The sequence below is a fragment of the Nocardia flavorosea NBRC 108225 genome (genome assembly GCF_001613385.1).
Taxonomy (GTDB): Bacteria; Actinomycetota; Actinomycetes; order Mycobacteriales; family Mycobacteriaceae; genus Nocardia; species Nocardia flavorosea.
In genome coordinates, this window is the sequence record NZ_BDCG01000001.1 from 1 (window position 1) to 56,513 (window position 56,513).

53 protein-coding genes and 1 pseudogene (1 of these 54 running past the window's edge) are annotated in these 56,513 nt (G+C 66.7%); 29 read left to right on the forward strand and 25 right to left on the reverse strand.

What is annotated here, in order from left to right:
* Window positions 1–234 precede the first annotated feature (234 nt).
* The 8 genes from NFL01S_RS00005 (at window position 235) to NFL01S_RS00040 (ending at window position 9,376) form a co-directional block, all read left to right on the forward strand.
* Entirely contained in the window at window positions 235–1,287 is a 1,053-nt protein-coding gene (locus NFL01S_RS00005; RefSeq protein ID WP_062970159.1) for a hypothetical protein, read from the forward strand.
* A 623-nt stretch (window positions 1,288–1,910) separates the two neighbouring features.
* Window positions 1,911–2,858, forward strand: a complete 948-nt coding sequence (locus tag NFL01S_RS00010) for an SMP-30/gluconolactonase/LRE family protein (protein WP_062970161.1) — start codon at window positions 1,911–1,913, stop codon at window positions 2,856–2,858.
* Between the two features lie 34 nt (window positions 2,859–2,892).
* Window positions 2,893–3,798 carry an SDR family NAD(P)-dependent oxidoreductase gene (locus tag NFL01S_RS00015; protein ID WP_062970163.1) on the forward strand — a complete coding sequence of 302 codons (906 nt, stop codon included), beginning with the start codon at window positions 2,893–2,895 and terminating at the stop codon, window positions 3,796–3,798.
* 33 nt (window positions 3,799–3,831) lie between these two features.
* Window positions 3,832–5,070, forward strand: coding sequence for a cytochrome P450 (locus tag NFL01S_RS00020; protein ID WP_062970165.1), 1,239 nt, complete (start codon window positions 3,832–3,834; stop codon window positions 5,068–5,070).
* Window positions 5,071–5,079: 9 nt separating this feature from the next.
* Window positions 5,080–5,400 carry a 2Fe-2S iron-sulfur cluster-binding protein gene (locus NFL01S_RS00025; protein ID WP_062970166.1) on the forward strand — a complete coding sequence of 107 codons (321 nt, stop codon included), beginning with the start codon at window positions 5,080–5,082 and terminating at the stop codon, window positions 5,398–5,400.
* Between the two features lie 32 nt (window positions 5,401–5,432).
* Window positions 5,433–6,698, forward strand: a complete 1,266-nt coding sequence (locus NFL01S_RS00030) for an NAD(P)/FAD-dependent oxidoreductase (protein ID WP_062970363.1) — start codon at window positions 5,433–5,435, stop codon at window positions 6,696–6,698.
* Window positions 6,699–6,774: 76 nt separating this feature from the next.
* Window positions 6,775–8,244 (forward strand): FAD-dependent oxidoreductase, encoded by a 1,470-nt coding sequence (locus NFL01S_RS00035; protein WP_062970168.1) that lies wholly within the window; start codon window positions 6,775–6,777, stop codon window positions 8,242–8,244.
* A gap of 484 nt (window positions 8,245–8,728) precedes the next feature.
* Complete coding sequence (locus NFL01S_RS00040; protein ID WP_307614428.1) at window positions 8,729–9,376, forward strand: oxygenase MpaB family protein; 648 nt, start codon at window positions 8,729–8,731, stop codon at window positions 9,374–9,376.
* A 118-nt stretch (window positions 9,377–9,494) separates the two neighbouring features.
* On the opposite strand, the gene NFL01S_RS00045 is transcribed toward NFL01S_RS00040, so the two are convergent.
* Both NFL01S_RS00045 and NFL01S_RS00050 read right to left on the reverse strand, forming a co-directional pair.
* Window positions 9,495–10,379: a phosphotransferase enzyme family protein gene (locus NFL01S_RS00045; protein ID WP_063915764.1), complete on the reverse strand. Its 885-nt coding sequence runs from the start codon at window positions 10,377–10,379 to the stop codon at window positions 9,495–9,497.
* Window positions 10,376–11,671, reverse strand: coding sequence for an NsdA family TPR-like regulatory protein (locus NFL01S_RS00050; protein ID WP_245670459.1), 1,296 nt, complete (start codon window positions 11,669–11,671; stop codon window positions 10,376–10,378). The genes NFL01S_RS00045 and NFL01S_RS00050 overlap by 4 nt, the downstream gene beginning before the upstream one ends.
* A gap of 239 nt (window positions 11,672–11,910) precedes the next feature.
* On the opposite strand from NFL01S_RS00050, the gene NFL01S_RS00055 reads away from it, so the two are divergent.
* A complete protein-coding gene (locus NFL01S_RS00055) occupies window positions 11,911–12,210 on the forward strand; it encodes a hypothetical protein (RefSeq protein ID WP_062970170.1) in 300 nt (99 codons plus the stop codon).
* Window positions 12,211–12,341: 131 nt separating this feature from the next.
* Here the strand turns inward: NFL01S_RS00055 and NFL01S_RS00060 are convergent, their stop codons facing one another.
* From NFL01S_RS00060 to NFL01S_RS00090, 7 genes are all read right to left on the reverse strand, one after another.
* Complete coding sequence (locus NFL01S_RS00060) at window positions 12,342–13,292, reverse strand: AEC family transporter (RefSeq protein WP_063915773.1); 951 nt, start codon at window positions 13,290–13,292, stop codon at window positions 12,342–12,344.
* Between the two features lie 199 nt (window positions 13,293–13,491).
* Window positions 13,492–14,448 (reverse strand): alpha/beta hydrolase, encoded by a 957-nt coding sequence (locus tag NFL01S_RS00065; protein WP_062970174.1) that lies wholly within the window; start codon window positions 14,446–14,448, stop codon window positions 13,492–13,494.
* A 3-nt stretch (window positions 14,449–14,451) separates the two neighbouring features.
* Entirely contained in the window at window positions 14,452–15,180 is a 729-nt protein-coding gene (locus NFL01S_RS00070; protein WP_062970176.1) for a GntR family transcriptional regulator, read from the reverse strand.
* Entirely contained in the window at window positions 15,177–16,451 is a 1,275-nt protein-coding gene (locus NFL01S_RS00075) for a CaiB/BaiF CoA transferase family protein (RefSeq protein WP_062970178.1), read from the reverse strand. The genes NFL01S_RS00070 and NFL01S_RS00075 overlap by 4 nt, the downstream gene beginning before the upstream one ends.
* The gene (locus NFL01S_RS00080; RefSeq protein WP_062970180.1) at window positions 16,448–17,554 is read right to left on the reverse strand and encodes an acyl-CoA dehydrogenase family protein; all 1,107 of its coding nucleotides are present in this window, start codon (window positions 17,552–17,554) and stop codon (window positions 16,448–16,450) included. The genes NFL01S_RS00075 and NFL01S_RS00080 overlap by 4 nt, the downstream gene beginning before the upstream one ends.
* Window positions 17,551–18,711, reverse strand: a complete 1,161-nt coding sequence (locus tag NFL01S_RS00085; RefSeq protein WP_062970369.1) for an acyl-CoA dehydrogenase family protein — start codon at window positions 18,709–18,711, stop codon at window positions 17,551–17,553. Before NFL01S_RS00085 ends, NFL01S_RS00080 begins: the two co-directional genes overlap by 4 nt.
* Window positions 18,708–19,508 (reverse strand): enoyl-CoA hydratase-related protein, encoded by an 801-nt coding sequence (locus NFL01S_RS00090; RefSeq protein ID WP_157116096.1) that lies wholly within the window; start codon window positions 19,506–19,508, stop codon window positions 18,708–18,710. Before NFL01S_RS00090 ends, NFL01S_RS00085 begins: the two co-directional genes overlap by 4 nt.
* Before the next feature lie 132 nt (window positions 19,509–19,640).
* On the opposite strand from NFL01S_RS00090, the gene NFL01S_RS00095 reads away from it, so the two are divergent.
* From NFL01S_RS00095 to NFL01S_RS00105, 3 genes are all read left to right on the forward strand, one after another.
* Window positions 19,641–20,399: an SDR family NAD(P)-dependent oxidoreductase gene (locus tag NFL01S_RS00095; protein WP_062970182.1), complete on the forward strand. Its 759-nt coding sequence runs from the start codon at window positions 19,641–19,643 to the stop codon at window positions 20,397–20,399.
* Window positions 20,396–20,806 carry a VOC family protein gene (locus tag NFL01S_RS00100; RefSeq protein ID WP_062970184.1) on the forward strand — a complete coding sequence of 137 codons (411 nt, stop codon included), beginning with the start codon at window positions 20,396–20,398 and terminating at the stop codon, window positions 20,804–20,806. Before NFL01S_RS00095 ends, NFL01S_RS00100 begins: the two co-directional genes overlap by 4 nt.
* A gap of 92 nt (window positions 20,807–20,898) precedes the next feature.
* Window positions 20,899–22,464, forward strand: a complete 1,566-nt coding sequence (locus NFL01S_RS00105; protein ID WP_062970186.1) for an FAD-dependent oxidoreductase — start codon at window positions 20,899–20,901, stop codon at window positions 22,462–22,464.
* 242 nt (window positions 22,465–22,706) lie between these two features.
* Here NFL01S_RS00105 and NFL01S_RS00110 read toward each other — a convergent pair whose 3' ends face one another.
* Window positions 22,707–23,507, reverse strand: coding sequence for an IclR family transcriptional regulator (locus tag NFL01S_RS00110; RefSeq protein ID WP_062970188.1), 801 nt, complete (start codon window positions 23,505–23,507; stop codon window positions 22,707–22,709).
* 317 nt (window positions 23,508–23,824) lie between these two features.
* On the opposite strand from NFL01S_RS00110, the gene NFL01S_RS00115 reads away from it, so the two are divergent.
* The 11 genes from NFL01S_RS00115 (at window position 23,825) to NFL01S_RS00170 (ending at window position 36,973) form a co-directional block, all read left to right on the forward strand.
* Entirely contained in the window at window positions 23,825–25,003 is a 1,179-nt protein-coding gene (locus NFL01S_RS00115; protein ID WP_062970189.1) for a 3-ketosteroid-9-alpha-monooxygenase, oxygenase component, read from the forward strand.
* 51 nt (window positions 25,004–25,054) lie between these two features.
* Window positions 25,055–26,239 (forward strand): acyl-CoA dehydrogenase family protein, encoded by a 1,185-nt coding sequence (locus NFL01S_RS00120; RefSeq protein WP_062970191.1) that lies wholly within the window; start codon window positions 25,055–25,057, stop codon window positions 26,237–26,239.
* Between the two features lie 29 nt (window positions 26,240–26,268).
* A complete protein-coding gene (locus NFL01S_RS00125) occupies window positions 26,269–27,225 on the forward strand; it encodes a VOC family protein (protein WP_062970193.1) in 957 nt (318 codons plus the stop codon).
* A gap of 700 nt (window positions 27,226–27,925) precedes the next feature.
* Window positions 27,926–29,551, forward strand: a complete 1,626-nt coding sequence (locus NFL01S_RS00135) for a flavin-containing monooxygenase (RefSeq protein ID WP_084492288.1) — start codon at window positions 27,926–27,928, stop codon at window positions 29,549–29,551.
* Window positions 29,552–29,621: 70 nt separating this feature from the next.
* A complete protein-coding gene (locus NFL01S_RS00140) occupies window positions 29,622–30,593 on the forward strand; it encodes an alpha/beta hydrolase (protein ID WP_062970372.1) in 972 nt (323 codons plus the stop codon).
* Window positions 30,594–30,637: 44 nt separating this feature from the next.
* Entirely contained in the window at window positions 30,638–31,528 is an 891-nt protein-coding gene (locus NFL01S_RS00145; protein WP_062970199.1) for an SDR family NAD(P)-dependent oxidoreductase, read from the forward strand.
* Window positions 31,528–32,412 (forward strand): SDR family NAD(P)-dependent oxidoreductase, encoded by an 885-nt coding sequence (locus NFL01S_RS00150; RefSeq protein ID WP_062970374.1) that lies wholly within the window; start codon window positions 31,528–31,530, stop codon window positions 32,410–32,412. The genes NFL01S_RS00145 and NFL01S_RS00150 overlap by 1 nt, the downstream gene beginning before the upstream one ends.
* Complete coding sequence (locus NFL01S_RS00155) at window positions 32,409–34,382, forward strand: flavin-containing monooxygenase (RefSeq protein ID WP_062970201.1); 1,974 nt, start codon at window positions 32,409–32,411, stop codon at window positions 34,380–34,382. Before NFL01S_RS00150 ends, NFL01S_RS00155 begins: the two co-directional genes overlap by 4 nt.
* Window positions 34,379–35,572, forward strand: coding sequence for an NADH:flavin oxidoreductase (locus NFL01S_RS00160; RefSeq protein ID WP_062970203.1), 1,194 nt, complete (start codon window positions 34,379–34,381; stop codon window positions 35,570–35,572). Before NFL01S_RS00155 ends, NFL01S_RS00160 begins: the two co-directional genes overlap by 4 nt.
* Window positions 35,573–35,755: 183 nt before the next feature.
* Window positions 35,756–36,016 (forward strand): hypothetical protein, encoded by a 261-nt coding sequence (locus NFL01S_RS00165; RefSeq protein ID WP_062970376.1) that lies wholly within the window; start codon window positions 35,756–35,758, stop codon window positions 36,014–36,016.
* A 90-nt stretch (window positions 36,017–36,106) separates the two neighbouring features.
* Window positions 36,107–36,973 carry an alpha/beta fold hydrolase gene (locus tag NFL01S_RS00170; RefSeq protein ID WP_062970205.1) on the forward strand — a complete coding sequence of 289 codons (867 nt, stop codon included), beginning with the start codon at window positions 36,107–36,109 and terminating at the stop codon, window positions 36,971–36,973.
* A 21-nt stretch (window positions 36,974–36,994) separates the two neighbouring features.
* Here NFL01S_RS00170 and NFL01S_RS00175 read toward each other — a convergent pair whose 3' ends face one another.
* Window positions 36,995–37,672, reverse strand: a complete 678-nt coding sequence (locus tag NFL01S_RS00175) for a Dabb family protein (RefSeq protein ID WP_062970207.1) — start codon at window positions 37,670–37,672, stop codon at window positions 36,995–36,997.
* Window positions 37,665–38,012: a hypothetical protein gene (locus tag NFL01S_RS00180; protein WP_062970209.1), complete on the reverse strand. Its 348-nt coding sequence runs from the start codon at window positions 38,010–38,012 to the stop codon at window positions 37,665–37,667. Before NFL01S_RS00180 ends, NFL01S_RS00175 begins: the two co-directional genes overlap by 8 nt.
* A gap of 93 nt (window positions 38,013–38,105) precedes the next feature.
* Between NFL01S_RS00180 and NFL01S_RS00185 the strand changes: the two genes are divergently transcribed.
* Entirely contained in the window at window positions 38,106–38,774 is a 669-nt protein-coding gene (locus tag NFL01S_RS00185; RefSeq protein WP_062970212.1) for a PadR family transcriptional regulator, read from the forward strand.
* Window positions 38,775–38,793: 19 nt separating this feature from the next.
* Here the strand turns inward: NFL01S_RS00185 and NFL01S_RS00190 are convergent, their stop codons facing one another.
* The gene (locus NFL01S_RS00190) at window positions 38,794–39,573 is read right to left on the reverse strand and encodes an IclR family transcriptional regulator (protein ID WP_062970214.1); all 780 of its coding nucleotides are present in this window, start codon (window positions 39,571–39,573) and stop codon (window positions 38,794–38,796) included.
* A gap of 224 nt (window positions 39,574–39,797) precedes the next feature.
* Between NFL01S_RS00190 and NFL01S_RS00195 the strand changes: the two genes are divergently transcribed.
* Window positions 39,798–41,510: a 3-ketosteroid-delta-1-dehydrogenase gene (locus tag NFL01S_RS00195; protein WP_245670460.1), complete on the forward strand. Its 1,713-nt coding sequence runs from the start codon at window positions 39,798–39,800 to the stop codon at window positions 41,508–41,510.
* Window positions 41,511–41,904: 394 nt separating this feature from the next.
* Here the strand turns inward: NFL01S_RS00195 and NFL01S_RS00200 are convergent, their stop codons facing one another.
* Window positions 41,905–42,705, reverse strand: coding sequence for an SDR family NAD(P)-dependent oxidoreductase (locus tag NFL01S_RS00200; RefSeq protein WP_062970216.1), 801 nt, complete (start codon window positions 42,703–42,705; stop codon window positions 41,905–41,907).
* Window positions 42,706–43,071: 366 nt separating this feature from the next.
* Between NFL01S_RS00200 and NFL01S_RS00205 the strand changes: the two genes are divergently transcribed.
* A complete protein-coding gene (locus NFL01S_RS00205) occupies window positions 43,072–43,575 on the forward strand; it encodes a thioesterase family protein (RefSeq protein ID WP_062970218.1) in 504 nt (167 codons plus the stop codon).
* Between the two features lie 221 nt (window positions 43,576–43,796).
* Here NFL01S_RS00205 and NFL01S_RS00210 read toward each other — a convergent pair whose 3' ends face one another.
* From NFL01S_RS00210 to NFL01S_RS00225, 4 genes are all read right to left on the reverse strand, one after another.
* On the reverse strand, window positions 43,797–45,020 hold the full coding sequence (locus NFL01S_RS00210) for a DegT/DnrJ/EryC1/StrS family aminotransferase (protein WP_062970220.1): 1,224 nt from the start codon (window positions 45,018–45,020) through the stop codon (window positions 43,797–43,799).
* A gap of 184 nt (window positions 45,021–45,204) precedes the next feature.
* Window positions 45,205–46,500, reverse strand: coding sequence for an LLM class flavin-dependent oxidoreductase (locus NFL01S_RS00215; protein ID WP_062970222.1), 1,296 nt, complete (start codon window positions 46,498–46,500; stop codon window positions 45,205–45,207).
* Between the two features lie 78 nt (window positions 46,501–46,578).
* Entirely contained in the window at window positions 46,579–47,181 is a 603-nt protein-coding gene (locus tag NFL01S_RS00220; RefSeq protein ID WP_062970224.1) for an aldo/keto reductase, read from the reverse strand.
* Complete coding sequence (locus NFL01S_RS00225) at window positions 47,178–47,900, reverse strand: SDR family NAD(P)-dependent oxidoreductase (RefSeq protein WP_062970226.1); 723 nt, start codon at window positions 47,898–47,900, stop codon at window positions 47,178–47,180. Before NFL01S_RS00225 ends, NFL01S_RS00220 begins: the two co-directional genes overlap by 4 nt.
* A 766-nt stretch (window positions 47,901–48,666) precedes the next feature.
* Between NFL01S_RS00225 and NFL01S_RS00230 the strand changes: the two genes are divergently transcribed.
* On the forward strand, window positions 48,667–49,449 hold the full coding sequence (locus NFL01S_RS00230) for a hypothetical protein (RefSeq protein WP_062970228.1): 783 nt from the start codon (window positions 48,667–48,669) through the stop codon (window positions 49,447–49,449).
* Between the two features lie 284 nt (window positions 49,450–49,733).
* On the opposite strand, the pseudogene NFL01S_RS37500 reads toward NFL01S_RS00230, so the two are convergent.
* Window positions 49,734–50,204 (reverse strand): annotated as a pseudogene (locus tag NFL01S_RS37500) (helix-turn-helix domain-containing protein); the annotation flags it as partial.
* A 224-nt stretch (window positions 50,205–50,428) separates the two neighbouring features.
* Between NFL01S_RS37500 and NFL01S_RS00235 the strand changes: the two are divergent.
* Both NFL01S_RS00235 and NFL01S_RS00240 read left to right on the forward strand, forming a co-directional pair.
* Window positions 50,429–51,568 carry a terpene synthase family protein gene (locus tag NFL01S_RS00235; RefSeq protein ID WP_084492289.1) on the forward strand — a complete coding sequence of 380 codons (1,140 nt, stop codon included), beginning with the start codon at window positions 50,429–50,431 and terminating at the stop codon, window positions 51,566–51,568.
* A 94-nt stretch (window positions 51,569–51,662) separates the two neighbouring features.
* Window positions 51,663–52,985: a diguanylate cyclase domain-containing protein gene (locus NFL01S_RS00240; protein WP_062970230.1), complete on the forward strand. Its 1,323-nt coding sequence runs from the start codon at window positions 51,663–51,665 to the stop codon at window positions 52,983–52,985.
* 10 nt (window positions 52,986–52,995) lie between these two features.
* Here the strand turns inward: NFL01S_RS00240 and NFL01S_RS00245 are convergent, their stop codons facing one another.
* The 6 genes from NFL01S_RS00245 to NFL01S_RS00265 all read right to left on the reverse strand — a co-directional run.
* Complete coding sequence (locus tag NFL01S_RS00245; protein ID WP_062970231.1) at window positions 52,996–53,724, reverse strand: SDR family NAD(P)-dependent oxidoreductase; 729 nt, start codon at window positions 53,722–53,724, stop codon at window positions 52,996–52,998.
* Window positions 53,725–53,823: 99 nt separating this feature from the next.
* Window positions 53,824–54,060: an MmyB family transcriptional regulator gene (locus NFL01S_RS37505; RefSeq protein WP_062970233.1), complete on the reverse strand. Its 237-nt coding sequence runs from the start codon at window positions 54,058–54,060 to the stop codon at window positions 53,824–53,826.
* Window positions 54,061–54,117: 57 nt separating this feature from the next.
* The gene (locus tag NFL01S_RS00255) at window positions 54,118–54,600 is read right to left on the reverse strand and encodes an SMP-30/gluconolactonase/LRE family protein (RefSeq protein ID WP_062970235.1); all 483 of its coding nucleotides are present in this window, start codon (window positions 54,598–54,600) and stop codon (window positions 54,118–54,120) included.
* A gap of 236 nt (window positions 54,601–54,836) precedes the next feature.
* Window positions 54,837–55,040 (reverse strand): cold-shock protein, encoded by a 204-nt coding sequence (locus tag NFL01S_RS00260; RefSeq protein WP_033242606.1) that lies wholly within the window; start codon window positions 55,038–55,040, stop codon window positions 54,837–54,839.
* A gap of 226 nt (window positions 55,041–55,266) precedes the next feature.
* Window positions 55,267–55,401, reverse strand: a complete 135-nt coding sequence (locus NFL01S_RS37265) for a hypothetical protein (protein ID WP_086007740.1) — start codon at window positions 55,399–55,401, stop codon at window positions 55,267–55,269.
* 111 nt (window positions 55,402–55,512) lie between these two features.
* A protein-coding gene (locus NFL01S_RS00265) for an ABC-F family ATP-binding cassette domain-containing protein (protein WP_062970237.1) crosses the window boundary here: on the reverse strand, window positions 55,513–56,513 show its 3' portion. It continues 640 nt past the right edge of the window; only the last 1,001 of its 1,641 coding nucleotides appear in the window; its start codon lies beyond the right edge, outside the window; its stop codon occupies window positions 55,513–55,515.

The following is a 56,513-nucleotide window of genomic DNA, read 5'->3' on the forward strand; positions in this document are numbered from 1 at the left end:
AGTGTCGAGAGCGGATCAACCGGACCGCGCCGGGTCCCCCCCAGCAGCCACGCAGGGGCGCGGTCGTGGTCCGTGCGGATCGCAGGCGCGGGAATCCGGCCGCCATCCCGCCGGCCCGCCCCGGCCTTCCGCACCCGCGCACCCGGCCGGACCGAGTCCGGTCGGCCGCCGAGGGGCGCGCCCTTGCGACTGCGCTCGTTCTTACGGCATCGGGATCGAAGGAAGAAGGACACCATGACCGCAACCCTCTCCGCTTCCGGACGGCATCCGCTCGCCCCGGTCGCCCCGCCCAGCATCGTCGCCGATCTCTATTCGAGCGCCGAGATCGCGGCCTTGTTCGGGGTGATCGCCGAGCACGGGCCGTGGCCGCTGGTGCTGGCGCACCATTTCACGTCGACCGAGGAGTATCTGGCGGTATCCGGCGGGGCAGACCGCAAAGCGGATGCGAAGCTCTCGGATTTCGCCGCCCCGGTGTTCCGCGGCTACCTCGCCAAAGAGGGCGTGGCCTTCTACGACGAGATCCGTGATATCTACCTGAGCCGCATGCTGCTCGAGCATGCGAAGAGCGTGCACGGTGCCCGTTACGGTATGGCCCATCACATGCTGTTCAATATGGCAGTCCCTTCGCACAGCTTCGACGCCGGTCATTTCGACAGCGGCAACTGGCGGGGGATGAGTTCGGTGGATACCCCGATCTGGTTGCTCAGTGTGATGGCGAAATCGGGTCTGTTCGACGAGTGGGAGGTCAAGACCTCCCAGGTGATCACCTACTTCTACGATTCCGACATCGACGGCGGGTTCACCTACTGGCCCGACGGGCCCGACCGCGCGCCGCAGCGACTGGCGGCGCCGTTCTGGAATACCGCTGTGCTCTCGGACAATTCGAAGATGTACCACCGGCGCGAGGCCAACGGCCCGCGGGACCGCCGCGATATGCCCGAGCTGGAAATGCATACGCGACTGCACGGCGACAACGGTCAATGGGTGGTGCGCAACGGTGATACGGAGCTCGGCCGGTACACCGACGGTGACGTCCGGACCCTCTTCCACTACACCGCACTCGTCTTCGACGACCGGCGCGACGCCGACCGCTATCTCGACCACACCGACGACCTCACCGCCGCCAAGGTCTTCGATGTTCTCGGCGACGACCTGAAACGCCGCGGTATCGAGTTCGATTTCCCGGCGGATCCGATGACCGACCGGGATTTCATCGCGCTGCTCACCGCCACCTACGCCATGGCTCCCGCCGAGTACCCGGCCGACGCCCCACTCGACATCAACTGACCACCGCCGCGATGCGCCGGCGAGCCATGGCCGCCGGGCCGGACGTCCACGACGGACTTCCGCAAACGCTCTTATGCGCTTTCGGGCCCGCCCAGCCGGATGAGGCGCAGATCGTCCGGGATCAGAACGCCCGGTAGCCCGGCCTGGGCACGGCGTCCGGCGGGCAGTCGTCGCCGACCGGGACCCGACGCTGCATGCTGTATCGCGCCGGCGCGGGCGCCCAACGGCCGGGTCCGAATCCGGTTGCGGTGGTGTCTGAACTGTGGGTTTCACTCCTCTCGGCGGCGAGTTTTCCCGCTGAATGGGAGGCCGTCGATCGGCCCCTCGCGCAGACCCTATCGTCCTGTCATGCCACGGACTTGTGACGCAGTTCACCGACGGAGATCCCGCTCGCCGAACCGCTCACACCGCGGCAATCCGCCCGCCGTAGGACGCCATGGGCCGTTGAACCGCTCGGTAGCGCCGGCGGCTCGGCCTCGCGAATGGGCGACCCGACGGCTTGTGCGCGCCGGTTCCACCGCCCGTGGCTGCCACCCGATCACTCTCCGGGGCCGACCCGATCGCCCGCTGCCGCGGGGATAGACCTCGGCTCACCGGTCATTGCCCTCGAAAGGCCCCGCATCATGACAAACCCCGTCGATACCGTAGCCGCCGCCGTCTCCGCGGCCGGCGCTCCGACGCTGGGGGCCCGCCGGGTCTCCGCCGGCTACTCCTGGCCGGAGTGCCCGCGATGGCACGCGGGCACCTTCTGGTTCTCCGATATGTACACGGGCACACTGAAAACGCTCGACGCCGAGGGCAACGCCACCGTCGTGGTGGACGCGACCGGACGCGCCGCCGGTACCGAGGTGCCGATCACGCTGGGCGGATTCGGCTGGCTGCCGGACGGGCGCCTGATCGTCGTGTCTATGCACGAGAAACTCGTGCTGGTGCACAACAGCGGAGCCCCCGACGACCTGAGCGTGTACGCCGATATCTCCGAGTACACCCTGGCCGCCGCCAACGATATGGTCGTCGACGCCGACGGCCGCGCCTACATCACTCAGCTCGGGTTCGACCTCTTCAAGGGCGACGAGCCGGTGGCCTCCCCGCTGATCGTGGTGGAGCCGGACGGCACCGTGTCGACCCCGGCCAAAGTCGGTCCGCTGATGTGCGGCAACGGTATCGCGATCAGCGACGACGGCACCGAGGTCTACGTGGCCGAGGTGATGGCCTTCAAGATCACGGTGATGGATCGCGCCGCGGACGGCACCCTGTCGAACCCGCGGGATTTCGCCACCTGCCCGTTCATGCCCGACGGGATCGGTCTCGACGCGGACGGCGGTGTCTGGGCGGCCATGCCCGGCGGCGGCTACGTCGCGCGTTTCACCGGCCAAGGGCTCACCCACGCGGTTTCGCTGCCGCTGGAGGACGGGATCGGCTCGGCCTGCCTGCTCGGCGGCCCGGACCGCAAAACCCTGTATATAACCGCTGGATTCGAGGTGTTCGACTTCGCGAAATCGGCCCGGGAAGCGCAGGGAACCATCTGGGTGGCCGATGTCGAGCATTCCGGCGGCGCCACCCGCCCCTGATCTGTCCGCAACCCATAGAAACTCTGAGGAAGACATGGCAACACTGGACTTCTCCGACCGCGTCGTCATCGTGACCGGCGCCGGCCGTGGTATCGGTCGCGCCCACGCGCTGCTGCTCGCTTCCCGCGGCGCATCGGTCGTGGTCGGTGATCTCGGCGCCCGCATCGACGGCGGCGGGGTCGACGGAGACGACCCGGCGGCGGAGGTCGTCGCGGAGATCACCGCCGCCGGCGGCAAGGCCGTCGCCTGCACCGGCGATGTATCCACCGAAGAAGGAGCTCGCGCGCTGGTCGATACGGCGGTCAGCTTCTTCGGTGGGCTGACCTCCGTCGTCAACAACGCCGGGATCGTGCGCACTGCCCCCTTCGCCGAAGTACCGGACGAGGAGTACCAGCGGCATCTCGACGTCCACTACTTCGGTGCCCTCCGGGTCATCCGCGCCGCGTGGCCGCACCTGCTGCAGGCCACCGCACCACGCATCGTGAACACCATTTCCCAAGCGATGCTGGGTAATCCGGGAATGTCGCACTACGGCGGTTCCAAGGGGGCGCTGTTCGGCCTCACCCGCAACCTCGCGCTCGAGGGCCTGGAAGCGGGTATCAAGGTCAACGCGATCGCGCCCGGTGCCGGTACCCGGATGGCCGAGGCCGCCGCCGGCACCTTGTCGCCGGAAGTCATGGAATACATGCGCACGGCGCTGCTGCCCGAGCACGTCGCCCCCGTCGTCGCCTACCTGCTACACCCCACTTGCGAGGTCACCGGCGAAGTGTTCAATGTGGCCGGCGGCATCGTGAACCGGCTGGCGCTGGTCAACACCGTGGGCATCCACGATCCCGGGCTCACCGTGGAAACCGTGGCCGACCGGTTCGACACGATCATGGCGATCACACCGGAAGCCATCCCCCAGGTCGTCGCGCCCGCGCAGCTGCCGGCCTCCTGATCCTCTACTCACAGCACATATTGGAGTGATCCGATGAGCACAACCGAGACGGCCGGCAATGTCGTGAGCACCGAATACCCGTTCCCGCCGGTGGCGCCGGACGAAGCACTGGAGCGATACCATGCGATCGCCGCCGATCGGCCGATGACCATGATGACCATGCCGTTCGGCGGCGACGTCTGGGTGATCCACCGCAACGCCGCGGCCCGGGAGATGCTGAGCGACGGTCGGTTCGTCCGCGAGCCGTTCCGGACCGGCGAGCGGGTGGTGCCGTATTTCGTGGAGTTCCCCGACTTCCTGAGGACCACCCTGCAATTCGAGGATCCGCCGCATCACACCAAGCTGCGGAAGCTGGTGCAGCGCTCGATCTCTCCGAAACGAGTGAAGGCAATGCGTGATTCGGCGGTGGAATTCGCCAACCATCTCATCGACGAGATGATCGCCAAGGGTGCACCGACCAACCTGGTGCACGACTACGCAGTCGCACTGCCGATCCAGATGCTGGCCAATCTGCTCGGCGTGCCTCCCGAGGATCGACCTAAGTTCCAGAAGTGGAGCTCCTCGACGCTTGCGGTGGCGAATATGCCGGAGGAAGCGGTCGTGGCGAACATGACCGAACTGGTCGTGTACATGATGAGCCTGATCGAGGAACGACGGAAGGAGCCGCGCGAGGATCTACTCAGCGATCTGGCCAACGCCCGGGACAAGGACGACAGCCTCACCGACGGTGAGATCCTCCCGATCGCACTGGTGCTCATCATCGGCGGATTCGACAATACGGCGAACTTCATCTGCGCGGGAGTGCACTCGCTGCTGAGTAATCCCGATCAGCTCGAGCTCTTCCGCGCTGATCCCGATGGTCTGGCGCCGACCGCGGTGGAGGAGATCCTGCGGCACGGCCGGATGGCGGTGGGGTCGACCGTCGCCGGTGGTGGCGGATTGGTGCCGTTCGTAGCGACAGAGGACGTGGAGCTGGACGGAAGACCCATCGCGAAAGGCGAAGCGATTCTGGTTGATCCGGGCTCGGTGAACCACGACGGCGTGGTCGTCGAGAACGACGGGGTGTTCGATATCCGGAGGTCGAACAATCCGCACTTGACCCTGAGCTACGGTCTGCATCACTGCCTCGGTGCGCCGCTGGCACGGATGGAGATGCAGGTCGGACTCGCCGAGCTGTTCAAACGACTGCCGAGCCTCCGTCTCGAGGGCGAGGCCGTGATCGATATGGACAACCTGACCCAGGCGGTCACCGATCTGCCGGTGTCCTGGTAGGAGCGCCCGATGCCGAAAGTGTTCTACACCCAGCCCGACGGCGCGGTGAAGGTGATCGACGGCGCCGTGGGGGATTCGGTGATGTCCACCGCAGTGAAGAACGGTGTGCGTGGCATCGTCGGTCAGTGCGGCGGCACCCTGTCGTGCGCAACGTGTCACGTGTACGTCGAGCGTGCCGAGCTGGGATATTTTGCCGGTCCCACTGAGGACGAGGACGATATGCTCGAATGCACCGCCGCCGACCGTGCGGACAATTCCCGGATGTCGTGTCAGCTGACCTTGGCCGACGGCGTGGACCTGCACGTGACCGTCCCCGATGAGCAGGTCTGACTGTGCGGGAAGCGGAAACGGTGCGCGCCGGAATGCCGCCGCGCAGCGTCGTGGTGGTGGGTGCCTCACACGCTGCGGTTCATTTTGCGGACCGCCTGCGCGAGACGGGCTTTACCGGAGAGATCACCCTTGTCTCCCACGAACCGCGACTGCCGTATCAACGGCCGCCTTTGTCCAAAGGATGGTTGAAAGGCGAAGTGACCAGCGAGTCGCTGCTGCTCCGCGATCCCACGCACTACGCCGACAAGGAGATCGAACTGATCACCGGTGCGCGGGTCGAACAGGTGACCCGCACACCGGCAGGGATCCGGATCGAATTCGCCGGCGAAGGCGGATCGTGCACCAGGGAGTTCGATCGACTGGTCTTGGCCACCGGCGCGCGCGCCCGGACCCTGGCGCTGCCCGGATCCGAACATCCCGATGTCGTGCGCCTGCGCGACCTCGGCCACGCCTCCGTATTGGCCGACCGGGTCCGCAAAGGTCCGATCGTGGTCATCGGCGGCGGCTTCGTCGGCCTGGAGGTCGCCGCCACCGCGCGGACCCTGGGTACGGAAGTGACCGTGATCGAGGCCGGGTCGCGATTATTGGGTCGTTCGGTGGGAGAAGTCACCGCGGAGGCGTTGCGTGCCGCGCACCGGGCCATCGGCACCGATATCGTCCTGGACGCGCAGCCGACGGCCATCACGATCGCAGACAACGGGATCCGCGGCGTCCGGCTCGACGACGGACGCGAGATTACCGCCACCACGGTACTGGTCGGGATCGGCGCCGAGCCGCGCACCGAACTGGCCTTCCAGCTTGGTCTGCGCTGCGCAGGCGGTGTGGTGGTCGACAATCGGTGCCTGACCTCCGACGGCCGGACGCTGGCCATCGGCGACTGCACCACCCGGGTATCGCCCACCGGCGGCCACTACCGGCTCGAATCGGTGGACAATGCCACCACCCAGGCCGAGGTCGCGGCCGCGGTACTGGCGGGGAGTACCGCACCGGTCCCGGCCGTACCGTGGTTCTGGTCGGACCAGGGCGACCAGAAACTGCAGATCGTCGGCCTGATAGGCGATCACACGTCGGTGGTGGTCCGCACCGATCCGGACAAGCCGCGGAGGCGGGTCGCACTGTACTTCGCGGGCGACGGCCTGGTGGCCGCCGAATGCCTGAACGCTCCGGCGGATTTCGTGGCACTGCGAGCGGCGCTGGGGCGCGGGCGACGACCGGGACCCGAAGAGTTGTCCGACAGCACTGTCCCGCTGAAGAAGCTGCTGACCTCCGGTGGCAGTGGCGCGATTGCGCGTCCGTGAAGTAGGCCGGGGAACCGTGTTCGCCGCGCTTGGACCCGTGAATCGGTCACCGGTCTCATAGAACAGGAGAGATCAAATGTCGGATGTGAGTGTTCACCCCGAGCGGCTCGTCACAGTGGCCGAATGGGACTACGAGGCCGATGTCGTGGTCGTCGGCTACGGAGTCGCGGGAGCAAGCGCGGCGATCGAGGCGGCCCGTGCGGGTGCCGATGTACTGGTGCTCGAGCGCACCGGGGGATGGGGTGGTGCGGAGGCGTTATCGGGTGGATTCATCTACCTCGGCGGCGGCACCGCCCTACAGCAGGCCCTCGGTTTCGAGGATTCGCCAGAGAACATGGAACGATTCCTGATGGCCGCACTCGGTCCGGGCACCGACGAGGCCAAGATCCACGACTACTGCCAGGGAAGTGTGGAGCATTTCGATTGGCTTGTCGCGCAGGGTGTTCCGTTCAAAGAGGAATTCTGGGGTGAACCCGGCTGGGAGCCGCCGGCCGATCAGGGCCTGATGTATTCCGGCGGCGAGAATGCCGCACCGCACAACACCCTCGCCGCACCGGCGCCGCGCGGTCATCTCCCGGAGATGGCGGATAAACACACCAGCGAGAAGGGCGGCGGTTTCATGCTGATGAAACCGCTCACCGATACCGCCACGGCGCTGGGTGTGCGCGCCGAATACGATCTGCGGCTGCAGCGCCTGATCGTCGACGAATCCGGCCGGGTGACCGGAGTGATGGCGAAGCGTTACGGCAAACCGGTGTACGTTCGCGCGCGCCGAGGCGTGGTGCTGGCAACCGGTAGCTTCGCCTACAACCAGGAGATGGTCGAGGCCTACACTCCGCTGCTCGTCAACCGGCCCGCCGCCGCCATCGAGGAACACGACGGTATCGGTATCCGGGTGGCGCAAGCCTTGGGCGCCCAACTGGCGCATATGGACGCCATCGAGGTCGCCATCTTCGCCGATCCGCAGATGATGGCGCGCGGAATTCTCGTCAACGGGCGCGGCCAGCGCTACATTCCCGAGGATTCCTACCCCAGCCATATCGGCCAGTCGACGCTGATCCGCCAGAACAACGAAGCTTTCCTGATCATCGACGAATCCGCCCTAGAGGAGGCGAACAACACCGTCTCGAGCAGTGCGGCGATGCGCAGCGTGCCGCCCACCTGGGTCGCGGAATCGGTGGAAGAGCTGGAATCGGATATCGGTTTCCCCGCCGGGGTTCTGCAGGCGACCGTCGAGGTCTACAACCGGCATGCGAAAGACGGCGCCGACCCGCTGCTGGGTAAGAAAACCCAGTGGGTGAAACCGATCGGCACCCCGCTGGCGGCCTACGACCTACGAAATCGCACGGGCGGCTTCACCCTCGGCGGATTGCGGACCGATCTCGACTCCCGGGTCGTGCACGTCTCCGGTGACCCGATCCCCGGCCTGTTCGCCGCGGGCCGCTGCACCTCGGGAATCAGCGCCGGCGGGTACGTCAGCGGGGCTTCCTTGGGGGACGGTAGCTTCTACGGTCGCCGCGCCGGTCGCGCGGCTGCCGGATCCTGACGTCCGCGGAAACGCCGACCGATGAATTCGGAACAGGCCGACTGGTGACCGAACCTGTACGAGGCATCCCTTCGCGGAGACCGAGCTGATCGGCCGACTGTTCTCCCGTGAAGGCGGGGCACCGAGATCCCGGTGCGGATTCCGCACGGTGGGATGAGCGGCGCATGCCACTCGGGCCACCTCTCCGGGTGGGCGGCTGTTGTGGCGCGCGGCTGGTAGAGGGCGTTGACCGCGAGATCACCGGTGCCCTCGGGCGCGGTGATCACCGGCGCGGGTGTTCCTGGTGTACGGCCGGGGGGATGCGTGCTGACCGTGTTGGGCTGCCGGCTGGTCCGCCGGCCCGCATACATCCAGTGCCGGATTGTCCGGTCGGCTCGGTTGCTTCTCATCGTCCTGCACGCGTGAGGTCATTGTGTCGAGTCCGCCTGAGTGCCGTGCCGGGTGGAAGGCGCATGATCACCGGATCCTTTGCAGGAGGTCGGTGTTGAGTCGCCGAACCAGTGCGCGCAGGCGTTCGTGCGAGGTGCCGCAGGTCGATCAGATGCCGGCCGGGATGATCGACCTGTATCTCCTGGTCCTCCAAGTGCACCGGCAAGGGCGCACCGAGTTCACCGCCAGTGAGCGAGCCCAGGTGGAATTCAGCCGCTACCGCTGTTTCCTGCTCGGGCTCCCCGAGGAATTGCTACCGACCACGCCCGCGGAGATCATCCACGTATTCCACGCCCGCGCCGTCCTTCTGCGTGACGCCTTCGACGACACCACCTGCGGCGAACTGATCCGCTCGACGATGGCCGCCTACCTCCGGCCGAACGACTCGTCGTACGACCGGATCGCCGACGCAGTCGAGAAGAGCTACAGCAAAGCAGGTTTCGTTGTGGCGTTCTGCCGCGGCAACCTGCGCATCGCCCGAGGTATGGGCGTATCCCTGGATCCGGCCGATATCGCGCGGATCGCAGTGACCGCCCCCTTCATCATCGGGCGGCTGCTGATCGTGGACCGCGCCCGCCGCATCCCGCGACTGGCGCCGATTGTCGACCGCTACCTGATCGGACTCATCGAGCGCCGGTTGGCCACCTACGGCAAACCAGAATTCGTCAGCGACGCCCGCACCTACACCCCGGCTCTGGGCTGACCGCGCAATCGATCCGGCCGCTGTGGCCCGGCCGCGTGGCTCTGACATGCCCGGTCCGCCCCTGGAACCGAGACAGCGCGCGGCACCGAAACCGGCTTCCACCGGATCTGACGACCGGTCACAGTGCGTTCCAAACCCATGGCTTCGCAATGTATCCGCGTAGACAGGCGATGCGGTGCGCGGCTTCCGCTCGTGCGGATTCATCGCGGTGGGATAAACCGATCGCGAAGGTCGTCCAGCGTATTTCCTGGATATCGGCGAAAAGGCGGAACATCGTGGATGTGGTCATGTCATGGCCGCCGTAGGCGGCGACGAAGGACCGGTAGTCGGCGGCCGTGAGGCGAGTGAAATCGGTGTGGTCGACGGCAAGTTGAACCAGATCCCATTCGGGTCGGCCTATAGAGACTTTGTCGAGGTCGAGGAAGACCGGTGTGCCGGAATGGGAAACTATGAGGTTTCCTTGCCAGGCGTCGCCGTGGATTACCGCTTTTCGTTCGGCGGGCGGAAGCTGCTCGTATTGCTGCCGAAGCGTCGAATAGTGCTGGATCAACCACTTCTGGTCCTCGTCGCCGATTGCCGTTGCCGCGGAGAGCTCCTCCAGGACACGGGCGAACGGCTGGTATTGCGGCAGTTCGAAAGTGGTCGGCGGGTCGAGCACATGGAGCCGGCGAAGGGCAGCACCGAGCTCGGCGGGGGTGGAGGGGCGGTGGTCGGGAATCAACCGCCACCAGGTGACAGGGCGGTTGTCGACAACGGTCGGCCGGTAGCGAGATTCCGAGGCTTCGACCGTGGGAATCCCGGATACGTTGAGCCATCGGGAAACTTGTAATTCCCGTTCTGCTGTGTCGATGCTGTTCGGCTTCCCGATCCGGGCGATGATCCCGTTTCTCAATTCAAAAATGTCATTGGATCCCGTCCGTAGCGGTGCTGCGTCGGTGGGATCGATTCCTGCGGCGGCGGCTGCCCGCCGGAGGATATCTGCCGATGCCGAGGCCGGGGTCATGACGCCGCCTCGGGCGCCGGCAGAGTCCCGATGGTGCGGCGGAGCTCAGCGACCTCGGTTATTCGCCGATAGGGCGCCGCGGCGGCGGCAAGACCTCGAAGCTCGTCGCGGATGCGCCGGGAGTGGAATTGCGCGGCGTCGGTCGTGATGCTGGTTCCCATGACGGCTGCCGCGCGGGGCTCGCCGAGTTGCATGGTGAGTGTGGCCAGCCGGATACGGGAGAAGGTCCTCGAGCGGGGATAACTCTCCGCTTGTAGTCGAATGGCTTCCTGGAGCCGGCGCGCGGCCAAGTCGGTGCGTCTGCGCGATACAGCAACAGTGACAAGGGCTTTGCCGGTACTTCCGAGGTGCTCGGCGTGGTCGTAGTAGCACATCCATGGTGCGTCCTCATCGGGCCGGCGGGTGGCGAAGTACTCGTCGGCGCGCGCGACCTCCGAGAGTGACTCGTCGGTGCGCTCGACTGCGGACAGAAACTGGGCGCGCAGTGCGGTGAGCATTGCACGGGTCGTGGCGGTGAGCCGGTCGGAGCGGACTTGTGCCAGTTCGATCAGTGACAGTGCGCCGTCGCTGTTGCCGATATAGGCGGTTTTCCGCGCCATATCGGCCAGAGTCGCCGCGCGTAACTCCCAGGATCCCGCGGCGTCGGCACACCAGAGTGCGAACCGGAAGCGTCGCTCGGCCGCGGGATAGTCGGCGATATCGAAGGCCGAGTAGGCGGCGACAGCGCTGAGGTTGCCGACTGCCTCGAACAGTGCCCGTCGTGTCGAAGGTGATGCCCGGCCGCGGAGGAGCGGCGCGAAAGCGCGCAGATGACCGGCTGCGCTCTCGGAAACCAGTCCACCACCGTGAAGGTTCTCCACCGAGGCCACTCGGCCAACGGCGTACTGGACCTTCTTTACTTCGGACAGCCCTACTCGAATCGGGCTCTGCGTTCCACGCAGGTAATCCCCAGGCACCAGCTCCGGATCGAACGGGCTGAACAAGTTGATCGCCAGCGCGTCCCGACGATCCTGGTCCGTTGTCCGGCGTACTGCTGCGAAGCCCAGCTCGGTTTCTGTCGCATTCAGAACGGCGCACAGCGCTTGGCGGTAATCCTTGCCCGGCCAGCGCACCGCGCCGCGCTCGTAGCGGGCGATCGTGTGAGCGTCGAGTTCGCAGCGCCGGCCTTTGGTTCGCCACAGGTAGTCGTTGACCGCCTCGGCCAATTCGGCGCGGGTCATCGACCGTTCCGCCGCGGTCGGCGACGGAGTCGCCTCTCGACGTTGCTGAAGTTTCAGATTCGGTGTCGACATCTCGCCCCTTCGATAGGCCAGGGCCAGTCTATTGACCCGACAGACCTCGGATCGGTTTCCGTCCGATCTGCCCCGCAACTTGCCCTCCACGGACCGTCGGCGATCTACAAGGCTTGGTGGGCAGCTCGAGAACGAGCCGGTTCAGGCAGACAACCTGATCCCGGCCGCTCGAAAAGATCGAGCACCGCTTCGTGGCGGCAGGCGACAGCCGGCCGGGGAGATGACAGGGAGACGATGTGATGCGGCCGATTGCGTTCGGTTGGATCGACCATGACACGAGCATCTCGCCCCATTGGGACCGGGCGCAGGTGCTACGCCTGGCAAAGCGACTCGGCTATCGCCTCATTTGGCCGGACGAACTTTCGGTGCTGTCCGTGGCCGACCAGGTCCGCAATTCCGGGGCGGACGTGGTGATTCTTCCTGCCCCCGATCATCTCGGCCCGCTGGAGTTGAATCGGGTCATGGGCGTTGCCGACGTGGAGACTGTCCTACCGCGTCTCAGTTTCGCACGCTGGGCGTTCGGGAAGGTATCGCCGTGAGCGCCCCGGTAATTGCAGGCTTCGCGATCGCGATTGGGCTTCCGGTACTCGTAATCGTGGCGACGATTTCGTGGCCATCGCGATGACCGCTACCGAAGCAGTGCCGCCGGGAGTGGCCGGCGGTGTGGGATCTACATCACGATGGTTGTCCAGACCGGGAGCAGTAGCAGCGCCACGAATGTGGTTTTGACTACTACCGATCCGGCGAAGTCGAGATCGCCACCGTAGCGACCGGCGAGAACGAAAACGTTCTGCGGCGTGGGCATCGCCGCGAGCATCGTGAGATAGGCCGGCCACGGATCGCTGATGGGAAGGACGTACTCGGCGAGACCGAAGACCATCAGCGGAAATATCACGCATTTGACGACGATGATCGCGTTCTCGTCCGGAGTCGCGCCGCGCAGGCGCAGTGTCGAGCCACCGAGGTGGAGGCCGAGGGCGATCAGCGCGACCGGAGACGCCGCCTCCCCGGCAAACGACAGGCCCGAGAGGACAGTTTCGGGGACCGTCAGCGACATGATGTTGCAGGCGATGGCAGCAGCGCAGGCTATGACGACGGGTGTTGTCAGGGCGGCCGTTACCGAGCGGGCGACGCTCACCGCGGGATGGCGGCCGGCAGTGCGGTGGTTCTCGGCGAGTTCCAGGATGATCAGCACGAGGACCGTCTGACAACAGACCTGCAGGACCAGGACGGGAAGGACAGGTGCGGCGTCGTCGAACAGTTGCACGAAAACGGGTATGGCGAAATAGGCGGTGTTGATCTGGCAGGCCGCCATCATTCGCAGTGCCGTACCCGCGGCGCCGACGTTGGTGAAGCGCCGGCAGAGTCCGCCGACGATCACCATGCCGGTCAGCGAGACCCCCGCATAGGTGGCGATCGCCTGGATATCGAAGAGTTGCCGGAGATCGCTCGCGTACAACTCCGGAAAGAGGAAGGCCGGGATCAGCAGCAGGAAAGTCAGGTCGCACAGCGGTTTCGAGACCTCGGCGGCGATGATTTTGCGGTGCGCCAGCCACCACCCGGCGACGACGAGTACAGCGATGGGTACGAGCTGGATGACTGTGCCGGCAACGCCGTTCACCGTGCCCACTCGGCGGCGGCGGGTACAACGGGGCGTCTATCGCGGCGCCGGGGAGTCGAAGTCGAACGCACCGAACCAGCATCGCGGCGATTCAGGGGTCCGGCCCGGTGTGTTCCCGCTGAGCAAGAGGGCAACGGGTTCTGCGGCTGGAAACATTGTCGGGCAATGAACCGCGCCCGTGAGTCCTCGAATTGCGCAGTTATCGGAATCGTGCCGCGACCAGGGCGCCCACCTCTGATATCGCCGCCCGCGCCCGGGCAACCGACGGGGCCTGCATAGCAAACCCGTGGCCCATGCCGGGGTAACGGAGCTGGGCAGTGGGGACGCCGGCCGCGCGGAGTCGATCGCCGTAGGCCTCTACGGCGTCGCGGAGGGGGTCGCCGTATCCGACGGCGAGGATTGCCGGGGGGAGGCCTGCCAGAGAGTCGGTGAGGGCGGGGACACCGTAGGAGTCGTCGGTGGCGGGGTCGTCGCCGAGGTAGAGGTTCTTCATCCAGTCGATGTCCTCGGCGGTGAGGAACGGTGAATCGCCGAACTCGCGCATGGAGGGGCGGTCGGTGCGGCGTTCGAGGCCGGGATAGAACAGCACCTGCTGGGCGATGGCCGGACCGTTCTCGTCGCGGCTGCGCAGGGCGGTGGCGGTGGCCAGGCTGCCGCCGGCACTGTCGCCGCCGACGCCGATGCGGGCCGGGTCCACGCCCTGGTCGGTGGCGTTGTCCGTGAGCCAGTGCAGGGCGGCGTAGGCCTCGTCGTTGGCGACGGGGTAGCGGTGTTCGGGGGCGAGCCGGTAGTCGACATTGCAGACGACGGCGCCGGTGGCGTCGGCGATATCGCGGGCCAGGCGGTCGAACGAGTGCAGCGAACCCATGATCATGCCGCCGCCGTGGAACCACACCAGGGCCGGTGCGTTCTCCGGCGGGGCGGCCGGTGGGCGGTATAAGCGCAGCGGGATCGGGCCGTGCGGGCCGTCGACGGTGGCGTCGCGGACCGACTGCATCTGGGGCCCGGCTGGGCGTTCGATCGATTCCAGCGCGCGGCGGGCGCCCTCCACTCCGACGGCACGCAACGATCCGGACCGGCTCGAACGCGCGATGATCGCGGCCACGTCGGGATCCCAGGTCGGCTGGGCGGGGGTGGTATCAGTCGGTGTGGACATCGGCTATTCCTCGCGGTCGGCGGGGTCGGGCGGTCTGCGCACCATGGTGCGGGTGGCGCTGAGCATGACCTCGGCACTGGTTTCCCCGCCCCGGCGGTGCAGGTTCATCAATTCCCCGAGGCGGTCGTTGTCGTGGTCGTCGAGCGCCTCGATCATCTGGTCGTGTTCGGCGATCACCCGCGCGCGGGCGGCGGGGTCGTACAGGTACGCGGCGTGGTACGGCATCGCGAGCGTCCACAGCCGGCGCACTTCGGCGACGACCAGGTTCAGCGGGGACTGTTCGAAAATGGCGAAGTGGAAGGCATGGTTGTGCAGCCGCATCGCCAGCAGATCGCCGTGTTCGGCGGCTTCGACGACGAGCTCGCCGAGGCGGCGGACCTCGTCGAGCGCCTCGTCGGTGAACCGGGGCAGGGTGGCGATGATCTCCCGTTCGAGAGCTGCCCGCATCAGATAGATCTGGTCGAAATCCGATTGCCGCAGCCGCGCGACCGTGTAGCCCACATTGTGTTCGTGGTCGACCAGCCCGGCCGCGGCGAGCTGGCGCAGCGCCTCCCGGATGGGGAGCCGGCTGACGCCGAGGCGTTCGGCCATCAGCACTTGGCGGATCGGCTGTCCGGGCAGGAGTTCACCGGTGACGATGAGTCGTTCGATCTCTTCGACGACTCGTGCCGCCGCCCGTTCGCTGTCGCGCCCGCGGTCGGCGGGCGCGGTATCTCCGCTGGGTCTGCTCACGGGTGTCCGAAGATACCAGCCCCGCGGAGTTCCTCGATGCGATCGGTGCCGTAACCCATCGCGGCGAGGACAGCGGTCGTGTCGGAGCCGAGGGGGACGGCGGGCCGCGGCCGGCGCCGGGGCGATCGGCCCAGGGCGATCGGGACACCGATTCCGCGATAGTCGTCGTCATCGATGAACAGGCCGCGATGCCGGACTTGTGCGGACTGCAGCGCTTCGGCGACCGTGTGGACCGGGCTCGCGGGTACGCCGGCTTCTTCGAGCCGCCGGCCCAGGTCCTCGCGCGAATACTGCGCGATGCGCTCGCCGAGCATTGCCACTAATTCTTCCCGGTGGGCGTAACGATCGCTGTTGTCCGCGAAGCGTGGATCGTCGGCGAGACCGGGGAGCCCGAGAGTTTCGGCGAGCGAACGGAACTGGCGGTTGTTGGCCGCGCTCACGAAGAAATCGCCGTTCGCGGCCCGGAAAACCTGGTACGGCGCCACGGTCGGATGGAAATCGCCGGTCCGCTGGGGCACCTTGCCGCCCACCATCCAGTTGGACGCATGCGGGTGCAGGATGGAGACGACGGAGTCCAGAAGCGTGATATCAACCAGCTGCCCCAGCCCGCTGCGCCCGCGTTCGAGCATCGCCAGCAGGATGCCGCTCACCGCCATATTGGCGGCGACGATATCGACGATGGGGATCCCGACCCGCAGCGGGTTGCCGTCGGGATAGCCGTTGATGCTCATCAGGCCGCCGAAGGATTGCAGTACCGCGTCGTAGCCGGGCAGTCCCCCCATCGGCCCGTCTACACCGAAACCCGTGATCCGGCAGTAGATCATCTGTGGATGCTGTTCACTGAGCAAGGTTTCGTAATCGAATCCCCAGCGCGCCATGGTGCCCGCCTTGAAGTTCTCGATCACGATATCGGCGCCGGCGAGCAGGTGCGCGAGGATCTCCCGGCCCGCGTCGGTGCGCAGGTCCAGACTGATGTTGTCCTTGCTGTGGTTGAGGCTCGCGTAGTAGGCGCTGCTCGCACCGGATTCGAGGAAGGGTGGGCCCCAGCCGCGGGTCTCGTCCCCGGTGGGCGCTTCCACTTTGATGACCTCGGCGCCGTGGTCGGCCAGGATCTGGGCGGTGTAGGGACCGGCGAGTACTCGGCTCAGGTCGAGTACCCGCACTCCGGTGAGTACCCCCTTGCCGGTGGCCGTGTCTGCGGCGCGCCAGGCGGCCCGGCCGTCGATAGCAGGCGCGGTCGGATCGTGCGCGGCGTGCGTGGTGACGGTCATCGAGTGTTCCCTTCTGCCGCCGCGGCGGTGCCCTCGTGACCGGAGCCGGTCACGAGGTCCCAGACGTCGGCGCCGCCCTCGAGGATTCGGCCGGCCAGGACACCGGCCCAGTAGCGTTCCGAGCCGTACCGTTCCCGCCAGGCCAGCAGTGCCGTGGTGGATCGGCCGAGCGGATGTTCGGCGGTGAAACCGATCGCGCCGTGGAGCTGGTGGCCCGCGGCGGCGATCTCCCGGGCCGATTCGGAGGTCACCACTTTGGCGGCGGCGATCGCGGTCCGGGCCCGGTCCGGGTGCGTGCCGGCTTTCTCGGCCACCGCGGTTTCGGCGGCTGTTTCCGTGAGCGCGGTCAGTGCCGCCAGGCCGGCGAGCCGCTGCTGCACGGCCTGGAATTTGCTCAGCGGGCGACCGAACTGGGTGCGCTGTCCGGCGTAGTCCACGGTCCGGTCGCAGACCGCGCGCGCTGCCGCGGCCAGCGCGACGGCGTAGGCCAGTGCTCCGCGTTCACCGAGTTCGGTGCCGTCTACCGGGGATTCGGCATACGACTCGACCGCGGCGGCATCGAAGTCGTAATCGGCCATCGCGGCACCGAGCAGATCTGTCCCGGGGGTAGCGGTGACGCCGGTGCCGGCGGGGGAGAGGATCGCGACCGCGGGGCGGCGGTCGGCGGCGTCCGTGTCGAGCAGTATCACCAGCCGGTCGGCGTCGGGGCCGTGCACCACCGCTCGCGCCGAGCCGTCCAGCACGAGCCCGCTGTCTTCGGTTTCACGGATCACGGCATCGGTCTCCGCGCGGGCGATCGTCGCTGTATACGCGCCCAGGGAAATACCGCAGCGGGCCGCCAGCCAGCGGGCCAGCACGGTGTGCTCGATGAGCATGGTGAGCGCACCGCCGGTGACCGCGGCCGAGACGACGGTGAGCGCCTCCGCGAGGGTGCCGCCGCTGCCGTCGTGGTCTTCGGGGATACCGACCCCGGTGAAACCGGCCTCGGTGAGCGCCGACCAGACAGCACTGTCCACACCGGCGGCGGGAGTGGTGGTGTCCACGCCCGCCCGCTCGATCATCGCCCGGGTCGTCGCGCGTAGTTCGGAATTCGGGTCCGTCATCGCAATCCCATTCCGCGGGCGACGATTCCGCGAAGAATCTCGTTCGTCCCGCCACGTAGTGTGAACGCCGGAATATGCAGCATGCTGTTCGCCAGCAGGCGGGCGAAGGGATCGCCGCCGGTGCGCCGGGGGTCGGTGGTGCAGGCGGCCCGCACCGCCTCCACGAGGTCGCCCTCGAAGGCCGAGCCGAGGTCTTTCACCATCGCCGCGCGCACATCGGGCCGGCCTCCCGTGGCCAGTTCGGTCGCCACCGACAATGACATCCGGCGCAGCGCCCAGGCGCGCGCGGTGAGCGAACCCAGCGTGACCCGCTGTTCCTCGGTGGCTCCCGACCGGCGCAGTTCATCGGCCCAGGCCCGTAGCAGCGGCATCGTGGACAGGTACCGTTCGGGACCGGAGCGTTCGAACGCGAGCTCACGCATCACCTGGGCCCAGCCTTCGCCCCGCCGGCCCAGCAGTGCTTCCGGCCCGACGTGCGCGTCGTGGAAGATCACCTCGTTGAAATGCGCCTCGCCGTCGATACTGCGCAGCGGTCGCACCTCGATATCAGGGTGGGGCAGGTCCACCAGGAACTGGGACAGCCCGGCCTGCCGGTCACCGGGTTCGCCGTCGCTGCGGGCGAGGAGCACCATGGCGTGCGCCATATGCGCGCCGGTGGTCCACACCTTGGTGCCGGTGAGTGTCCAGGAGCCGTCGTCGTGGGCAACAGCCCGGGTGCGGACGGCGGCGAGATCGGACCCGGCATCGGGTTCACTCATGCCGATCGCGAAGAACAATGTCCCCGCGGCGATGCCGGGCAGATAGCGCTTCTTCTGCTCCTCGGTGCCGTTGGCGAGGATCCCCGGTGCCATCTGGCGGTCGGCGATCCAGTGCGCGGCGACAGGGGCACCGTGGGCGAGGAGTTCCTCGGTCACCACGAAACGTTCGACCGGGGATCTGTCGTGACCGCCGTAGGCCGGCGGCAGTGTCATCCCGAGCCAGCCCTGCTCTCCGAGCCGGGCACTGAACTCCGGATCGAATCCGCTCATCCAATTGTCCACGGCCGGAACGAAAGCGCCCGACGCGAGCTGATCGTTCAGGAACGCGCGCACCTCGGTGCGCAGCGCGTGCAGTTCCGGGCTCTCGGCCACCGGCGATCCGGCTTCGGCGGCCGTCATCGGCCCGGACCACGCGACGACCAGGATGCCTGCCCCTTGCGCGACATCGACCACATCTGCACGCCGCGTTCGATCTCGAGTGCCGACGACCAGCTGACCGCCGGCGGCCCGAGTTCGAGGCGGGCGCTGGTCATGATCCGCCGGGCGAGTTCGGGATCGGCGGCCGGCGCGGCGGTGAGCTCGGCGATGAGCGTATCGAGATCGGCTTCGGGGACGGCGGCATAGGCGAGGCCGCAGGCGGCGGCCTCGGTGCCGGTCATCGAGCGTCCGCATGCGGCCAGTGCCACGGTCCGGGACCAGCCGACCGCGCGGCCGAGCAGGGCGAGGTGGCCGCCGCCGGGGTGGATATTGCGGGCCAGGAACCCGCTGTCCAGCACCGAATCCGGGGTCACCACCATGATGTCGGCGGCCAGAGCCAGGTTGAGGCCCGCGCCGACGGCGCCGCCGACGACCCGGGCGATCGTGGGCACCGGCAGGGACCCGACGCGCACGAAGGCGCCGTAGACCGCCGAGGTACGGCGCACGGCCTCGGGAGACGCCGGATCGGCGGAGGAGGCCGCGAGATCGCGGGTATCCGCGCCACTGCAGAAGTACGCGCCGGCGGAACGGACGACTACCGCGCCGATGGTGGGATCGTTTTCCACCCGATCGCAGAATTCGCCGATGAGCGCGGCCATCTCGAGGGTGATCGCGTTCTTGCGGCGGGGATTGTCGAGGGTCAGCTGCGCGACACCGCCGGTGAACTCGGTCGAAACCGAGGCCACCGGCGGATCGCCGACCGGATCGTCTGGCATCATGGACCCGACCGTAGCAGATTGGATCCAAAATAAAATCCACTATTGATTGACAATCTGTGGTGCGGGCCCGGAAGGTTGGCAGCAGCGAAAAGCGCCCCCGGGGCTCTCCGGCGGCGGCAGAGAGGAGCACTCGTGTTCGAGTTGAACGGGCGGATCGCCCTGGTGTCCGGAGCAGGTCAGAGCGTCGGTGAAGGGATCGCGACCGTTCTCGCGCGCCAGGGCGCCACGGTGATCGTCAACGATCTGTTCGATGAGCGCGCCGACCGGGTTGCCGCGAAAATCGTTGCCGAGGGCAACAAGGCGATCGCGAAGGCGTTCGACGTCACCGATTACGAGGCGACCGTCGCGGCCGTCCGCGCCGCCGAAGCCGAACTGGGCGGGCAGGTGAACATCCTGGTGAACAATGCCGGGGTCGCGGAGACGAGAGTTATCAAGCCGTTCCGCGAGCTCACCCCGGATCAGTGGCCGCCGTCGATCGATCTCAACATCTACGGTGCGATGAACTGCATCAAGGCGGTGCTCGACGGTATGTGTGATGCCGGTTGGGGCCGGATCGTGCAGATCTCGTCGGGCTCGGCGCGAACGGGGCAGAACATCAACTACTCGATGTATGCCACCGGCAAGAGCGGTATCGAGGGTTTCATCCGGCATCTGGCGGCGGAGAACGGCCGGTACGGGGTGACGGCGAATATCGTCGCACTCGGTCAGCAGGCCAACCTGGCGGAGAAAATGACCCCGGAGATGATCGACAAGATCATCGCGACCATCCCGATCGGGCGGCTCGGCGATCCGATCGAGGTCGGGGCTTTCTGCGCGTACCTGGCCTCGAACGAGTCCGGGGGGATGACCGGCCAGACCCTGGACTTCAACGGTGGGTCGCAGACCCGATGAGCGGTACATCGGCACCGGCCGCAACGGTCCTGTCACTGAGCGCGTTCCGGGTCACCGACCTCGCGAAATCGACGGAGTTCTACACCGCCGGATGCGGCTTCGAGGTGGAACGTGAGTTCGCCACGGCCACCTTCGACGCGGTGATCCTGCGTGCCGGCCCGGCCGGCATCGAACTCGTAGCACCGCGCGACGAGCCACAGCCTCCGCAACCCGGCAATATGTTCGTGAAGCTCGTTCTCAACACTCCGGACGTTCCCGGACTCCTCGCCCGCGCCTGCCGGTACGGCGGCACCGAGGAGAAACCGGTCACCGTGCTCCCAGAATTCGGTGGGGTGACCATAGCCATCCTGAGAGACCCCGACGGGTACCAGATCGAACTGGTCGGGCGGCCGAGCGAATCGGTGTAACCACTCAGCGGGAGCAGGCCGGTACCACGCCTCAGCCCTCCTCTAACGTCTCGGCATCTCACCGGGAACAGTGGCAGGGAGTGCAGTCGACGATGACGTGGGACAAAACGTATGACGTAGTGGTGGTGGGCTCCGGCGGGGCCGCCCTCGCCGGAGCGCTGGCCGCCGCCCACCGGGGTCTGTCGACCTGCGTGATCGAGAAGACGGACCGTTTCGGCGGAACGTCGGCGTATTCGGGCGGCAGCGTCTGGCTGCCCGGAAACCATGTGCTCGCGCGGCAGGGCGTGGACGACACCGTCGAGAAGGGACTCACCTACTTCGGCGCCGTGGTCGGCGACCGGACGCGGCCGGAGGTGCAGCGGGCCTACCTCGAAACCGGTCCGGTCGTCGCCGACTTTCTCGAGAACACCGTGGGCATCCCGCTCGACCACCGGCCGTTCCCTGATTACTTCGACGCACCCGGTCGAAGCGATAACGGCCGCAGTATTTTCGCCGGCCCCATCTCGGCCGGCGAGGTCGGTGATCGGCTGGCCGATGTGCGGCCGACGGTGGCCGCTGACCAGTTCGGCGCAGCCGCCGACCGGTCCACCCTCGACGGGGGCCAGGCCTGGATCGCGCGAATGGTGCTCGCCCTGGATGCGACGGGGCGCGCCGACCTGCTGTTGTCGACCGGTGCCGAGCGTCTGGTGCAGGACCAATCCGGCGAGGTGACCGGAGTGGTTGCGGCCACCCCCGACGGTGCCCAGACGCGGATTCGGGCGCGGGCCGGGGTCCTGCTCGCCGCGGGTGGGTTCGAACGCTCGGCGGAGCTGCGCAAACGCTGGCAGAACATGCCGACGGCCGACTGGTCGTCCTCGCATCCACGCACCGGCGGCGGTGACGCCGTCGTGATGCTGAGCGCGGTAGGCGCCGCGCTCGACCTCCTGGATCAATCGTGGTGGTGCCCCGCGACCCCGTTTCCCAACGGGCATGCTGCCTTCACTCTCGGCATGCGTTCCGGGATCATCGTCGATGGGCGGGGTCGCCGGTTCGCCGACGAGATGCTGCCCTATGACCAGATGGGCCGTGCGATGCGCGCGCAGATGGCGGCCGGCAGCGAGGAATTCTGGTTCGTCTTCGACAACAGCTCCGGTGACCGGCTGCCCGCGATCTGCGTTCCCGAACCCGACCGCGGCGAGTTGACGGCGGCCGGCCTGTGGCATACCGCCGAGACCGTCGCGGATCTCGCCCGGTCGCTGGGTATCGACCCGGCGGAACTGAGTGCGACCGTCGACCGGTTCAATGAACTGGCCGAGCGCGGTTCGGACGAGGATTTCCACCGCGGCGAGGACCCGTTCGGGCGGTTCTTCGTCGGTGCGACCGATGCGGCGCAGTGCCTGCGGCCGCTCGGTGGAACCCGGTTCCATGCGGTGCGGCTGGTCGCCGGTGACCTCGGAACGAAGGGCGGTGCGGTGATCAACCGGGATGGTGCGGTGCAGCGGCCGGACGGCTCGGTGATCACCGGCCTCTACGCCGCGGGCAACTCCTCCGCCTCGGTCTCGGGTGAGGTCTACCCCGGTCCCGGTGTCCCACTCGGCTCCGGCATGGTGATGGCCTATCGCGCCGTGGCGAAAATGGCCACACGGATAGGCGAGACAGGGGCCGTCACGCCGTCCTGACGCGAAAGAGTCCGAACCTGGGTCGGATTCGAACCTTGTTCTTGCTGTGCTCATTCGACATACAAGGCCATTCCGCCCGGGGCGATCGCATATCCCGCTGAACGGGTCTCTGGATACCAGAATTCTGTCGAAAGTTTTTTTTCAGAAATTCTCTGCTGATCCGCGCGGTCTGCCCACGCGAGGACGACGAGCGTGGATTCTGCCGCCGTGTGGCTGTCCGGGCGCAGCAGGGTGACGACGGCCTAATGGGACGCGAGGTCCATCGCGACGCACCGATCCCAGATCTCGCGCGCCGCTACCCGCACCTGGCCCACCAGTGTGCGGTAGTCGAGCGAGGTGACCGGTGCGCACACCGAGATCCCGGCCAGGTTGCCGTAGACGTGGTCGGGCGGCCCGAGGGAGACGCCGACGCAACCGAGACCGGGGAATGCCTCACCGCGATCGAACGCCGCGCCCCGATTACGGACGGCAGCCAGATCGTCCGCGAGCTGGGCCTCGGTGGTGACACTCTGTGGTGTGCGCCGGGCCGGTGCTCCCTCGCCGGTGCGCCGGAGTTCGCCGAAGAGCGGCCGGCGGCCGGACTGTTCGGCGAATGCGAGCTGTGCCTTACCCACCGCGGTGAGATGGGCGGGTACCCGCTGCCCGACGGCCGTGGGAGTGGGACCGGAGGCGCGGCCGTTGACTTTGGCCAGATAGACGGTGTCGCCGCGGCTGATAACGGCGAGCTGGATGGTGAGCCCGGTGCGGTGCGCGAACGCCTGCATGATCGGCCGGGCGCCGTGCAACAGGCGGTTCTGGTTGAGCGCGGCCTGGCCCATTTCGTAAGCCTTGACCCCGAGCTCGTAGGTCTGTTCGGGGGAGCGTGCGAGCCAGCCGGTGTTCGTGAGCTGTTCCAGGAGCCGATGGACCGACGAGCGCGGCAGGCCGGTGCGGGAGGTGACCTGGGCGAGAGTGAGCGGACCCGCTCCGTTGAAGGTCTCCAGCACGAGGGATATCCGCTCGACCACCGAGACCGGCACCCCGGCGGGGCTTGATGTTCTCATTCGACCTCCAGCACGCATCACAGCTCTGTGACGTGAGTCACGGTACTACCGCGTGTGGGTCCTGTTCAAAGCACCGTGACGAGCGTCGTGCTCGACGATGGCATGCGTCCGCATCCGGAGCCGAGCGAGTCTCCCGATCAGCGAGACGCCGGCCCGGATCGCCTCGGCCCGGACCGTAGGCTGCCGGAGGCCCGTGCCCGGCCCGGTCGGAAAAAGGTCCCACTCAGCAGGAGATCCGCGTCACACCGCCTTATCGGCTGCGAAGGTGGACACACTGCGACGAGGTCCGCGGTCGCAACATCTGACCAGGAGGTATCGTGAGTCCCACGACCAACACCGGCAACCAAGTCCGTGTCATCGACACCGGCGCGCCGCCCGCGCGTTATGCCCGGGGCTGGCACTGCCTCGGTCTGACCCGTGACTTCGACGATGGCCGCCCGCATCAGATTTCCGCATTCGGCACCGAACTCGTCGTATACCGCGGCGAGGACGGGAAGGTGAATGTCCTCAACGCGTTCTGCCCGCATATGGGTGGCAATCTGGCCCACGGCACCGTGAAGGGCAACGATATCGCCTGTCCGTTCCACGACTGGCGGTGGCGGGGGGACGGGAAATGCGCGTCCATCCCGTACGCCCGCCGCGTGCCGCCGCTGGCGCGGACCAAGGCGTGGCCGACCTTGGAGGTCAGCGGGCAGTTGTTCGTCTGGAACGACCCGCAGGGCAGCAAGCCGCCCGCCGAGCTGGAGATTCCGGCGATCCCCACCTACGGCGATCCGGGATGGACGGACTGGGTGTGGAACTCGATCGTGGTCGAGGGTTCGCACTGCCGCGAAATCGTCGACAACGTCGTCGATATGGCGCATTTCTTCTACGTCCACTACGGCATGCCGACCTATTTCCGGAACGTCTTCGAGGGTCATACGGCGACGCAGATCATGCGGTCCCGCCCGCGTGCCGATGCGGCGGGAGTCAGTACCAGTACGAACTACAGCACCGAAAGTCAGTCGGATGCCTCCTATTACGGGCCTTCGTACATGGTGGACAAGCTCTGGAGTGGCGGCCGGGCCGGCGCCGGTGAACCCAATATCTACCTGATCAACTGTCACTATCCGATCACCCCGACCTCGTTCCGGCTGCAGTACGGCGTGATGGTGGAGAAGCCGACCGGGATGGATGATGCCGCGGCGGAGGAGGTCGCCGCCGCCGTGGCCAAAGGCGTCGCGATCGGCTTCGAACAGGACGTGCAGATCTGGCAGAACAAATCGCGGATCGACAATCCGCTGTTGTGCGAAGAAGACGGCCCGGTCTACCAGTTACGCCGTTGGTATGAACAGTTCTACGTCGATATCGAGGACATCAAGCCGGAGATGGTCAACCGGTTCGAGTTCGAAATCGATACCGAACGGGCCCTGCAGAATTGGCAAGCCGAGGTCGACGCAAACCTGGCCGCGGGCCGCAGCGCCATCCCGGCACACCTTCAGGCCGCGTCCGCCTGACCACTGACCCGAACCGATCCAGATTTCCAGATACCCGGACCAGGAGTTCCGATGTCCTACGAAGTGCTCGACAAAATCGTCGCCATCGCCGACGAGATCTGCGCCGGCGCGGCCGAGGGGGATTCCCTCGGCCGCCTGCCCGACGATATGGCCAAAGGCCTGAAGGACGCCGGGATCATCCGGTTGTTGCAGCGCAAGAAATACAACGGTTACGAGGCGCATCCGCGCGAGTTCGCCGAAACCGTGATGAAGACCGCGAGTATCTACGGTTCCGCCGGTTGGGTCGGCGGCATTGTGGGTGTGCATCCCTGGCAGCTCGCTTTCGCTGATCCCAGGGTGCAGGAGGAGATCCTCGGCACCGACAGCGATACCTGGCAGGCCTCGCCGTACATGCCCGGCGGTGTCGCCGTGCCGACAGGCGACGGTTATGTGATGAACGGCCGCTGGCAATTCTCCTCCGGCACCGATCATTGTGACTGGATTTTCCTCGGCGCCATGGTGGGTGGCGCCGACGGCAAACCGTTGATGCCGCCGCAGAGCCTGCACGTCATTCTGCCCCGGACGGACTATGAGATCGTCGCGGATTCCTGGGATGTAGTCGGCCTGCGCGGCACCGGCAGCAAGGACATCATCGTCGAGAACGCCTTCATCCCGAACTACCGGGTGATGGACGGGGGGAAGGTTATCGACGGTACTGCGGCGAAAGATTACGGCGTCACGGAAACGCTCTACAAAATGCCCTGGTCCACCATGTTCCCGCTGGGTATCACCTCTGCGACGATCGGTATCTGCGAGGGCGTGCTCGCGGCGGGCGTCGACTATCAGCGCAACCGGGTCGGTGCGACCGGCACGCTCGTCAAGGACGATCCGTACGTTCTGCACGCGCTCGGCGAGGCCGCCTCGGAGATCGATGCGGCCCGCCAGCAACTGCTGGCCAATGTCGACCGTATCTGGGACAAGGTCGACCGCGGCGAGGAGATCGACTTCGAAACCCGTGCCGCGGTACGCCGCGATCAGGCCCGCGCCGCATGGCGGGCGGTCCGCGCCGCCGACGAGATCTTCGACCGGGCGGGCGGCAACGCGCTGCGGATGGACAACGCACTCCAGCGGTTCTGGCGCGACGCCCACGCCGGCCTGCACCACGCCATCCACGTCACCAGCACCACCTATCACGCGGCGGCCATGGCGTCGCTCGGTGTGGAGGTCCCCGAGGGACCACTGCGCGTGATGATCTGACCAGCCCCGGAAAGGAATACAGACACACGATGACGGAAATCAAAGCGCTCGGATACGTACGGGTTCAGGCCACCGATATGGAACGCTGGCGCGAACTCGGATTCGACGTCCTGGGTTTCGCACCGGGTTTCGGTGACGAAACCGACGCCCTGCACTTCCGGATGGACGAGCGCGCCTCGCGCATCACCGTCGAACACGGTGAGGTCGACCGGGTGACCGCGGTCGGCTGGGAAGTGCGGGACGCGCTCGCGTTGCGCCGGCTGACCGCCACCCTGGACGAGGCCGGGTTCGCGTATACGCCCATGACCCAGGAGCTGGCCGACCGGCGCAAAGTCGAGGCCGGTATCTGCATGAAAGACCCCGGCGGCACACCGCTGGAATTCTTCTACGGGGCCGTGCTCGAGCACAGCCCGGTCATCACCAAGTACGGCCAGAAGTTCGTCACCGGCGAGCAGGGCCTGGGCCATGTGGTGATGCCCACGACCAACTTCGACGAATCGTTCACCTTCTACACCGAGACACTGGGCTTCCTGTCCCGCGGCGCCTTCCGGATGCAGGCCCCGCCGGAAGCAGGCCCGCTGCGGATCCGGTTCATGGGCGTGAACCAGCGCCATCACAGCCTGGCGATCATGCCCAGCATGGAGGGTCGCGATCCGGGACTGATCCACGTCATGGTCGAGGTGGACGAGCTCGACGCGGTCGGCCGCGCCTACGACCAGGTCATGGCCCGCGATTTCCCGGTGTCCTCGACATTGGGCCGGCATACGAACGACAAGATGATCTCCTTCTACGTGCGGGTACCCGGCGGCTGGGATATCGAATACGGCACCGGCGGCCGGCCCGTCGACGAGACCTACTACACCGCCGAGGAGATCACCGCCGACAGCTACTGGGGTCACGAATGGCTGTGGGCCCGGGAGATGAAGGAAGCGCAGCGGGCCGCGGCGGCAGCGGAAGCCGGCGAGGGGGAAACGGCGCGAGCCTGAACCCGCGGCAATTCCGGTGAGCACCCCCCCGGGCGGCCGAGTGTCCCGGGACGGTACACAAGCACCACAGGAGCCGTAGTCCTACTGACGGGCCGGCCGACGAATCTGCGAGTCGGCCGGTCGCCAGGCAGAGTCGGTGTGCCGAAGGGGTCGTGCCCGCTGCGCGGTCGATGGCGCCGGGGCACCGGACGGGCCGTGCCAGGCCGTCGAACCGGTGGGCCAGGCCGTCGAGCCCGGACAGGGGCGTATCCGCGGGACTTGCCTCTCGAGCCGAGAGAAACTATTCGGCCATACGGGTCATTGCCACGGGAGCCGGCCGCGCCGGGCGGGTTGACCAGGGCACGCGGCTCGGCAACCCGGGCGGGCCTCCGGCGGTATCGCAGGTCGCCACCGTGCGCACCACGGCCGCGAGCCGTCGGCGGAGCTCGGCGGCCGTGTCCGGAGGACAACCGCCGCCATGGGTTCAGGCGCGGGTGGCCGCTGCCGATGAAACCCCGCCGCCGAATCCGGTGCGGGCCCGGCGGGCGATTCCGAAGCCCGGAGGTACGACCCGCGGTGTCGCCACCGGGACGATCGCCACCCCGCCGGCGGTACGACTCGAATTGGAGGACCGCTGGGTGGGAACACACGCTCGACTCGCGCCGTGGGGCCCTTAATTTTGGCTTCGAACGCAGGTACCTCAGCGAGGGAAGTGAATGTTGTGACAACCCAGGACAGCGATTTCGATGCCGTCGTCGTCGGTGCCGGGATCTCCGGCCTGTACGCGGTGTACAAGTTCCGGCAGCGCGGTATGCGCGTGCAGGGCTTCGAATCCGCCGAGGGAGTGGGCGGCACCTGGTATCACAATCGGTACCCGGGTGCCCGATGCGATGTCGAGAGCATCGATTACTCCTACTCGTTCGACGACCAGTTGCAGCAGGAATGGACCTGGACCGAACGGTTCGCCACGCAAGAGGAGATCCTGCGCTACCTCGACCATGTCGCCGATCGTCACGATCTGCGGTCGGCCTACGATTTCCTGACCCGGGTGACCTCGGCGGTCTACGACGAGAAGGCCGGACGGTGGACGGTCACCACCGATACGGGAAAGACAATTACCGCCCGATTCTGCATTCTGGCGACGGGCGTACTGTCGGCCACCAACAAACCGGATATCCCGGGCCGGGACACCTTTGCGGGCGAGAGCTATCACACCGGTGAATGGCCGCACGAGCCGGTAGATTTCGCCGGAAAGCGCGTGGGCGTGATCGGAACGGGATCATCCGGTATCCAGGCGATACCGGTTATTGCGGAAGCGGCCGATCAGGTCGTCGTATTCCAGCGCAGCCCCAATTATTCGATCCCGGCGGGGAATCGGCGATTGACCGATGATGTCCTCGCCGAGGTGAAGGCCAATTATGCCGAGCGGCGCCGGTTGTCCCGGATCAGTGGTGGTGGCACACCGAACAGTCCGCACCCCAAAGGGGCGATGGAGGTCGACGAGGCCGAACGGACCCGGGTGTACGACGAATGGTGGCAGCGCGGTGGATATCTGTTCACCAAGGCGTTCCCGGATCAGATGGTGAGCAAGGCGGCAAACGACACCGCGCGGGTATACGTCGAAGCGAAGATCCGGGAAATGGTGGCGGACCCGGAGGTCGCAGAGCAGTTGATCCCCGACGATCACCCCATCGGCACCAAGCGGATCGTCACCGATACGGGGTATTTCCAGACCTACAACCGGGACAACGTGACACTGGTCAACCTGCGGCGCACGCCGATCACCGAGATCACCGCGTCCGGTGTGCGGACCGGCGAAGCGTCCTATGACCTGGATATTCTCATCTTCGCGACCGGATTCGACGCGATGACCGGTTCGCTGTCGCGGATCGATATACGCGGCCGGGACGGCCGGGCACTGACAGCCGAGTGGTCTGCGGGGCCGCGAACCTACCTCGGGCTGGCCGTCGACGGTTTTCCGAATATGTTCATCCTCTCCGGTCCCGGCAGCCCCAGTGTGCTCGCGAATATGGTGCTGATGGCCGAGCAGCACGTCGACTGGGTCGCGTCCTGTATGGACCATCTGGATTCCCACGAGATCGCAACGATCGAGGCGACCCGGGAAGCGGCCGACGACTGGGTGGCCGAATGCAATGCCAAGGCCGCGGGGACCCTGTTCCCGACCGCGAATTCCTGGTATATGGGCGCGAATATCCCCGGTAAGCCACGCGTTTTCATGCCCTATATCGGTGGTTTCGGCAACTACAACACGATCTGCGCCGAAGTAGCGGCGGCCGGATACAAAGGTTTCGCACTCGACGGCCGGGCCGCGTCGGCGGACAACTGACCGATCCGTACCGAATTCCGTGGCGCGAGCGCGCCTTTCCTATACGACGAAATGTGAGGACGTGGTCGAGATGGGCGGACAACGAAGGTCCGACCTACATCCGGATGTCGAAGCGATGCTGGCGGCACTGGAATCGTTTCCGGATGTCACCCAGCACACGGCGGCCGAGTTACGCGAGATCATCGCCTCGCGCCGCGCACCGTTGACGCGAGAGCCGCAGATGCGGATGGCGCGGGAGCGGATGATCGACGGCCCGGGCGGGGAACTGGCAGTCCGCGTGTACGTACCGCACGGCGGCACCGGTCCGCGGCCGGTGGTGGTGTTCGCCCACGGCGGCGGCTTCGTCTTCTGCGATCTCGACAGTCACGACGAGTTCTGCCGGTCGATGGCCGCGGCAGTCGACGTCGTGGTGGTCTCGGTCGATTACCGGCGGGCCCCCGAGCATCCCGGACCGGCCGCGCTGGAGGATATGTACGCCGCGGTGCAGTGGACCGCCGGACACGCCGCGGAGTTCGGCGGCGACCCGAACCGGCTGGTGGTCGCCGGTGACAGTGCCGGTGGAAATCTGGCGGCGACCGTGAGCCTGGCCGCCCGCGATCGCGGTGGGCCGGCGATCGCGGCGCAGGTTCTGCTCTACCCGGTGATCGACGACGATTTCACCACCGAGTCCTACCGGCTCTACGGCGAGAACTACTACAACACGACCAAGGCGATGCGCTGGTACTGGCAGCAGTACGCCCCGCACGGAACCGACAGCCCGTATCTGGTCCCGACCCGCGCCGAATCATTGGCCGGACTGCCCCGGGCGATCGTCGCGACCGCCGAACTCGATCCGCCGTGCTCGGCCGGCGACGACTACGCCCGGCAGCTCGCGGACGCCGGGGTTCCGGTCACTGCGCACCGTTTCGACGGGCTTTTCCACGGTTTCCTGACCTTCCCGTCGCTATCGCTCACCGGGCAGGCCCGCGAAAAGCTGTGGCAGATGATGCGGGACGTGCTGGCGGCCGATACGGCCACCGAGGTGAGCGGTGCGGCCGGGTGACGAGAACCGGGGCGGACGCCGAATCAATGAGTACGGAGAGGGATATGACGCAGCGATTGGCAGGCCGCACCGCCCTGGTGACCGGTAGCAGCCGTGGAATAGGCCGCGCGATCGCGCAGCGGCTGGCGGCCGAAGGTGCGACCGTCGTCGTCACCGCCCGGTCGGCATCGGCCCCGGCTCCGTCCGTGCGGGACGGCGCGACCCATCTGCTGGCCGGTTCGCTCGGCGAGACGGTGCAGGCGATCGAGAACGCCGGCGGCAAAGCGATCGCGATCCCGGCCGACCTCGAGGATCCCGAGCAGCGAGCCGGACTGGTCGACCAGGTTGTCGAGGCGGCCGGTGGCCTCGATATCCTGGTGAACAACGCGGGCTTCGCCGATTACAGCACGATCGCCGAAATGAGCGACGCCACCTTCGATCGCACGATCGAGCACTATCTGAAAGTCCCGTTCATTCTCGCCCGCGCCGCGATCCCGCATATGCGCGAACGTGGTGCTGGCTGGATCGTCAATATCGGGTCCTCGACCGGGCTCGGCACCATCCGGCCGTTCCGTGCTTACAACAAGACCGCCGGTGATGTCATCTATGCCTCCGCGAAGGCCGGTCTGCACCGGCTCACTCAGGGGCTGGCCGCGGAAATGCTCGACGACGGTATCGCGGTGAACGCGGTAGGACCGTCGACGGCGATCATGACACCCGGTGCGTCGGCTCTGCTGCCGGACGGCTACGAAACCGAACCCGTCGAATACCTCGTGCAGACGGTGCTGGAGATGTCGACCGTGCCCGCCGTCGAACGCACAGGTCTGGTGGCTTTCAGCCTGCACTACCCGTACGCGACGAACACGCCCGTCATGTCGCTCGACGGGCGTACCGAACTGCCGCGGCGTGAACCCCCGGCGTGGGCGAACCCGAATATCCTCCCGGAGGGTATCTGATGGCCGCCACCGCGAAGGAGCGCTTCGCGGTGGGAACCGCCGTGGTTACCGGCGCCGCGGCGGGGATCGGTAAGGGTTTGGCGCAGCGGCTCGGCGAGTACGGGATGTTCGTCGTCGTCGCCGATATCGATACCGGACGTGCTACTGAGGTCGCGGCGAAGATCGTCGAAAGCGGCGGCCGTGCCGAGGGTTTCGGCGTCGATGTCGCCGACCCGGACCAGGTGGAGACGCTGGCGGCGACGCTCTTCGAGCGCTACGGCAGCGTGGAACTGCTGATCAACAATGCCGGTGTCGAATCGGCCGGCCTGCTGTGGGAGATCGACCCACAGCGGTGGCAGCGGGTGATGCAGATCAATGTGGACGGCGTCTTCTACTGCCTGAAGTCGTTCGTGCCGCGCATGATCGACGCCGGCGCACCGGCCTGTATCGCAAACCTCTCCTCGGTCGGCGGGATCAACACCGTCGCCGTGCAATCGCCCTATATCGTCAGCAAATTCGCGGTCCAGGCGATGACCGAATGCCTGCACCAGGACCTGTCCGTCGTGGGTGCGCCGATCCAGGTCAGCGCCGTCGTACCGCATTCCATCCGCAGCGAGATCTTCCTCACGGCACAGCGCGAGGCACCCACCACCAACCCCACCGCGAACGCCGTCTTCGCTGCCATGCAGCGCGACAACGTAGAGAAAGGCCTCGATCCCCTCGACGCGGCCGCCCATATGCTCGAACAGATCGCCCGCGGCGATTTCTGGGTCTTCTCCGACGACGAGATGTGCACCGCCGCGGTGACTCGGCGCGGCCGGCAACTCGTCGGCCAGGACCCGCCCTCGAGCCCACGCGATATGCTCGCCCGGATGGGCGTGCCGCTCCCGGAAGGCAGCTCATGACAGGCACCATCGATACCGGTATCGACGCCACGGCCGATCCGGAAACCCTCCTGCACAACGCGATAGCGGAAGCCGAACCCGCTCCGCTGCTGATGTCGATGGTGCACGCCACCGGTGATACCGGTCTGCTCGAAGAATTCGGTGCGCGACTGACGCTCGAAGAACCCGGCAACCACTACCGCACCGGTATCCGTCCGACCACCCCACCCGGCACCTATCCCGACGATGTCGCCGCCGATATCCGGGCCCGCGCCCGCGAGGTGCTCACGCCCGGGCTCGAACCGGAACTCGGTGTTCCTGACGACGAGCTGTTCCGCTGGATGGCCGCCATCTGCACCGCGCAGCGGGTGGACGCCGAATTCGTTCCGATCCTGCTGGAACAGTCGGGTTTCACGAAGGACCGGCGCCATGTGCCGGTGACCGTCACCCCGCCCGCCGATTTCGAGGTCATCGTGATCGGCGCGGGAATGGTCGGGATCAACGCGGGAATCAAGCTGGGCGAGGCCGGTTTCCCGTTCACCATCCTCGAGGAACGCGACGATATCGGCGGCACCTGGCATCGCAACACCTATCCCGGGGCAGCGGTGGACACCCCCAGCCACTACTACTCCTACTCGTTCGAACTGAATCCGAACTGGTCGAAGTACTACCCGACCGGTATCGAATACCAGGACTACCTGCTCGATGTCGTCGAGAAGTACCGGTTACGCGAGCACATCCGGTTCGGCACCCGGGTTCGGTCGGCCACCTGGCTGACCGAAGAGAACCGGTGGGAAGTGGTGACCGAGGACAGTGCCGGCACGGTGCGCCGGCACCGGGCGCGCGCGGTCGTCACCGCGCTGGGCATGCTCAACGCCGCGAATATCCCCGATGTGCCGGGAATGGACAGCTTCGCCGGCACGATCACCCACACTGCCGAATGGGATACCGATCTCGACCTGCGCGGTAAACGGGTCGTAGTGCTGGGGACGGGTTGCACCGCGGTGCAGGTAGTGGCGAATATCGTCGACGAGGTCGAATCCCTGGACGTCGTCGTCCGCAGCCCGCACTGGCTGGTCCCTGAGAAAACCGTCGGCGGCGATGTGCCCCCGGGGGAGAAATGGGCGATGGCCAACCTGCCCTTCTACGACCGGTGGTTCCGGCTCCGCACGTACTGGTTCGCCTCGGACAACCTCTACGTGCTGCCCCGCATCGACAAAGAGTGGGCGGCCACGCACCTGTCGGCCTCACCGGCCAACGATATGGTGCTGAACACGGCGCTGGAGTACCTGCAGATGAGCTTCCCGGACCGCCCCGACCTGGTCGAGAAACTCACCCCCGATTTCCGTCCGTACTCGAAACGGATCGTGAAGGATCCCGGATTCTTCGCGGCGCTCAACCGGGAGCATGTGAGCCTGCACCGGGCCTCCTTCCGGGAGATCACCCCGGACGGTGTCGTCACGACGGACGGGACATTCATCCCCGCCGATGTGATCGTGCTGGCTACCGGTTTCCGGCTCCAGTTCACCACCGCCATCGATATCACCGGCCGGGACGGCCGCACCCTGGCCGACATCTGGAAGGGCGGTGAGGACCCCCGCGCCTATCGAGGCGTCCAGGTATCGGGTTTCCCGAACCTGTTCATCACCTCCGGGCCCAACTCGGCCCCGAACCACGGCGCGGGCCACAACATCACCGGTGAGGAACAGGTCCACTATCTCATCGAATGCCTGCAGTACCTGCTCGAGAACGACCACGCCGCCATGGACGTCGTACAGTCGGCGCAGGACGAGTACAACCGCCGGGTCGACGAAGCACTCGACAAGACCGTATGGGTACATCCCGGCGCGGAGACCAACGGGTACTACCGCAACAGTTCGGGCCGGGCTGTCGTGCCGTGTCCGTGGCGTCTCGTCGACTACTGGACCCTGATGCGGGAACCGCAGCCCGAAGACCTCACATTCCTCCCGACCGGGAGGGCCGCCGAATGACCACCACCCCCGTCCCCGACGTCCTCGCTCCGGCGAGGTTGGGCCCGGTGACCCTGCGGAACCGGATCATCAAGTCGGCGACCTTCGAACACATGGCGCCCGGGGCGCTGGTCAGCGATGAACTCATCGATTTCCATCGCCGGCTGGCCGTCGGCGGTGTCGGGCTGACGACCGTCGCGTATTGCGCGGTGGCGCCGGAAGGCCGGACCGAAGCGGACCAGCTCTGGATGCGCGACGAGGCCGTCCCTGGATTGCGGCGACTCACCGACGCGGTCCATGAGCACGGCGGCGCTGTTTCCGCGCAGATCGGCCATGCCGGGCCGGTCGCGAACGGGAAATCGAACGGGCTGCCCGCACTGAGCGCGTCCCGGCGGATCACCCCGCTGGGGCCCCGGATCACGCATGCCGCGACACTGGCCGATATCGCCAGAATCCGGGAAGCACACGGTACGGCTACCCGGCTCGCTATCGAATCGGGGTTCGACGCGGTCGAAATCCATTTCGGCCACAATTATTTCGCCAGTTCCTTCCTGAGCCCGCTGCTCAACACGCGCACCGACTCCTACGGTGGTTCGCTGCGCAACCGGGCTCGGCTGGTGCGCGAAACCGCCGCGGAGGTCCGGGCCGCCGCCGGCGACCGGATCGCGGTCATCGCGAAACTCAATATGGACGACGGGGTCCCCGGCGGTTTCTGGCTCGACGAAGCGATCCAGGTCGCGCGGTGGCTCGAGGAAGACGGCAGCCTGGATGCCATCGAACTGACCATCGGCAGTTCGCTGCTCAACCCGATGTATTTGTTCAAGGGCGACGCGCCGCTGGCCGAGTTCGGTGCGGTGATGTCGCCGCTGATGCGGTTCGGGGTGAAGGTGGCCGGGAAGTACTTCCTGCACAGCTACCCGTACGAAGATCTGTTCATGCTCGACGCGGCCCGCCAGATCCGGGCGAGCGTGGATATGCCGCTGGTCCTACTGGGCGGAATCACCGATAAAGCAGCGATGGACACAGCGATGGCCGAGGGCTTCGAATACGTGGCCATGGCCCGGGCACTGCTGCGCGAACCCGACCTGATCAACCGGATCAGTGCGGACCACGCGGCGAAATCGCTGTGTATCCACTGCAACAAGTGCATGCCGACGATTTTCTACGGTACGCACTGCCCGCTGGCCACACCCCGGATGGCGGGGAACTAGCCGGATCTGCCGGGCGCCGGCGCGAACCGAGACCGGGCGGTTCCGGTCACCGGGAGGACCCGGCTGCGCCGGTGGAGGAGCCGGTACCGTCGCATGTGCCGGCGCCGGGCGCTTCGTCGCCGCGGCCGGCGGCGCAAACCGGCCCTCACGATCACGCGCGATCCCGCCGGAAAGGGGCAGGTAATGACGATGCGTCCGCTCGCCTGCGAGCGGTGCGGTACCCGGGTACTGGTGGAGAAATTCAGTCCCGTCCACACCGCGGTGCAATGGACCTCCGACGCCCGGGAATGCCCGGTGATCTCGTCTCTCCACCTGGGGATCGGCGACCGCGAACGCGAATGCGAGGCGCTGCATCGCAGTATCGATCGCGCGGTGCGCGAGCACGAACTATCCGAATCGCGGATCGAACCGCCGCGCGGCGAGGCGATTCCGCGACTTCATTGAGGTGCCGTCCGCGACCGTCCCGGACACGCTGTGCCGCTCACCGGGAGTATGCGCCGACAGACCGCCGCGCCGATGGCAGGCTCGATATCCATGAGTACCCCAGTCGATACCCGAACCGTCCCCGAATTGCGTGAACTGCCGACCGAGCGCGGCGTCCTGCGGTACCGCGAGGCCGGGGACGGACCGCCCCTGCTCCTGCTGCACGGGTCCGGTCCCGGCGTCACCGGATGGCGCAACTTCGGCGGTAACTTCGCCACATTCGCCGAGCACTACCGGACGCTGGTCCTGGAATTGCCCGGATTCGGTGTCAGCGACGACTTCGGTGCTGTGCACCCGATGATGTCCGCCCAGCAGGCGGTCACCGCTTTCCTGGACGGACTCGGACTCGACCGGGTCCGCATCATCGGCAACTCGATGGGTGGCTTCGTAGCCACCGATTTCGCGCTCGCCGCACCCGACCGGGTCGAACGGCTGGTCACCATCGGCGGTATCGGCACGCCGGTGCTCAGCCCGCAGCCGGGCGAGGGGATCATCCGGCTCAGCGAGTTCGTCGACAACCCCACCCGGGAGGCGCTCGTGGCGTGGCTGCGCTCGATGGTGTTCGACCAGGCGCTGGTGACCGAGGAACTGATCGAACAGCGCTGGCAGCAGGCCACCGACCCGGCGACGTTGGAGAATTCGCGCCGCATGTACAGCAGTGCGGCGCTGGCGCGGATGGCCGCCGCCGCGCGCAGTGTGGACAGCACGCCGAACTGGGCCAAACTGGGCGGGCTCGCGGTACCGACCCTCGTCACCTGGGGCCGTGACGACCGGGTCAGCCCGGTCGATATGGCGTTGCTGCCGATGCGCACCCTCCGTAACGGAGAGGTGCACATCTTCCCCAACTGCGGCCACTGGGTGATGATCGAGCAGAAGGAAGCCTGGGAAGCTACCGTCCTGGCCTTCCTCCGCCGCTGACGCGGGGACTTCCGCCGCGGGTCACGCAGGCTCCGGCGCCGGGGCGATCACCGGCGCCGGAATCGTGCAGAAGCTATGGCAGATACGGTCTTTGACGATTTGATCCGGGCTTTCCGGATCGAACCATTGATCCACCAGGGCCCAGTGCACAGGGTGATTCATATAAGGCCCGAGCAGGCCCTCGACATCGCCGAATTCCTGCTCCCAGACATGGGTCCACTGGGAGGTACCGGCGGCGCGATCGACGCGGCTGAGCTGCCACGCCTGGATCGCCGGAATGTGGCGGGGCATCTGCAGGGTGGCGTGCTCGAAGCGGGCGATCTCCGCCGGAGCGGCCGTATCGTCTACGCGTAAGAGCAGAGCGCGGTAGACCGTGGACGGATTCGCATCCTCGCGGCGGCCGGAGCGCCCGTCGCCGGGAGCGGCACCCGGGTACTCGACGGAGTCGATATGGTCGATCGCCGGGCAGATCATGGCTTCGCCGATGGTCTCGCGGTGTGACAGCCACTCGGATTTCGACGCGAACCGGAAATGGGCGAGGAGATCGCCACCGTTGCGTACCCCGGGCAGGGTCCGGGCGACCAGCGGATGCCTCACCCCCACCGCTTCCGCGGCGGCGGTGAGGCGTTTGACGGTCATCTCCGTGGTCATGGCATCGGCGGGATCGGCCAGGTGCAGCAGGCACGTCACCTTATACATCGCACAGTCCTTCCACATCCTCGGCGCAGCTCGCCATGGAACGGGTTCGTTCGACGATCACCGGCGCCATCGATTCCCACCACCGGGCCGGTCCGGGATCGTGCCGGGCCCCGACTGCCGCCGCCCACCAGGCTCTGGGGCCCGGTACCGTCCAGGTGGCGGTGACGGTGTTGGTTTCACCGTCGATCCAGGCCGGCGGGCTCACCAGAATCCGATCGAGCGTCAGGCCCCGTTCGCGCGCCTGCGGCGCATAGCCGCTGAGATACGCGTCGATGAATGCGCGTGCGCTGCCGGGTCTGAGCACGATCCGATCGATGATGTAGATGGTGCGGTCGTCCATGTTCCGAACGTAAGCGCTACCGTCTGGGCCGGTGCCGGCCTCTCCCGGTGGCCGGGAGCCCGCACCACCGGATGCCTTGTAGGCTGCACGATCATGGCCGCCGACCCCGATTCCTACCCCAATCTGCCCGCGACCAGCTGGGCTGTCCTGGGCATGTTGTCCTTCGGTGAGGAACTGACCGGCAACGACCTGAAGAAATGGGCAGACTGGAGTATCGGCTTCTTCTATTGGAGTCCGTCGGTGAGCCAGGTCTACGGCGCGCTGGAAAAGCTCGAGGATCTCGCGCTGGTACGGTCCCACGTGGTCGCCGACGAGGGTGTGCGCGGCCGGCGGCTCTACGGGATCACCGATGCCGGCCTGCGCGCGTTGCGGAACTGGTCGCACGGTGCCGAGGTCGATATGCCGGTGCTCAAACACGGTGTGATGCTTCGCCTTTACATGGGGCATCTGCACGATCCTGACCATTTGAAGGAGATCGTCCGCAGGCATATCGAGAACCTGCGTGAGCGGGCCCGGCAGGCGCAGTTGCATGCCGACCACTCCGACCCGGAACCCGGCTGGGTGTTCACCCAGATGAGCCTGCGGTGGTCGCAAAAGTATTTCGCGGCGGAGATCGAACTGGCCGAAGAGTTGCTCGCCGAAATCGACGACGCGGCCGCCCGGTATCGGGAATCGGCGGTGCGCGACGAACACGATATGCCGATACCGCGGCAGCCCGGTAGGTGGCGCACGGTCAGCGAGGAGCGCCCCGACGGTTCGTGACGACCGTGCGCCGGCCGGGTCAGCCCTCGGCGAGGACGCTCGGCGCGGTGGGCAGCGAACGCAATATGTTGCGGCGCTGCAGGGTCGGGGTGACCCGCACGCCGGCGCAGACGCTGCGCCAGATCGCGTGTGCGGTCAGCTGGACCGGGCTGGTCATCCGGCTGTCGAAGGTCATCTTGACCAGCGGCCCGCAGATGGAGACCGCGGTGGTCGCTTCGCCGAGGGGACCGATCGGTGCCGCGATACACCCGAAGCCGGGCACGGCGTTGTTACGCTCGGCGGCGTAGCCGAGATCGCGAATGCGGGTGTCTTCCGGCCTGTTACCGCCGTTGAAGGCCAGTAGCGCCTTGCCGAGTGCTGTCTGCGCGGCCGGTAGCCGGCCGCCCACCCGGGTCGGCACATGTGCGGCGAGCCGGCCACCGATTTTGTCGAGATAGACGACATCGTCGCCGTCGAGGACCGCCAGGTGCACGACCAGGCCGGTCGCCCGGTAGAGGTGGTGCAGGTGTTCGCCGGAGGCGGCGTGGATCCGATCCTGGTGCACCGCCAGCGAACCCAGCTCGACCAACCGGATTCCGAGACTGTAACTGCGGCCTTCCCGCCGCAGCCAGCGCAACCCGACGAGCCGGTCCAGCATCCGGTGGGCGGAGGAACGGGGCAGTCCGGTGCGCAGGACGACCTCCGCCAATCCGAGACTTTCGCGCCCGTCGAAGGCGTCCAGTACGAGCGAAATGCGGTCGAGGATGGCGCTGGGGGTCGCGGCCGTACCGGTGTGCATCTCCTGAGGGGTGATCGTCATGCTTGGCTCCCTTGCCTACCTGCGCCATCCCCCTGACATGGCTATTTCTATTAGAAATAGTGCCATAGACCCGTCAGTATGTGAAGCAGCTCACGAAGTTGGGAGGTCAGGAGGGGTTCCCGCTCAATGGACACGTGGGCTGGTCCACCGGCTCGCGCGGCCTACGTTTATCTCCACTTGTCGTCCCGATCGGAATGTGGAGCCAGGACCAGATGGTGAAAAAAATGCCCCCGCTCGTACCCGCCCACGACACGATCGTCGATCTTCTCGTCATCGGTTCGGGTACCGGGATGTCCGCCGCGCTCGCCGCGAAGGAACTGGGACTGTCGGTGGTGATCGCGGAGAAGACGGCCTACGTCGGCGGTTCGACCGCGCGTTCCGGCGGGGCCTTCTGGATACCGGGCAGTTCGATCCTGCCGGAACCGCGCGACCAGGGAGTGACCGAGGCCGGGACCTACCTGCAGGCCGTCGTCGGGGATTCGGCCCCGGCCGAACGCGGCACCGCCTTCCTGAACGCGGGCGCCGAAACCGTGGCGATGCTGGAGCGGGCGACGCCGATGCGTTTCTTCTGGGCCGAGGGCTATTCGGATTACCATCCCGAGAAACCTGGCGGCCGGGCCGCGGGCCGCACCTGCGAATGCCGTCCGTTCAACGCCTCGGTGCTGGGCGAGCAGCGGCCCAGACTACGGCCTGGCGTGATGAAGGCGTCGCTACCGATGCCCGTGACAGGCGCCGACTACAAGTGGATGAACCTCGTCGCGCGCAAGCCGCTGAAGGCCCTGCCGCGCATAGTCCGGCGGGCGGCACTCGGCATCGGCGGCATGCTCATCGGGCGGGAATACCTGGCCGGCGGGCAGGCGCTCGCCGCGGGTCTGTTCGCGGGTGTCCTGCGCGCAGGGATACCGGTGTGGACCGAGACGAGCCTGGTGCGGCTGGTGCACGACGGGGGCCGGGTCTCCGGAGCCGTGCTGCGACAGGGCGAGCGCGAGGTCACCGTACGGGCCCGCCGCGGTGTCGTACTGGCAGCCGGCGGTCTCGACCACGATATCGACGCCCGGCACAAGTACCAGTCCCCGACGCTGGCCCCGCACGCCAGTCTCGGCGCCGAGGGGAACACCGGCGACGCCATTGAAGCGGCGCGGGAACTCGGCGCCGATACCGTCTCCATGGACCAGGCCTGGTGGTTCCCCGCCTTCGCACCCCTGCCCGGTGGTGCACCCGCGGTGATGCTCGCGGAACGCTCGCTGCCGGGTTCGTTCATCGTCGACCAGACGGGCCGGCGGTTCATCAACGAAGCCACCGACTACATGACCTTCGGCCAGCGGGTGCTGGCCCGCGAGCAGGCCGGCGACCCGGTCACCGAGATGTGGCTGATCTTCGACCAGCGCTACCGCAACAGCTACATCATGGCCGGCGGCCTCTTCCCCCGGCAGCCGCTACCGGAGGCCTGGTACGAGGCGGGTATCGCGCACCGCGCCGACGCCCCGGCCGCACTGGCCGAGGCCATCGGTGTGCCGGTGGATGCGTTCACCGACACCTTCGCTCAGCACAACGACTATGCCGATGACGGGAAGGATCCCGAATTCGACCGCGGTGCAAGCGCTTACGACCGTTACTACGGCGACCCCACGGTGACGCCGAACCCGAACCTGTCCGCGCTGGGCAGCGCGCCCTATTACGCGGTGAAGATGATCCTCAGCGACCTCGGCACCTGCGGCGGTGTCGTCGCCGACGAGCACGCACGAGTGCTGCGAGAGGACGGAAGTCTCATCGAGGGCCTGTATGCCATCGGCAATACAGCGGGCAACGCCTTCGGTGCGTCCTACCCCGGCGCCGGCGCCACCATCGGGCAGGGTCTAGTCTACGGCTACATCGCCGCCCGGCACGCCGCGGCACATGGCGCGGCCGAAACCGTGGCACCCGCATCCGGCGAGTAGCCGGGCGGTCGTCTGTATGGCCGGGGCCGGGCCGCGATCTGTACGAGTCGAGACCCGGTCCTGGGCAGGCCCCGGCGCCGTCCTCGGGTGGCCTCTCACTTGCTGGGAGGGTTGCTGCCGCTGCACTGGCAGACCATGGCGTGGGCGAGCAGCCAGGTCAGGGCGGCGGTGATTCCCGGGGCGGCGAATACAGCTGTCCGACCGTCGAGTGACGGAGCCCCGCTCCCGGCCGGCCGCGTTCCGGGTGCGCCCGGATGTGCTGTCGGCGCGGCCCGGTTTGTGCTCTGCGGCCGAGGTGGCCGGCGGGATTCCGACGTGCGCGGTGATGTGTGCGGAGTGGGCCGGATGCGTACGGCATCCGGCTCCCACGCGTGCACAGTGCTGGAGTAGCAGGTCACATATGCGAGCCGCCGTCGACCCGGACTTCTGTCCCGGTGACGAAATAGGCGTCCGGTGAACCCAGCATGGCCACCACCGAGGCCACCGCATCCGGACCGGCAAAGATCGCGCCGCCGTCGAGCGGTAGCGCCGGTGACGCTTTGGCGAACATTCCGAAGTCGACGTCCTCGGGCAGTCCGGGGCCGATGCTCTGTTTGGCCGCGCCGGTGCCGTCGGTCATTCCGGAGGAAATCGAACCGGGCTGTACGGCGTTGAACCGGATCCCCTGTTTGCTGAACTCCAGGGCCAAGGCGTGGGTCATCGCCTGGATACCGCCCTTGGACGCGGCGTAGGCGGACATATAGGGATGCGCGAAGGCCGCCGATGTCGAACTGAAGTTCACCACCGCCGGGCCCACGCCCTGCCGCAACGCGGCGATCGATTCCCGGGTCACCAGGAACGTGCCGACGAGATTGATACGCACCACCTGCTCGAAATCGGCGAGGGTGGTCTGCTCGAAATGGGCCGAGCGCAGCACACCGGCCGCGTTGACGAGGGTGTCCAGGCCGCCGAGCCGCTGCACCGCGTCGGCGACACCGGCCCGGACCGACTCTTCGTCGGCGATATCCATGGTCAGGGTGGTCAGTGCGGTGGAGTCCGCCTTGCCGGCGGTATCCCGCAGGCCGGCCTCGCTGATATCCGCCGCGACCACCTGGCCGCCTTCCTCCAGGATGCGTAGTACGCAGGCCTGGCCGATACCCGACCCGCCACCCGTGATCAGAACTCGACGGCCGGTATACCGCTGGAGAACGCCCATATCGGTTTGCTCCTGTGCTCAGGGGCGGAACTCACTCGGCGGTGCCGCCCGGACTGCCGAGAGTGGCACAGCCCTGACGGGATAGGGCCAACTGGTTCCGCTCAGCGGGTACGGACCGATCTCCAGGCGGACCTGGGCCGGAACCGTCGCAGGGCGCAGGTAGGAGCCATCTCCACTGGGCATCCCGCCGTGCCCGGACCGGGGCTCCGATTCCTTTGCCGACCTGCCCGCTGTCCGGAGGGGATAGGAAACTCCTGGATCCGTATGGCCGTTGGGGCAGGCGTCCGAGGCCGCGGTCGACGGATGCCGTTTCGGTGAGCGGGCACCCGCGGGCGGAGACGATCGGGCGTAACGGAGGATCGGGGCATGGGACAAGGTCTTCCGACAGCTCAGCAGATCCGTGAGATTCCGGCCGCGCTCGCCGCGGCGGTGACCGGCCGCGAGATCGACAACAACGGTCATATGAATGTGGTGCACTACCTGGCTCTCGGTTCACAGGCCGCGGATGTGCTGATGCGCGAGCTGGGGGTGGACGACAGCTACCGCGAGGACCGGCGGCTGGGCGTGTTCACCGCCGAACACCATCTGGTCTACTACAGCGAACTACGCGAAGGCGATCCGTTCACCGTGCACGTCCGGGTCCTCGAACGCAGCGATAAAGCGATGCACCTGATGGCATTCCTGGTCGACGACAAGCGTGACAAACTGTCCAACACGCTCGAGATCATGCTCGTGCACGTCGATCTCGACGAGCGCCGCGCAAGCCCCCTACCCGGCGACCTCGCGGCCGCCCTCGATCGCAAGATCGCCGACGATGGGGCGCTGACCTGGCCGGCGCCGACCTGCGGTTCGCTGCGTATCCGGCGCTGACCGCCAGGAAGCCCGGGCCGCGAGCACGCCAGTCGGGTTCGTGGTCGACGTCGTCGGTGTTGCGTGTCCGTCCCGGTATCCGCTGATGATGGCCGGGGTCCGCGGCGGCGGATCGCCCGAACGCCTGTGCGGAACCGATGGAGATCATGGTGCCACAAACCGAAGGGCTTATCGCTGCCGGTATCGGCAGCGATAAGCCCTTGTCCGGGACTCGACTCGGCTCAGTCGGTGGCCGATATATGGCCGCTTGCGAATTCGTGAACGGTGGCGACGACGTGGTCGAGTTCTTCGGCGGTCATGCCGTGGCTCATGCCCAGCGACATACCGCGTTCGAAGACCTCGTCGGCGTTCGGCAGACCGCCCTCGGGCACCCGGTATTCGACGCCGCGCATCATCGGATGCCGGGTGACGTTGCCGCTCCAGACCGTGCGGGTGTCGATACCCGCGGCCTCCAGGTGTCCTTGCAGATCGGAGCGGGCGAATCCGGCGTCCTCGCGGATGGTGACCGGGTAGCACAGCCACGCGGTGTGGAAATCTGGGTTCTGCCGGGGCAGCCGGAACAGGGACGGGTAGGCGCCGAAGGCACCGTTGAAGGCATCGAAGATTTCGGCGCGGCGCTGGTAGTTCTTATCGAGTTTGGACAGCTGGACGAGGCCGAAGGCGGCACCGAGTTCCGAAGGTTCGAAGTTCCAGGGGAGTACGTCGAAAATGAAATCGTTGTCGTAGGCGACGCCGTCGAGATCTTCGCGGAAGACACGTCCGGTGCGGGCGGCCTGCGAGCCGAAGAGGTGCGGTTCGGAGCGCCGGCCCCAGCGGCGCAGCATAAGACCCTTGTCGCGGAGCTTCTCGTCGTCGACGCAGACCATGCCACCGTTGCCCGCACAGGTGATGATGTGGGACATCGCGAAGCTGGTGACGGTGATATCGGAACGGCTGCCGGTCTTGGTGCCGCGCAGCGTGGTGCCGATGCAATCGCAGGAGTCTTCGATGATCTTCAGGCCGTGCCGGTCGGCGATATCGCGGATGGCGTCCCAGTCAGGAGCGTTGCCGGCGAGATTCGGTAGCAGGATGGCCTTGGTCTTATCGGTGATCAGCGCCTCGATGGCCGCGGGGTCGGCGTTGTAGGTATCGGGTTCGACGTCGACGAACACCGGGATCCAGCCGCCGCGGACGATGGGGGAGGCGTCGGTGGAGAAGGTCAGTGGCGAGGTGATGACCTCGGCGCCCTTGGGCAGGTCCAGCAGTTCCAGGGCGAGGTAGAGCGCCGAGGAGCCGGAGTTGCACATCAGCCCGAGCTTTTTACCGTAGAGTTCGGCGACACGGCGTTCCATCTCGGCGACATTCTTGCCGATCTTGAGCGCGTACGGCCCGCCCTGCAATACCTCCAGGCAGGCGTTGATCTCCGCTTCGTCGTGGACGCTGCGTGCATAGATGACCCTGGTCACGATAGATCTCCTCGTAGTGAAACCGGAAAGGGAAATGTCGCCTGGTGTGGCGTCTCGCCCGGCTCCTGTCCGCTCGCAGCGCAAGTGGCCAGTGCCGGTGATGCTGCCGGGTCCGGAAACGAACCCGGTGCGGCCGGCGTGATCCGCCGGCCGTGATGTCGCGGTGTGTGCCGTGCCGAGGACTTCATCCGTCGGCGAGGTGATCACGCAGGGTGGTGCCCCGGTACTTCGTGCGCAGCAGGCCACGGTCCTGCAGCCGGGGTACGACCTCGCCCACGAATATGTCGAGCCCGAGTGGCAGGTCGGCGGGGAGCACGATGAATCCGTCGGCGGCGCCGGCCTCGAACCATCGCTGCAGGTCGTCGGGGACCGTATCGGGCGAACCGACGAGCGTACGGTGACCGATGCTGAGCCCCACCCGCTGGGCGAGCTGGCGAACGGTCAGTTTCTCCCGCAGAGCGACCTCGGTCAGCAGGGTCGGCCGGCCCAGACTGGCGTTGCCGGGCAACGAGTCCCGCAGATCCGGGAAGGGTTTGTCGAGGTCGAACCGGGACAGATCGATACCGCCGAAGGTCTGGTTCAAGAACTTCAGGGTGGTCTGCTCGCTGATCAGCGACCCCAGTTCGAGCCCGAGATCGCGGGCTTCCTCATCGGTACGGGCGATGATCGGGGTGACACCCGGGAGTACCTTGACCGCCGAGCGTTCCCGGCCCGCGGCTTCCGCGAGCGTGCGCATGCCGTCGGCGAATTCGAGCGGGACATCGATCGAATGCTGTGTCGCGAACACCAGGTCGGCCACCCGGGCGCCGAGTTTCATCCCGGTCGGTGAGGAGCCCGCCTGCGCGAGCGGGATCCGGCCTTGCGGGGAACGTGGGATCGTGAGCGGTCCCGCAACATCGAAGTACTGTCCGTGATGGTCGATGCGGTGCAGCTTCGCCCGGTCGACCCAGATCCCGGCCTCCCGATCGGCGACGATGGCATCCGGTTCCCAGCCGTCCCAGAGCGCCCGGACGATATCGACGAATTCTTCGCCGCGCACATAGCGGTCTGTGTGTTCGGGCAGCCCGGCCGCACCGTAGTTCTCGGCGGCGGCCGGAATAGCGGTGGTCGCCACATTCCAGCCGGCGCGGCCGTCGCTGAGGTGGTCCAATGTCGCGAACTGCCGCGCGACCGTGAAGGGATCGTTGTAGGTGGTCGAACTCGTACCGATCAAACCGATGCGGTCGGTGACCACCGACAGCGCGGAAAGGATCGGCAGTGGATCGGGACGATCGGTGGCATGGGTTTCGATCGCGGTCGACAGATTCAATGCGTCTGCGATGAAGAACGCGTCGAAACAGCCGCGTTCGGCCGTCCGGGCGAGATGTGCCCAATGGCCGAAGGTGTGCATCCGGTCCGGGGCGGTGCGCGGCGACCGCCAGACCGACTGGCCGACGCCGACTCCCTGTGCGAATACGGCCAAATGCATGAGTCTGCTCATGGGACCGGTCTCCTTTCTTCGAATGCGGCCTGCCGGCAGAGGTCGGCGCTCGTGTGGTCTCGAGAATCACCTTGTCGGTCAGGGGCCGGTCTCATCCGGTGCGTTGAGCAGGGCCATTTCGTCGGGTGTGAGTGTCAGTGAGATCGCGGCAACCGAATCGAGGACCGACTCGGGCCGGGACGCGCCGGGTATCGGGATGACGACCGGGGACTGGTGGAGCTGCCAGGCGAGAGCGACCTGATGAATGCTCACGCCGCGGGCTCGAGCGACCTCGGCAAAGGGCGAACCGCCGTCCCCGAGACTCTTGGCCTGCCGCATTCCGCCGAAGGGGCCCCACGACAGGAAGGCGAGTCCGCGCTCCTCGCACGCCCGGATCTCCCGCTCCGAAGCCCGCGCGCCCGGTGAGTATTCGTTCTGCACCGATACCAGTGCGTCGGGACCGGGCCAGGAGCGCAGCGCGTCCATCAGTGCCAGCTCGTTCACTCCGTCGCCGCCCCCTGCCGGGCCGTACACATCCGCAGTGTCGAACAGCCGGACGCCGGCGTCGAGGGCGGCATGAACCGTCCGTCGCCCGCGGTCGACGTCGTAGCCGGCCACCTGGGTGATCGTCATGGCGCCGAATCCGATCGCCGGCACCGTGAGATCGCCCAGTTTCCGGTGCGGCAACGAGGTAGCGCTCATTTGCCGACCGTCGTCCAGCCACCGTCTACCGGCAGGCATACACCGGTGACAAAGGTGGCGTCGAGTGCGAGATTTTCGATCGAACGGGCCATTTCGTCCGGAGTGCACAAGCGACCCAGCGGTGTCCGTGCCTCCGTAGCCGATATGTCGTAGCCGTTGTCGATGAGGTCCTGGACCATCGGCGTTCGCGTATGGCCGGGCGCGACACTGGTGACGCGGATCAGGGGCGCCCACTCCATGGCGAGGTTGCTGGTGAGCTGGCGCACCGCGGCTTTGGCGGTACCGTAGTCGGCTTGCCGGTGCCAGCCGCCGTAGGCAGTGGTCGACGAGATCGTGACGATCGATCCGTTCGTGCCGTCCGCCAGCAGCGGTCGTGCGAACGCGGAGGCCACGAGAAAGGTCCCCAGGACATGCACGTCGAAGAGACGGCGGAGACGTTCGGGATCGAGTTCCAATGCCGGAACGAAGGATCCACGGATTCCGTGGCTGGTCACCAGCACATCGGGAGCCGGCGACTGTGCGGAGGCCTGCGCCATCGCCGACTCCACCGCACCGCGGTCGGTCACATCCACCCGGTAGTAGTCCACCCCCTCGCGGGCCGGTGCGGACTCGCCGAGATCGAAAACACTCACCTTCAGACCCCGGTCGAGGAATCGTTCGACGACGGCGGCGCCGATTCCGCCGGCTCCGCCGGTGACGACGGCATGGTGTGCGACCACGATTGCTACTCCTAGTTTTTTTAAAGCCGTTGTCCCCAGTCACTTTCGGATACGTCGCCGAAGGATTCGCTGCGCCGCCGTGCCGTGGGCGGGCTCGAACTCGCCGGCAGCAACAGTGGCGTTTCGCGCTGATCGAACGACTCCCGCCGGGGCCGGTGCCGGGGCGATCCGCCGGACGGGGTGAAACCTATTACCGGTACTGGTGGGCAGCAACCGAGGTTTCCACAGGGCGGAACACCACGATCGGCTTCAGCGCGCGGGCACGGCGACCTCGTCGCGCAGATCCTCGCCGCACAGCGCTACGGCCTGGTGCGATCCGAGCATCCGGCCGCAGATTTACTGCCCGCCGCATGAATTCGCGCATTCGCTGATCGACAGCCGCTCGGCTCAGGGGCGCCCGCAACGCCATATCGCAGGAGATCGCCGAACTCTCGGCGCGTAGCGGCTCATCGGGAAGACACTTCGCCGATCTTCTCGTCTGATCCCGGAGACGAACGGCCGCTGGCCCCCACAGCGAAATCGGTCTCGATCCCGCCGGGCGATGAGGGCCTGAGCACGGACCGTACCGGTACCGCCGGTGCCCATTCAGTGGAAAGACCGGCGGACGCAGCGGGGTACCCGCGTCATGATCGAGAGGGTACGGTCTCGCCCAGTGTGCCGCCTGTGTACCGGCGACTCACGAATGCCACCTGCGGGGCCGGTCGCCGGAAACCATCTGGAAATTGTTCATCCAATCCAATCCAATCCAATCGGAACGGCAGGCTCTATGTTCTCGGAACACGCGTTCTTCTCCTTCATCGATCTCACCGATCCCAGCGTGCATCGCGAATACAACGAATGGCATCAGCTCGACCACCGCCCGGAGAATCTGCTGCTGCCGGGCGTGGCCTGGGGTGATCGATGGGCCAGGCCGGCCGAGTACGCCGCGCTGGACCGGTCTTCGTCCCAGGAACTCGCCGATGTCGACTATGTGGCGATGTACTGGTTCACACCGCCCTATGAGGAGAGCGTCGCGGCCTGGACGAAACTGGGCGAGGACTCCTTCCAGTGGGGCCGAGGTCCGCAACTGCCCGGGGTTGTGCGACCGCTGCTCGGATTCTTCACACCTGTCAAGGGTTACGCGGCACCGCGTATCGGCGTGTCGGCGGACGCGCTGCCCTTCCGGCCCAACCGCGGATTGCATCTCACCGTCACCCATTTCGCGGAACCACACGGAGCCGACGTGCACGAGCAGTTCCGCTGGGACGACCGTGTCGGAATTCCCGCGCTACTCGAACTCCCGGGAGTGGCGGGTGCGTGGACCTTCTCGCTGCATTCGATGCAGAAGCATCCCACCCTGCCGCTCGGTGCCGGCAATCGCGAGTTCGCGCCGGGATCGGTCCGGATCCGACTGCTGTACCTCGACGCGGACCCGGCCGAGGTGACCGGCTCGGTGGTGGAGTTGGACCAGAGCCTGGCCACCGCGGGCGACGGTGCGCCGCGGCCGGTCGTCGGGGACACCCTGTTCGACGGCCCGCTGCGGACGATCATTCCCTGGCAGGACTGGTAACAGGTCGCCGGCCTCGCCGGCCTGCGATGAGCAGGCCGGCGAGTACCGCGGCGGCCGCGGTGGTACCGGTCGCGATCCATAACATGGTGGCAAAGGCCGTCTCTGCGGGATAGTGCTGGGCGCCGATCGTGAGGGTTACCCTCGCGGGGACGGCCCGGACGTACACGTGGGATCTGGCTGTCCGGGCATGCGTTCGAGTACGTTATCGCGGCAGCAGGAGTCGGCAAATCCCCGGTCGGTTCTGCCTGGTCTCGGTCCGAATGTGCGATCGCGGCCGATATCAGCTCGGCCTTGTTGGTCCATCGCCGATAGACCCAAGGCTTCGATACCCCGCTTTCCTCCGCGATCCTGGCGATACTCAGCGCTTGATAACCCACGCGGGGGAGGCAGGTCCAGCGCCGTTTCGAGGATGTGTTCGTCGGCGTGCACACGGGGACGACCGACCCGCGGCGGCTCCGGTGTCTCATCGAGCATGCCGGTCGCGGCTCGGTCTCCCCTGCGGGGAACTCCTTCGGGAGCGCAGGTGGACGGTGGTTCCAGTGTCCCACCGGGGACCCGGCCACCGGCGTTGTGCACCGGTCAGGCCCGGCGACCGGTCTTCCGGGGCCCGGCGACAGCACGTCCTGTATCTCGAAGTCGACCCGCCGGAACAGCCCGACTTCTAGAAGGTGATGCCGCCCCCGTACTGCTGGGGGTTCCGTGGGTAGAGCATGACTTTGCAGGTGTTCCGGGCGACGATATGCCCTCGGTCTCATGACCGCGGCGAAGTTGTCGCGGCTCCTCGTTCCGTGGACAGCTCCCGGTCCAGGCCTGATGTGTAGCGGCGTGGTCGCGCTTCGGCAGCGTCCCACTCGCGGTCGGGAACCCCGCCTGCCGCACGCGCGCCACCCCTCAGCTGCATGTGTGCCGGAACAGGGTGACAGTGACTCACCGGTGCACCACACTGAGAGGGTTTGGTATATGCGGGAGGAGAGTCGTTATGGCTTCTCGGTACACAGCGGCGGTCGAGCGTGAGATCACCGATATGCGAGCACAATACGACGAGTGGGCGAACACCGCAGAACCCTGGTCATTGCGGGAAATTTTCAGCACAGCGGACTTCGATATCGCAGAGTACTGCAGAGAGTTCCGTCCCAGCGAGTTCGGTGCGCAGACTTGTGATGATGTGGAAAGTTACTGCCGCGCACACGATATCTGGCTGGAACCCGCCGGTGCGCACTACAACAGCATGACGCCGTATCTGCATCCGGGAGCGGTCAGTGCGCGGCGGCTGACGGCGATCGGATTGTTCAACGCGATCCTGTTCTGGCTCAACGATACTGTGGGCCGGGAGAAGTACGGACACCTGTCGGAGGCCGAACAAGGCAGGGCGCGTGACGAACTCGCGCGCCTGTGCCGCCTGCTGGAAACCCGGAAACCGGCCGTCGACCCGACCCCGGTCGAAGCGGCGACGGTCGATTTCCTATCGCAGGTCGGCGAGTTGTCGGACCCACGATGGCTCGACGAATTCCTCGCTTCGACCGTGGAACATCTGCGCACCGCGATCCGCGACCAGAACGCCCGCGCCCGTGGTGATCTGCTGACCGTCGCGGAGTACATCGATCTGCGCGCGCAGGTATCGGGGATGTATCCGGCCATCGCCCTGTGCGAGTTCGGCCGCGACAGCTACCTGGATGCGGAACAGCTGGTACGGGTGGGGCTCGCCCCGGACCTCCGTCGATTACGTGTGCTCACTGCCGAAATCGGTGCATTGATGAATGACATGTTCTCCTTCGAAAAGGAGTGCATTGCGGACCGGTCGGATTTCAACCTGATCCCGGTCTGCCTGCTGAACACACCCGGCGCGACCTTGGCCGACGCCGTACGCGACGCGGGCACCATCGTGCGCGATCGAATCACCGAGTTCCGGCATCGGCACGACGCGCTGGCGGACCGCTGCCATGCGCCGGGCCTCGCCGATACCGATCTGGCCGCGCAACTGCTCGAGTACCTCACCGACCTCACCGGCTGTGTCCAGGCGAGCTGGGTATGGCAACTGACCACGACCCGGTACAAGGGGACGAGTATTTTCTCGGAGAACCACCCCCCACCCGGCCGGAGCCTGGCCGATGAGCAATGATAGTGATCATCGAGGGTAGCCACCCGACCTTTCGCTAGGCGCTGTTGTATGGCTGCGAACGGGGCGGTGGCGGGCACAGCAGCGAAGGGGAGCGATGGAGCCGGAGCACAGCGAACTGGTTCGAGCATGGTCTGCGGCCCTCCATGCGACCAGCGGCTCCGCCCCCTCCGATCCGAGTATCCATCACCTGCTCAGCTGGCTGGTGCACGATCTCGCGCATGCACTCACCACCACACCGTTCGATTTCGGTGCCGGGGCCCGGGCCGGGGCCGCCCTGGCTGCCGCGGATCTGCCGGCACCCGATGTGGTGGCCACCTCGGTCCCGGTGCTGTGGTCACTCGCGAGTCCGGTCGGCGACCCCGAAACGACCCGGAGAATGGCGGTCCTGCTGGCCAAACTCGGCGAAGGCTTCGGTATCCGGCGGCAGATGTTGTTCGCGCCGCCCGATGCTCCGGGCGAGGTCTCGCAACGGATGGACGAACGTTTCCGGGTCGTTTTCGACAATGCGGCGGTGGCCATCGCCATCGGCGATACCAACGGTGTTCTGCTCAATGCCAACCGGGCACTCGCGGATATGATCGGCGTCCCCGCCGACGACCTGCGCGGTATCTCGGTGTACGAATTCGCTCATCCGGAGGATCGGGAACGTATTCGCCGGATGGTCTACGAGCGGTTGGTGCCGCACAAGCAGGGCGCGGTGAAACTGGAACAGCAGATCGGGCGGGCCGACGGCAGCTACGGGTGGGCCGCCTTCTCCATCACCTTCGTCGAGGGCCGCGACGGGCATCCGGACTATCTGCTGGCTGTCGGCGAAGACGTCACCGAACAGCACCGGATGCGCGAGGAACTGCACCGGCAGGCACGCCATGATCTGCTGACCGGGCTGCCGAACCGGCGTCAGCTGCTCGAATGGCTGGATTCGACGATCCGCGACGCCGGTCCGCAGGACCGGATCGGGTTGTGTTTCGTGGACCTGGACCGGTTCAAATACATCAACGATCGCTACGGTCACGGCACGGGTGACAAGGTCCTCACCGCCGTGGCGAACCGGTTGAACGACAGCGTGGTGGAGCTGGATTGCCTGGTCGCGCGGATCGGCGGCGACGAATTCGTGACACTCGTCCCGCCACCCGTCGACGACGACCGGATGACCGAGGTGGCCGAGCGGCTGCTCGGCGCCCTGTCCGATCCGGTCACCACGGGGGGCCATCGGTTGACCGTCTCGGCCAGTATCGGCGCGGTGGTGACCACGGTCGAAGGCGGACAAGCGGAGGCATTGCTGGACGCCGCCGATACCGGGCTCTATCACGCCAAGAACAGTGGAAAGGCGCAGTGGGTACTGCATACCCTGCCGGTCGACGGGGGCACCGATCCGGATCCTGTCGACGGTGGCGGACCTGCCGGCCAGGCCCGGTGACCCCGAGCGGTCAAGCGGTCATGGTGCCGACGAGCCCGCCATCGATGATCAAGTCTTGACCGTTGATGCATGAGGCCTCGGAGGAAGCCAGAAAGGCCACCGTGTCGGCGACCTCGCCGGGACGCCCGGATCGCCCGGCCGGAACTCGGCTTCGGTCGGCGGCTGCGACCTGCGCGGGAAGCTCGGCCTCGGGGTACATCGGGGTATCGATATAGCCGGGGCTGACGGAGTTGACGCGGATACCGCGTGGAGCGAGTTCCGTGGCAAGAGTTCGAGCCAGATTATGGACCGCGGCCTTGGTTGCGGGGTAGAGGCGCAGTCCGTCGACACCCCGGTGCAGGGTCCACGAGGCGTTGACGAGGATTGCGCCGCCGTCGGGGATGAGGGACAGCGCCTTCTGGATGGTGAAGAAGACCCCTCTGAAGTTGATTGCCACGGAACGGTCGAAATCCTTCTCGGTGATCTCCCGGATCGGTGCGAAGATGCCGACTCCGGCATTCGCGACGACCACGTCGTACCGGTCACGAATGTCCTGCATGAGCGCGTCCAGGGCGGTCAGGTCGGCGACGAATCCGTGCGCCCGGTCGCCGAGATCGGCCACCGCCGCCTCCAGCCGGGCGGCGTCGCGCCCGGTGACGACCACCTGTGCGCCCTCGCCGATGAGGCGTTTCGCCGTGGCGATCCCCATTCCGCTGGTGCCGCCGGTGACCAGTGCGATCTTGTCGGTGTATCGAGCCATCGGAACAGACTCGGTGATCGAACGGCGCCTGAACAGACCGAGCTGATGCTGGGTGTGACATCACCAGGCATCGTGGGCCCGCGGCCCTGGCTCAGCTGATCAGGCCGGACTCCTCGGCGAAGGTTTCCAGCCATTCCAGCGTGCCGGTGCCGGGAGTCGGATTGTGCAGAACCAAGTGGTGACCGGGATGCTCCGGCAGGGAAGCCGGGTGTACTCGAAATGCAGGTCGCCGCCGTGCGGATGAGTGATGGCCTTGGTGCCCTTCGCCGATTCGGTGACATCGTGCCGGGCCCACAACCGGTCGATACGCCAGAGTCGGCCGGTATTGCTCTGCACCGACAGCAGATACCGGCCGACGGCGAGGATGCCGTTGAGATTGTGCTCGCCGTGTATCTATTCGATGGCCGTCTGGTCGATATCGAGCCAGGGATCCATCTGCCGGCGGCCGTCGCGTTCGGTGATCCGGTAGATCATCGGCAGGAAGGAATCGGTGACGTAGGCGGTGCCGCCTTCCGCGACGGATACCTCGTTCACGAAACCACCTGGGAGACCGTGAAGTTCGCTGAGCAGTTCGCCGCTGCCGGGGTCGTAGACCCGGGTGATGTTGCTGTCGGCGCCGTTGACGAACAGTCGTCCCGCGGCGTCCATCGTCATTCCGGAGGTGAGGGTTCGTCCGTCGGTTCCGTGTGGGGACCACGGCTCCGCGTCGGGCCGGTCCACATGGCCGCGATACAGCGCGCCGTCCGCGGCTCTGCCCACGAAATAATGCCCGGTCCCGGGGTCGTAGGCGAGCCCGGTGGGAAATGCCCGGTCGCCGGGGATGACATAGTGGCCGGGCGGTTCGGCCGGTGCGGGGGAGGTGCAGGCGAGAGCCACCGACGCAGTGAGCCGAGGATGAGATGGCGTATACGAACGCGCATGGCGGCCGTCCTTTCGGGGATGCGATCTTCCGCATCATCTGCCGTCCGCGACGATTCTCCCGATACCTGTCGATACAGGTGTTCCCGTGCCTGGGTGTGGGAAACCCAGGCACGGCGGACGCCGGTCACCGTGGTGAACCGACGAGAAAGGCTCCGCACCCGTGGGGTGCGGAGCCTTCAAGTCACACGAAATCAGATCGCGCGGACGTCCTGAGCCTGCGGGCCCTTCTGGCCCTGGCCGATCTCGAACTCGACCCGCTGACCCTCTTCGAGGGTCTTGAAGCCCGAGCCACCGATGGCCGAGTAGTGCACGAAGACGTCAGGGCCGCCTCCGTCTTGGGCGATGAAGCCGAAGCCCTTCTCGCCGTTGAACCATTTCACGCTGCCTTGCGCCATGCTTTAATACTTCATTCCTGTAGATGAGCCGCGCAGATCACTTTGATAAGCGCAGTCTCGATGAGCCAGTGTGCCACACGCATGGGTGATCCGTCCAGGGGGGTGGACCCCAGGCGGCAACGGCGCGCCGTCTCTGCTTGGGGGCCCGGCTGGTCGTGGACCTGCTAAGGACTATGAAAGACATTGACGGAGAACATGATCAAGGCAATCCGAGCGGAGGTTCCCGTCAGCGGCGCTTGGGGTCGAACGTGGACTCGACATCGGATTTCGCGACGGCCTTGGCCTTCTTTTCCGCACGCTTTTCCTTCAGCGTTTTTCCGGATTTCTTGGTGGCGCCGCCACGGGGAGATTTATCGGACATGATCGTCCTTCGTTTAGCCGGACCTGAACGGTCCCGTTGGCTCCACCGTACGCGACACCGCCGGATCCGGTGCGGAAACAACCCGGTGTCGGGCCGGCCTTCGGGCCCGGGCTACTCCTCGCTGAGCCGGCCTGCCGTCATATGCCAGCGGCGGGTCGCGTGCACGGAATCCAGCATGCGGCGGTCGTGGGTGACCAGCAGAAGGGTGCCGGTGAAGGAGTCGACCGCCTGCTCCAGCTGTTCGATGGCCGGTAGGTCGAGATGGTTGGTGGGTTCGTCGAGGACCAGCAGGTTGACGCCACGGGCCTGCAGCAGGGCCAGCGCGGCGCGGGTGCGTTCGCCGGGTGAGAGCGTGTCGCAGGCACGGGTGACGTGCGGTCCACGGAGCCCGAACTTGGCGAGCAGCGTCCGGATATCGGCATCCGGCCAGTCGGGGATGGCCGCCCCGAAGGTCGCGGCGAGTGTACCTGCACCGCGGAACAGGCCGCGGGCCTGGTCGACCTCCCCGATCTGCACGCCGGAGCCGAGCGCGGCGGTGCCGGCATCGGGGGCGAGTTTGCCCAGCAGCAGGGCGAGCAGCGTCGATTTACCGGAGCCGTTCGTGCCGGTCAGCACGATGCGGTCGGCCCAGTCGATCTGGGTCGTGACGGGTCCGAGCGTGAAGTTGCCGCGGGTGACAGTGGCATTGATCGCCGTCGCGACCACCGAACCGCTCCGCGGCGCCGCCGCGATCTCCATCCGCAGTTCCCACTCCTTGCGCGGTTCCTCCACGACGTCGAGCCGTTCGATACGGCGCTGCGTCTGCCGGGCCTTGGCGGCCTGTTTCTCGGTGGATTCGGCCCGGGTTTTCCGGGTGACCTTGTCGGAATCGTTCTTGCTCTTGCGGCGCGCATTGCGGACACCGTGTTCGAGCCAGTTGCGCTGCCTCCGCGCCCTGGCCTCCAAAGCGGCTTTGGTATCGGCGAATTCGTCGTAGGCCTCGCGGGCGTGCCGGCGCGCGATCTCACGTTCGGTCAGGTAGGAGTCGTAGCCGCCATCGTAGAAGTTGATCTGCTGCTGGGCGAGATCCAGTTCGAGGACGGCGGTCACCGTGCGGGTCAGGAATTCGCGGT

What these genes read in the sequence shown, in the direction of transcription:
- NFL01S_RS00180 (WP_062970209.1), bottom strand. Translation starts at nt 38,012, where the DNA reads ATGGACGACCGCACCATCTACATCATCGATCGGATCGTGCTCAGACCC.
- NFL01S_RS00175 (WP_062970207.1), bottom strand. Translation starts at nt 37,672, where the DNA reads ATGTATAAGGTGACGTGCCTGCTGCACCTGGCCGATCCCGCCGATGCC.
- NFL01S_RS00055 (WP_062970170.1), top strand. Translation starts at nt 11,911, where the DNA reads ATGCGGCCGATTGCGTTCGGTTGGATCGACCATGACACGAGCATCTCG.
- NFL01S_RS00100 (WP_062970184.1), top strand. Translation starts at nt 20,396, where the DNA reads ATGAGCGGTACATCGGCACCGGCCGCAACGGTCCTGTCACTGAGCGCG.
- NFL01S_RS00010 (WP_062970161.1), top strand. Translation starts at nt 1,911, where the DNA reads ATGACAAACCCCGTCGATACCGTAGCCGCCGCCGTCTCCGCGGCCGGC.
- NFL01S_RS00205 (WP_062970218.1), top strand. Translation starts at nt 43,072, where the DNA reads ATGGGACAAGGTCTTCCGACAGCTCAGCAGATCCGTGAGATTCCGGCC.
- NFL01S_RS00200 (WP_062970216.1), bottom strand. Translation starts at nt 42,705, where the DNA reads ATGGGCGTTCTCCAGCGGTATACCGGCCGTCGAGTTCTGATCACGGGT.
- NFL01S_RS00215 (WP_062970222.1), bottom strand. Translation starts at nt 46,500, where the DNA reads ATGAGCAGACTCATGCATTTGGCCGTATTCGCACAGGGAGTCGGCGTC.
- NFL01S_RS00190 (WP_062970214.1), bottom strand. Translation starts at nt 39,573, where the DNA reads ATGACGATCACCCCTCAGGAGATGCACACCGGTACGGCCGCGACCCCC.
- NFL01S_RS00185 (WP_062970212.1), top strand. Translation starts at nt 38,106, where the DNA reads ATGGCCGCCGACCCCGATTCCTACCCCAATCTGCCCGCGACCAGCTGG.
- NFL01S_RS00045 (WP_063915764.1), bottom strand. Translation starts at nt 10,379, where the DNA reads ATGACCCCGGCCTCGGCATCGGCAGATATCCTCCGGCGGGCAGCCGCC.
- NFL01S_RS37265 (WP_086007740.1), bottom strand. Translation starts at nt 55,401, where the DNA reads ATGTCCGATAAATCTCCCCGTGGCGGCGCCACCAAGAAATCCGGAAAA.
- NFL01S_RS00005 (WP_062970159.1), top strand. Translation starts at nt 235, where the DNA reads ATGACCGCAACCCTCTCCGCTTCCGGACGGCATCCGCTCGCCCCGGTC.
- NFL01S_RS00160 (WP_062970203.1), top strand. Translation starts at nt 34,379, where the DNA reads ATGACCACCACCCCCGTCCCCGACGTCCTCGCTCCGGCGAGGTTGGGC.
- NFL01S_RS00145 (WP_062970199.1), top strand. Translation starts at nt 30,638, where the DNA reads ATGACGCAGCGATTGGCAGGCCGCACCGCCCTGGTGACCGGTAGCAGC.
- NFL01S_RS00085 (WP_062970369.1), bottom strand. Translation starts at nt 18,711, where the DNA reads ATGACGGCCGCCGAAGCCGGATCGCCGGTGGCCGAGAGCCCGGAACTG.
- NFL01S_RS00120 (WP_062970191.1), top strand. Translation starts at nt 25,055, where the DNA reads ATGTCCTACGAAGTGCTCGACAAAATCGTCGCCATCGCCGACGAGATC.
- NFL01S_RS00050 (WP_245670459.1), bottom strand. Translation starts at nt 11,671, where the DNA reads ATGTCGACACCGAATCTGAAACTTCAGCAACGTCGAGAGGCGACTCCG.
- NFL01S_RS00235 (WP_084492289.1), top strand. Translation starts at nt 50,429, where the DNA reads ATGGCTTCTCGGTACACAGCGGCGGTCGAGCGTGAGATCACCGATATG.
- NFL01S_RS00245 (WP_062970231.1), bottom strand. Translation starts at nt 53,724, where the DNA reads ATGGCTCGATACACCGACAAGATCGCACTGGTCACCGGCGGCACCAGC.
- NFL01S_RS00125 (WP_062970193.1), top strand. Translation starts at nt 26,269, where the DNA reads ATGACGGAAATCAAAGCGCTCGGATACGTACGGGTTCAGGCCACCGAT.
- NFL01S_RS00035 (WP_062970168.1), top strand. Translation starts at nt 6,775, where the DNA reads ATGTCGGATGTGAGTGTTCACCCCGAGCGGCTCGTCACAGTGGCCGAA.
- NFL01S_RS00025 (WP_062970166.1), top strand. Translation starts at nt 5,080, where the DNA reads ATGCCGAAAGTGTTCTACACCCAGCCCGACGGCGCGGTGAAGGTGATC.
- NFL01S_RS00195 (WP_245670460.1), top strand. Translation starts at nt 39,798, where the DNA reads ATGCCCCCGCTCGTACCCGCCCACGACACGATCGTCGATCTTCTCGTC.
- NFL01S_RS00150 (WP_062970374.1), top strand. Translation starts at nt 31,528, where the DNA reads ATGGCCGCCACCGCGAAGGAGCGCTTCGCGGTGGGAACCGCCGTGGTT.
- NFL01S_RS00220 (WP_062970224.1), bottom strand. Translation starts at nt 47,181, where the DNA reads ATGAGCGCTACCTCGTTGCCGCACCGGAAACTGGGCGATCTCACGGTG.
- NFL01S_RS00155 (WP_062970201.1), top strand. Translation starts at nt 32,409, where the DNA reads ATGACAGGCACCATCGATACCGGTATCGACGCCACGGCCGATCCGGAA.
- NFL01S_RS00140 (WP_062970372.1), top strand. Translation starts at nt 29,622, where the DNA reads ATGGGCGGACAACGAAGGTCCGACCTACATCCGGATGTCGAAGCGATG.
- NFL01S_RS00080 (WP_062970180.1), bottom strand. Translation starts at nt 17,554, where the DNA reads ATGACGGACCCGAATTCCGAACTACGCGCGACGACCCGGGCGATGATC.
- NFL01S_RS00110 (WP_062970188.1), bottom strand. Translation starts at nt 23,507, where the DNA reads ATGAGAACATCAAGCCCCGCCGGGGTGCCGGTCTCGGTGGTCGAGCGG.
- NFL01S_RS00020 (WP_062970165.1), top strand. Translation starts at nt 3,832, where the DNA reads ATGAGCACAACCGAGACGGCCGGCAATGTCGTGAGCACCGAATACCCG.
- NFL01S_RS00240 (WP_062970230.1), top strand. Translation starts at nt 51,663, where the DNA reads ATGGAGCCGGAGCACAGCGAACTGGTTCGAGCATGGTCTGCGGCCCTC.
- NFL01S_RS00230 (WP_062970228.1), top strand. Translation starts at nt 48,667, where the DNA reads ATGTTCTCGGAACACGCGTTCTTCTCCTTCATCGATCTCACCGATCCC.
- NFL01S_RS00065 (WP_062970174.1), bottom strand. Translation starts at nt 14,448, where the DNA reads ATGTCCACACCGACTGATACCACCCCCGCCCAGCCGACCTGGGATCCC.
- NFL01S_RS00260 (WP_033242606.1), bottom strand. Translation starts at nt 55,040, where the DNA reads ATGGCGCAAGGCAGCGTGAAATGGTTCAACGGCGAGAAGGGCTTCGGC.
- NFL01S_RS00170 (WP_062970205.1), top strand. Translation starts at nt 36,107, where the DNA reads ATGAGTACCCCAGTCGATACCCGAACCGTCCCCGAATTGCGTGAACTG.
- NFL01S_RS00090 (WP_157116096.1), bottom strand. Translation starts at nt 19,508, where the DNA reads ATGATGCCAGACGATCCGGTCGGCGATCCGCCGGTGGCCTCGGTTTCG.
- NFL01S_RS00165 (WP_062970376.1), top strand. Translation starts at nt 35,756, where the DNA reads ATGACGATGCGTCCGCTCGCCTGCGAGCGGTGCGGTACCCGGGTACTG.
- NFL01S_RS00030 (WP_062970363.1), top strand. Translation starts at nt 5,433, where the DNA reads ATGCCGCCGCGCAGCGTCGTGGTGGTGGGTGCCTCACACGCTGCGGTT.
- NFL01S_RS00075 (WP_062970178.1), bottom strand. Translation starts at nt 16,451, where the DNA reads ATGACCGTCACCACGCACGCCGCGCACGATCCGACCGCGCCTGCTATC.
- NFL01S_RS00015 (WP_062970163.1), top strand. Translation starts at nt 2,893, where the DNA reads ATGGCAACACTGGACTTCTCCGACCGCGTCGTCATCGTGACCGGCGCC.
- NFL01S_RS00105 (WP_062970186.1), top strand. Translation starts at nt 20,899, where the DNA reads ATGACGTGGGACAAAACGTATGACGTAGTGGTGGTGGGCTCCGGCGGG.